This window comes from Streptomyces sp. NPDC054834, assembly GCF_053611185.1.
The window spans coordinates 225068-281740 of record NZ_JBSGZV010000007.1 but is presented as its reverse complement, the minus strand read 5'-3'; the positions used below and the strand labels follow the sequence as shown (position 1 = coordinate 281740).

51 protein-coding genes and 2 tRNA genes (1 of these 53 running past the window's edge) are annotated in these 56673 nt (G+C 70.7%); 35 read left to right on the top strand and 18 right to left on the bottom strand.

Annotation, left to right across the window (positions count from 1 at the left end; genetic code table 11):
* Positions 1–516, top strand: the 3' portion of a protein-coding gene (locus ACWGJM_RS13135) for a phosphatase (protein ID WP_453411739.1). Its footprint begins 273 nt before the window's first position; the window shows 516 of its 789 coding nt (coding positions 274–789); its start codon lies off the left edge, out of view; it ends in the stop codon at positions 514–516.
* Between the two features lie 82 nt (positions 517–598).
* Here ACWGJM_RS13135 and ACWGJM_RS13130 read toward each other — a convergent pair whose 3' ends face one another.
* From ACWGJM_RS13130 to ACWGJM_RS13115, 4 genes are all read right to left on the bottom strand, one after another.
* Entirely contained in the window at positions 599–1021 is a 423-nt protein-coding gene (locus tag ACWGJM_RS13130; RefSeq protein WP_453411738.1) for a hypothetical protein, read from the bottom strand.
* A 235-nt stretch (positions 1022–1256) separates the two neighbouring features.
* Positions 1257–2132, bottom strand: a complete 876-nt coding sequence (locus tag ACWGJM_RS13125) for an acyl-CoA thioesterase (RefSeq protein WP_453411737.1) — start codon at positions 2130–2132, stop codon at positions 1257–1259.
* 35 nt (positions 2133–2167) lie between these two features.
* The gene (locus ACWGJM_RS13120; protein ID WP_453411736.1) at positions 2168–3325 is read right to left on the bottom strand and encodes an acyl-CoA dehydrogenase family protein; all 1158 of its coding nucleotides are present in this window, start codon (positions 3323–3325) and stop codon (positions 2168–2170) included.
* 98 nt (positions 3326–3423) lie between these two features.
* Entirely contained in the window at positions 3424–4038 is a 615-nt protein-coding gene (locus ACWGJM_RS13115; RefSeq protein WP_453411735.1) for an SACE_7040 family transcriptional regulator, read from the bottom strand.
* Positions 4039–4133: 95 nt separating this feature from the next.
* On the opposite strand from ACWGJM_RS13115, the gene ACWGJM_RS13110 reads away from it, so the two are divergent.
* The 10 genes from ACWGJM_RS13110 to ACWGJM_RS13065 all read left to right on the top strand — a co-directional run bounded on the left by ACWGJM_RS13110 (position 4134) and on the right by ACWGJM_RS13065 (position 17015).
* Positions 4134–5750 carry a carboxyl transferase domain-containing protein gene (locus ACWGJM_RS13110; RefSeq protein WP_453411734.1) on the top strand — a complete coding sequence of 539 codons (1617 nt, stop codon included), beginning with the start codon at positions 4134–4136 and terminating at the stop codon, positions 5748–5750.
* 17 nt (positions 5751–5767) lie between these two features.
* Positions 5768–7726, top strand: a complete 1959-nt coding sequence (locus ACWGJM_RS13105; RefSeq protein ID WP_453411733.1) for an acetyl/propionyl/methylcrotonyl-CoA carboxylase subunit alpha — start codon at positions 5768–5770, stop codon at positions 7724–7726.
* Positions 7723–8664 carry a hydroxymethylglutaryl-CoA lyase gene (locus ACWGJM_RS13100; RefSeq protein WP_453411732.1) on the top strand — a complete coding sequence of 314 codons (942 nt, stop codon included), beginning with the start codon at positions 7723–7725 and terminating at the stop codon, positions 8662–8664. Before ACWGJM_RS13105 ends, ACWGJM_RS13100 begins: the two co-directional genes overlap by 4 nt.
* A gap of 5 nt (positions 8665–8669) precedes the next feature.
* On the top strand, positions 8670–9830 hold the full coding sequence (locus ACWGJM_RS13095) for an acyl-CoA dehydrogenase family protein (RefSeq protein WP_453411731.1): 1161 nt from the start codon (positions 8670–8672) through the stop codon (positions 9828–9830).
* Between the two features lie 141 nt (positions 9831–9971).
* Complete coding sequence (locus tag ACWGJM_RS13090; RefSeq protein ID WP_453411730.1) at positions 9972–11021, top strand: ABC transporter substrate-binding protein; 1050 nt, start codon at positions 9972–9974, stop codon at positions 11019–11021.
* A gap of 32 nt (positions 11022–11053) precedes the next feature.
* A complete protein-coding gene (locus tag ACWGJM_RS13085; RefSeq protein WP_453411729.1) occupies positions 11054–11887 on the top strand; it encodes a siderophore-interacting protein in 834 nt (277 codons plus the stop codon).
* 128 nt (positions 11888–12015) lie between these two features.
* Positions 12016–13458: a lysine decarboxylase DesA gene (gene desA / locus ACWGJM_RS13080; RefSeq protein WP_453411728.1), complete on the top strand. Its 1443-nt coding sequence runs from the start codon at positions 12016–12018 to the stop codon at positions 13456–13458.
* On the top strand, positions 13442–14719 hold the full coding sequence (locus ACWGJM_RS13075) for a lysine N(6)-hydroxylase/L-ornithine N(5)-oxygenase family protein (protein WP_453411727.1): 1278 nt from the start codon (positions 13442–13444) through the stop codon (positions 14717–14719). Before desA ends, ACWGJM_RS13075 begins: the two co-directional genes overlap by 17 nt.
* Positions 14716–15249, top strand: coding sequence for a GNAT family N-acetyltransferase (locus tag ACWGJM_RS13070; RefSeq protein ID WP_453411726.1), 534 nt, complete (start codon positions 14716–14718; stop codon positions 15247–15249). Before ACWGJM_RS13075 ends, ACWGJM_RS13070 begins: the two co-directional genes overlap by 4 nt.
* On the top strand, positions 15246–17015 hold the full coding sequence (locus tag ACWGJM_RS13065) for an IucA/IucC family protein (RefSeq protein ID WP_453411725.1): 1770 nt from the start codon (positions 15246–15248) through the stop codon (positions 17013–17015). The genes ACWGJM_RS13070 and ACWGJM_RS13065 overlap by 4 nt, the downstream gene beginning before the upstream one ends.
* A gap of 58 nt (positions 17016–17073) precedes the next feature.
* Here the strand turns inward: ACWGJM_RS13065 and ACWGJM_RS13060 are convergent, their stop codons facing one another.
* Complete coding sequence (locus ACWGJM_RS13060; protein WP_453411724.1) at positions 17074–18684, bottom strand: beta-N-acetylhexosaminidase; 1611 nt, start codon at positions 18682–18684, stop codon at positions 17074–17076.
* 69 nt (positions 18685–18753) lie between these two features.
* Between ACWGJM_RS13060 and ACWGJM_RS13055 the strand changes: the two genes are divergently transcribed.
* Positions 18754–19641 carry a DUF4429 domain-containing protein gene (locus ACWGJM_RS13055; RefSeq protein WP_453411723.1) on the top strand — a complete coding sequence of 296 codons (888 nt, stop codon included), beginning with the start codon at positions 18754–18756 and terminating at the stop codon, positions 19639–19641.
* Between the two features lie 25 nt (positions 19642–19666).
* Here the strand turns inward: ACWGJM_RS13055 and ACWGJM_RS13050 are convergent, their stop codons facing one another.
* Entirely contained in the window at positions 19667–21232 is a 1566-nt protein-coding gene (locus tag ACWGJM_RS13050; RefSeq protein WP_453411722.1) for a fibronectin type III domain-containing protein, read from the bottom strand.
* Between the two features lie 165 nt (positions 21233–21397).
* On the opposite strand from ACWGJM_RS13050, the gene ACWGJM_RS13045 reads away from it, so the two are divergent.
* From ACWGJM_RS13045 to ACWGJM_RS13035, 3 genes are all read left to right on the top strand, one after another.
* On the top strand, positions 21398–21655 hold the full coding sequence (locus tag ACWGJM_RS13045) for a hypothetical protein (protein ID WP_361450766.1): 258 nt from the start codon (positions 21398–21400) through the stop codon (positions 21653–21655).
* Positions 21656–21679: 24 nt separating this feature from the next.
* Positions 21680–23497 (top strand): glutamine--fructose-6-phosphate transaminase (isomerizing), encoded by a 1818-nt coding sequence (gene glmS / locus ACWGJM_RS13040; protein WP_453411721.1) that lies wholly within the window; start codon positions 21680–21682, stop codon positions 23495–23497.
* Positions 23498–23802: 305 nt separating this feature from the next.
* Entirely contained in the window at positions 23803–24165 is a 363-nt protein-coding gene (locus tag ACWGJM_RS13035) for a hypothetical protein (protein ID WP_453411720.1), read from the top strand.
* A gap of 181 nt (positions 24166–24346) precedes the next feature.
* On the opposite strand, the gene ACWGJM_RS13030 is transcribed toward ACWGJM_RS13035, so the two are convergent.
* Positions 24347–24874, bottom strand: a complete 528-nt coding sequence (locus tag ACWGJM_RS13030) for a universal stress protein (protein ID WP_453411719.1) — start codon at positions 24872–24874, stop codon at positions 24347–24349.
* Between the two features lie 411 nt (positions 24875–25285).
* On the opposite strand from ACWGJM_RS13030, the gene ACWGJM_RS13025 reads away from it, so the two are divergent.
* The 4 genes from ACWGJM_RS13025 to ACWGJM_RS13010 all read left to right on the top strand — a co-directional run bounded on the left by ACWGJM_RS13025 (position 25286) and on the right by ACWGJM_RS13010 (position 28092).
* On the top strand, positions 25286–25555 hold the full coding sequence (locus ACWGJM_RS13025) for a hypothetical protein (protein ID WP_453411718.1): 270 nt from the start codon (positions 25286–25288) through the stop codon (positions 25553–25555).
* A gap of 377 nt (positions 25556–25932) precedes the next feature.
* Positions 25933–27102 (top strand): helix-turn-helix domain-containing protein, encoded by a 1170-nt coding sequence (locus tag ACWGJM_RS13020; RefSeq protein WP_453411717.1) that lies wholly within the window; start codon positions 25933–25935, stop codon positions 27100–27102.
* Positions 27103–27298: 196 nt separating this feature from the next.
* The gene (gene orn / locus ACWGJM_RS13015) at positions 27299–27901 is read left to right on the top strand and encodes an oligoribonuclease (RefSeq protein WP_453411716.1); all 603 of its coding nucleotides are present in this window, start codon (positions 27299–27301) and stop codon (positions 27899–27901) included.
* A gap of 118 nt (positions 27902–28019) precedes the next feature.
* Positions 28020–28092, top strand: a tRNA-His gene (locus ACWGJM_RS13010).
* Between the two features lie 96 nt (positions 28093–28188).
* Here ACWGJM_RS13010 and ACWGJM_RS13005 read toward each other — a convergent pair.
* Both ACWGJM_RS13005 and ACWGJM_RS13000 read right to left on the bottom strand, forming a co-directional pair.
* Entirely contained in the window at positions 28189–28677 is a 489-nt protein-coding gene (locus ACWGJM_RS13005) for a hypothetical protein (protein WP_453411715.1), read from the bottom strand.
* A 162-nt stretch (positions 28678–28839) separates the two neighbouring features.
* Positions 28840–29895, bottom strand: coding sequence for a LacI family DNA-binding transcriptional regulator (locus tag ACWGJM_RS13000; protein WP_453411714.1), 1056 nt, complete (start codon positions 29893–29895; stop codon positions 28840–28842).
* Between the two features lie 387 nt (positions 29896–30282).
* Here ACWGJM_RS13000 and ACWGJM_RS12995 point away from each other — a divergent pair, with 387 nt between their 5' ends.
* The 4 genes from ACWGJM_RS12995 to ACWGJM_RS12980 all read left to right on the top strand — a co-directional run bounded on the left by ACWGJM_RS12995 (position 30283) and on the right by ACWGJM_RS12980 (position 35111).
* A complete protein-coding gene (locus ACWGJM_RS12995; protein ID WP_453411713.1) occupies positions 30283–31644 on the top strand; it encodes an ABC transporter substrate-binding protein in 1362 nt (453 codons plus the stop codon).
* Between the two features lie 5 nt (positions 31645–31649).
* Positions 31650–32663: a carbohydrate ABC transporter permease gene (locus ACWGJM_RS12990; RefSeq protein ID WP_453411770.1), complete on the top strand. Its 1014-nt coding sequence runs from the start codon at positions 31650–31652 to the stop codon at positions 32661–32663.
* Between the two features lie 12 nt (positions 32664–32675).
* Positions 32676–33581, top strand: coding sequence for a carbohydrate ABC transporter permease (locus ACWGJM_RS12985; RefSeq protein ID WP_453411712.1), 906 nt, complete (start codon positions 32676–32678; stop codon positions 33579–33581).
* A 99-nt stretch (positions 33582–33680) separates the two neighbouring features.
* Entirely contained in the window at positions 33681–35111 is a 1431-nt protein-coding gene (locus ACWGJM_RS12980) for a GH1 family beta-glucosidase (protein ID WP_453411711.1), read from the top strand.
* Between the two features lie 72 nt (positions 35112–35183).
* On the opposite strand, the gene ACWGJM_RS12975 is transcribed toward ACWGJM_RS12980, so the two are convergent.
* The 3 genes from ACWGJM_RS12975 to ACWGJM_RS12965 form a co-directional block, all read right to left on the bottom strand.
* Positions 35184–36644 (bottom strand): glycoside hydrolase family 18 protein, encoded by a 1461-nt coding sequence (locus tag ACWGJM_RS12975; RefSeq protein WP_453411710.1) that lies wholly within the window; start codon positions 36642–36644, stop codon positions 35184–35186.
* A 109-nt stretch (positions 36645–36753) separates the two neighbouring features.
* Positions 36754–38178 carry a sensor histidine kinase gene (locus ACWGJM_RS12970; protein ID WP_453411709.1) on the bottom strand — a complete coding sequence of 475 codons (1425 nt, stop codon included), beginning with the start codon at positions 38176–38178 and terminating at the stop codon, positions 36754–36756.
* Positions 38175–38882: a response regulator transcription factor gene (locus ACWGJM_RS12965; protein WP_453411708.1), complete on the bottom strand. Its 708-nt coding sequence runs from the start codon at positions 38880–38882 to the stop codon at positions 38175–38177. Before ACWGJM_RS12965 ends, ACWGJM_RS12970 begins: the two co-directional genes overlap by 4 nt.
* 108 nt (positions 38883–38990) lie before the next feature.
* Here ACWGJM_RS12965 and ACWGJM_RS12960 point away from each other — a divergent pair, with 108 nt between their 5' ends.
* The 3 genes from ACWGJM_RS12960 to ACWGJM_RS12950 all read left to right on the top strand — a co-directional run bounded on the left by ACWGJM_RS12960 (position 38991) and on the right by ACWGJM_RS12950 (position 41754).
* Complete coding sequence (locus ACWGJM_RS12960) at positions 38991–39515, top strand: hypothetical protein (protein ID WP_453411707.1); 525 nt, start codon at positions 38991–38993, stop codon at positions 39513–39515.
* 101 nt (positions 39516–39616) lie between these two features.
* Positions 39617–41149, top strand: a complete 1533-nt coding sequence (locus ACWGJM_RS12955; RefSeq protein ID WP_453411706.1) for an MFS transporter — start codon at positions 39617–39619, stop codon at positions 41147–41149.
* The gene (locus tag ACWGJM_RS12950) at positions 41146–41754 is read left to right on the top strand and encodes an acyl-CoA-like ligand-binding transcription factor (RefSeq protein ID WP_453411705.1); all 609 of its coding nucleotides are present in this window, start codon (positions 41146–41148) and stop codon (positions 41752–41754) included. The genes ACWGJM_RS12955 and ACWGJM_RS12950 overlap by 4 nt, the downstream gene beginning before the upstream one ends.
* Positions 41755–41762: 8 nt before the next feature.
* On the opposite strand, the gene ACWGJM_RS12945 is transcribed toward ACWGJM_RS12950, so the two are convergent.
* The 3 genes from ACWGJM_RS12945 to ACWGJM_RS12935 all read right to left on the bottom strand — a co-directional run bounded on the left by ACWGJM_RS12945 (position 41763) and on the right by ACWGJM_RS12935 (position 43536).
* On the bottom strand, positions 41763–42092 hold the full coding sequence (locus ACWGJM_RS12945) for a hypothetical protein (RefSeq protein ID WP_453411769.1): 330 nt from the start codon (positions 42090–42092) through the stop codon (positions 41763–41765).
* Between the two features lie 134 nt (positions 42093–42226).
* Positions 42227–43096 carry a spermidine synthase gene (locus ACWGJM_RS12940; protein ID WP_453411704.1) on the bottom strand — a complete coding sequence of 290 codons (870 nt, stop codon included), beginning with the start codon at positions 43094–43096 and terminating at the stop codon, positions 42227–42229.
* 35 nt (positions 43097–43131) lie between these two features.
* Positions 43132–43536 carry a hypothetical protein gene (locus tag ACWGJM_RS12935; RefSeq protein WP_453411703.1) on the bottom strand — a complete coding sequence of 135 codons (405 nt, stop codon included), beginning with the start codon at positions 43534–43536 and terminating at the stop codon, positions 43132–43134.
* 241 nt (positions 43537–43777) lie between these two features.
* On the opposite strand from ACWGJM_RS12935, the gene ACWGJM_RS12930 reads away from it, so the two are divergent.
* Positions 43778–45229 carry a hypothetical protein gene (locus tag ACWGJM_RS12930; protein ID WP_453411702.1) on the top strand — a complete coding sequence of 484 codons (1452 nt, stop codon included), beginning with the start codon at positions 43778–43780 and terminating at the stop codon, positions 45227–45229.
* A gap of 89 nt (positions 45230–45318) precedes the next feature.
* On the opposite strand, the gene ACWGJM_RS12925 is transcribed toward ACWGJM_RS12930, so the two are convergent.
* Together ACWGJM_RS12925 and ACWGJM_RS12920 are read right to left on the bottom strand one after the other, a co-directional pair.
* A complete protein-coding gene (locus ACWGJM_RS12925; RefSeq protein WP_453411701.1) occupies positions 45319–45660 on the bottom strand; it encodes a hypothetical protein in 342 nt (113 codons plus the stop codon).
* 175 nt (positions 45661–45835) lie between these two features.
* On the bottom strand, positions 45836–46435 hold the full coding sequence (locus ACWGJM_RS12920; RefSeq protein WP_453411700.1) for a histidine phosphatase family protein: 600 nt from the start codon (positions 46433–46435) through the stop codon (positions 45836–45838).
* Between the two features lie 254 nt (positions 46436–46689).
* Between ACWGJM_RS12920 and ACWGJM_RS12915 the strand changes: the two genes are divergently transcribed.
* The 7 genes from ACWGJM_RS12915 to ACWGJM_RS12885 all read left to right on the top strand — a co-directional run bounded on the left by ACWGJM_RS12915 (position 46690) and on the right by ACWGJM_RS12885 (position 53090).
* Positions 46690–47643: a phosphatase PAP2 family protein gene (locus ACWGJM_RS12915; RefSeq protein WP_453411699.1), complete on the top strand. Its 954-nt coding sequence runs from the start codon at positions 46690–46692 to the stop codon at positions 47641–47643.
* Positions 47540–48724: a hypothetical protein gene (locus ACWGJM_RS12910; protein ID WP_453411698.1), complete on the top strand. Its 1185-nt coding sequence runs from the start codon at positions 47540–47542 to the stop codon at positions 48722–48724. The genes ACWGJM_RS12915 and ACWGJM_RS12910 overlap by 104 nt, the downstream gene beginning before the upstream one ends.
* The gene (locus ACWGJM_RS12905; protein WP_453411697.1) at positions 48715–50319 is read left to right on the top strand and encodes a hypothetical protein; all 1605 of its coding nucleotides are present in this window, start codon (positions 48715–48717) and stop codon (positions 50317–50319) included. Before ACWGJM_RS12910 ends, ACWGJM_RS12905 begins: the two co-directional genes overlap by 10 nt.
* Complete coding sequence (locus tag ACWGJM_RS12900) at positions 50316–51656, top strand: AAA domain-containing protein (RefSeq protein ID WP_453411696.1); 1341 nt, start codon at positions 50316–50318, stop codon at positions 51654–51656. The genes ACWGJM_RS12905 and ACWGJM_RS12900 overlap by 4 nt, the downstream gene beginning before the upstream one ends.
* A gap of 317 nt (positions 51657–51973) precedes the next feature.
* On the top strand, positions 51974–52351 hold the full coding sequence (locus tag ACWGJM_RS12895) for a hypothetical protein (RefSeq protein ID WP_390739314.1): 378 nt from the start codon (positions 51974–51976) through the stop codon (positions 52349–52351).
* Between the two features lie 129 nt (positions 52352–52480).
* Positions 52481–53002, top strand: coding sequence for a hypothetical protein (locus tag ACWGJM_RS12890; protein ID WP_453411695.1), 522 nt, complete (start codon positions 52481–52483; stop codon positions 53000–53002).
* An 11-nt stretch (positions 53003–53013) separates the two neighbouring features.
* A tRNA-Lys gene (locus ACWGJM_RS12885) sits at positions 53014–53090 on the top strand.
* Between the two features lie 63 nt (positions 53091–53153).
* On the opposite strand, the gene ACWGJM_RS12880 is transcribed toward ACWGJM_RS12885, so the two are convergent.
* On the bottom strand, positions 53154–54488 hold the full coding sequence (locus ACWGJM_RS12880; RefSeq protein ID WP_453411694.1) for a M6 family metalloprotease domain-containing protein: 1335 nt from the start codon (positions 54486–54488) through the stop codon (positions 53154–53156).
* 314 nt (positions 54489–54802) lie between these two features.
* Between ACWGJM_RS12880 and ACWGJM_RS12875 the strand changes: the two genes are divergently transcribed.
* Positions 54803–56635 (top strand): putative bifunctional diguanylate cyclase/phosphodiesterase, encoded by a 1833-nt coding sequence (locus tag ACWGJM_RS12875; protein WP_453411693.1) that lies wholly within the window; start codon positions 54803–54805, stop codon positions 56633–56635.
* Positions 56636–56673: the final 38 nt, after the last annotated feature.

The window sequence follows — 56673 nt, the reverse complement described above, 5'->3', positions numbered from 1 at the left end:
GACGCCCTGGAGCGGATGGCGGCGCGGCTGCGCAAGGCGGCCGACGGGCGGCAGCGGGTGCTCTTCGCCACCGGCCACCCCGGCGGCCTGCTCGACGTGCACCGGGCCACGGCCGTCGCGTTGCGCGCCGCCGGCTGCGAGATCGTCGTCATCCCCGACGGGTTGCAGACGGAGGAGGGGTACGTGATGCAGTTCGCGGACGTGGCGGTGCTCGAGCACGGCGCCACGCTGTGGCACACGCATTCCGGTGCGCCGATGCGGGCCATTCTGACGGGACTTGAGCGCGAGGGCCGCCCGCTGCCCGACCTGGTCGTCGCCGACCACGGCTGGGCGGGGTACGCCGGCCAGCACGGCGTCGACTCCGTGGGTTACGCGGACTGCAACGACCCGGCCCTGTTCCTCGCCGAGTCGGAGGGCACCCTCCAGGTGGCCGTTCCCCTCGACGACCATGTGCTCAGCCCGCGTTACTACGACCCGCTGACGGCGTATCTGCTGGCGGAGGCGGGGCTGGCCTGAGCGGGGGCGGTCAAACCCCGTGATGTGCGGCGCCGTTGGCGGGGCCGCACATCGCGCCTTTCACTTCGCCGGGTGGGCGAACTCAGTTGCCGTGACCGCCGTTGCCGCCGTGGTCGCCACCGCCGTGGTCACCGTTGTCGCCATGGTCACCACCATGGTCACCGTTGTCGCCATGGTCGCCATGGTCGCCGTTGTCGCCATGGTCGCCGTTGTCGCCATGGTCGCCATGGTCGCCGTTGTCGCCATGGTCGCCGTTGTCGCCATGGTCGCCGCCGTGGTCACCATTGTCGTCGTGGTCACCGTTGTCGCCATGGTCGCCGTTGTCGCCATGGTCGCCGTAGTTACCGTTGTCGTCGTCGTCCGACCAGCTGTAACCGCCGTTGTCGTGGTTGCCACCACAGTCGTCGGCCGAAGCGGCGCCCGCCGCGCCGAGCGCGGCGCCGCCCGCCATCAGGACGGTGGCGGCGGAAGCCGCGAGGAGACGCCTTGCGCGTTGTGCTCGCATGGGATACGCACCTTTCGTTCCATCATCTCTCGCGGCTCCGCTGTGGATTCACGAGATGGGATGGCCGCTGCCGCCGGGTGAGAATGCGGCGCGGTCTCAGATGTCACCGCGCTTTCATGGAGGGCGCGCCACCGGAACCAGATCGGCCGGGCGTGCCATGCATCGCGGCGTTCACTCCAAGAGCCTAATCCCGCATGTGTCACACGTCATCTCGGGAGGCACCCCCGTCACACGGTCACCGTGGGACGCGGACGACGCCCTCCTGGATGACCGAGATGGCCAGCCGCCCGTCCTGGGTGTAGATGCGGGCCTGGCCGAGACCGCGGCCGCCGTACGCCGACGGCGACTCCTGGTCGTACAGCAGCCATTCGTCGGCCCGGAACGGCCGGTGGAACCACATCGCGTGGTCCAGCGAGGCCCCGACGACGTCACCAATGGCCCAGCCGCCGCGGCCGTGCGCGAGCAGCACGGAGTCGAGGAGGGTCATGTCGGAGACGTAGGTGGCCAGGACGACGTGCAGGAGGGGTATGTCGATGGCGCCCTCGAGCTTGCCGTTGGCGCGGAACCACACCTGGGAGTGCGGCTCGCGCGGCTCGCCGAACTTCCCGTACGGCGGTTCGTCCACGTAGCGCAGGTCGACCGCCTCGCGGGCCTCGATGAAGCGCTCCACGATCTGCGGGTCGAGGTGACCGTACCCGCGCAGGCGCTGCTGGGAGGTGGGCAGGGTGGCCGGGTCTGGCGCGGGCGGCATGGGGGTCTGGTGGTCGAGGCCGTCCTCGTGCGTCTGGAAGGACGCAGACAGGGTGAAGATCGGCCTGCCGTGCTGGATCGCGACCACCCGGCGGGTGGTGAAGGAGCGGCCGTCACGGATGCGTTCGACGTTGTAGACGATGGGCGCGCCGGGGTCCCCGAGGCGGAGGAAGTAGGCGTGCAGCGAGTGGGCGTGCCGGTCGGCGGGGACCGTACGCCCGGCGGCGACCAGCGCCTGGGCCGCGACCTGCCCGCCGAAGACCCGCGGGACGACGGCGGACCGGGACTGGCCGCGGAAGATGTTCTCCTCGATCGGCTCGAGGTCGAGCAGATCGAGGAGATCCTGGAGTGCCTGGCTCATGGAGTCGGTTGTATCCGCCGGTGATTGCGGGCGGCTTACAGGCCCATGTCCTTCGCGATGATCGACTTCATGATCTCGCTGGTGCCGCCGTAGATGCGGTTGACGCGGTTGTCCGCGTACAGGCGGGCGATCGGGTACTCGTTCATGAAGCCGTAGCCGCCGTGCAGCTGGAGGCAGCGGTCGATCACGCGGTGGGCGACCTCGGTGCAGAAGAGCTTGGCGGAGGCGGCCTCGGCGGGGGTCAGCTCACCGGCGTCGAGGGCCTCGGTCGCGCGGTCGGCGACGGCCTCGGCCGCGTCCACCTCGGCCTGGCAGGCGGCCAGCTCGAACTTGGTGTTCTGGAAGGACGCGACGGTCTGGCCGAAGACGGTGCGCTGCTGGACATACTCCTTGGCGAACCGGACGGCGGCCTTGGCCTGCGCGTAGGCGCCGTAGGCGATGCCCCAGCGCTCGGAGGCGAGGTTGTGGCCGAGGTAGTAGAAGCCCTTGTTCTCCTCGCCGAGGAGGTCCTCGACGGGGACCTTGACGTCGACGAAGGCCAGCTCGGCGGTGTCGGAGGTCTTCAGGCCGAGCTTGTCGAGCTTGCGGCCGACGGAGTAGCCCTCGGCCTTGGTGTCCACGACGAAGAGGGAGATGCCGTGGCGGCGGTCCTCGGCGGTGGGCGCGGCGGTGCGGGCGCAGACGATCATGCGGTCGGCGTGCACGCCACCGGTGATGAAGGTCTTGGCGCCGTTGAGGACGTAGTGGGTGCCGTCCTCGGAGAGCTTGGCGGTGGTCTTCATGCCCGCGAGGTCGGAGCCGGTACCCGGCTCGGTCATCGCGATCGCCCACATCTCCTCACCGGAGACGAACTTCGGCAGGAAGCGCTTCTTCTGCTCGTCGTCGGCGAGCAGCTTGATGTACGGCAGGCCGAGCAGCACGTGCACGCCGGAGCCGCCGAAGGAGACACCCGCGCGGGCGGTCTCCTCGTACAGGACGGCCTCGAACTTGTACGAGTCGATGCCGGCGCCGCCGTACTCCTCGTCGACGCGGATGCCGAAGACGCCCAGCTCGGCGAGCTTGTAGTAGAAGTCGCGCGGCGCCTGGCCGGCGGCGAACCACTCGTCGTACACCGGTACGACCTCGGCCTCGATGAAGGCGCGGATGGTCTCCCGGAACGCCTCGTGATCCTCGTTGAACAACGTGCGGCGCACTCCGCCACCTCCACGGACTTCGGCATGTCTAAGCGCTTGCTCAGATCAAAGGTACCGGCGAGTACGGGAGCGGTCCAGAGTGGCCGGGGTAACGCTCGTCACGCCGGAGCGATCCCGGCCCCCGACGCCGCCGCGAACGCGCCCCGCGCCATCCGGTGCAGCAGCTCCGAGGTGGCCCCCCGGCCCGGGAGGGAGCCGGCGCGGCCCAGGTGCGGCGTCGAGTTCAGCAGGCCGAAGACCGAGTGCACGGCCGAGCGGGCCGCCGGTTCGGTCAGGTCCGGGTACACCTCGCGGACGACCTCCACCCACAGCTCGACGTACTGCCGCTGGAGCTGCCTGACCAGCTTGCGGTCGCTGTCGCGGAGGCGGTCCAGCTCGCGGTCGTGCAGGGTGATGAGGGGACGGTCGTCGAGCGCGAAGTCGATGTGCCCTTCGATGAGCGAGTCCAGGACCGCCTCCGGGGCAGCCGTGCCGTCGGCCTCCGCCAGGCGCCGCTTGGCCCCGGTCAGCAGCTGACCGCTGATGCCGACCAGCAGCTCGGCGAGCATCGCGTCCTTGCCCGCGAAGTGACGGTAGAGGCCGGGCCCGCTGATGCCCACCGCGGCGCCTATCTCGTCGACGCCGACCCCGTGGAAACCACGCTCGGCGAAGAGCCGTGCGGCCTCCTTGAGGATCTGCTCGCGTCGGGTGGGGGCGTCGGTTCTCGTGGCCATGGAAGCAATTCTAGACAGCGAGGTTAGCGGTCGTTAACCTGGAGGAAATGGTTAACGCTCATTAACAGTCGATCACTGGGTGAGGGGACCGCAGGATGCACGAGGCACCGGAGCTGACGAGCGCGGCCGATCCCGCGTCGGAGGCCTGGCGGGCCAACGAGGAAGCGCACCGCGAGCTGGTCGGGGAACTGCGCGGCAAGCTCGCCGCGGCGGCGCTCGGCGGCGGCGAGAAGGCCCGCGCCCGCCACACCGCGCGCGGCAAGCTGCTGCCCCGGGACAGGGTTGACACCCTGCTCGACCCCGGTTCGCCCTTCCTGGAGCTGGCCCCGCTCGCGGCCGACGGGATGTACGAGGGCCAGGCTCCGGCCGCCGGGGTCATCGCGGGGATCGGACGGGTCAGCGGGCGCGAGTGCGTGATCGTCGCCAACGACGCCACCGTCAAGGGCGGGACGTACTACCCGATGACGGTGAAGAAGCACCTGCGCGCGCAGGAGGTCGCCCTCGAGAACCGGCTGCCCTGTGTCTACCTCGTCGACTCCGGCGGCGCCTTCCTGCCCATGCAGGACGAGGTCTTCCCGGACCGCGAGCACTTCGGGCGGATCTTCTACAACCAGGCCCGGATGTCCGGCGCGGGCATCCCGCAGATCGCCGCCGTGCTCGGCTCCTGCACCGCTGGCGGGGCCTACGTGCCCGCCATGAGCGACGAGGCCGTGATCGTGCGCAACCAGGGCACGATCTTCCTCGGTGGCCCCCCGCTGGTGAAGGCCGCCACCGGCGAGGTCGTCACCGCCGAGGAGCTCGGCGGCGGCGAGGTGCACTCCCGGGTCTCCGGCGTCACCGACCACCTCGCCGAGGACGACGCGCACGCCCTGCGGATCGTGCGGAACATCGTCGCCACCCTCCCCGCGCGCGGGCCCCTCCCTTGGGAGGCCCTGCCCGCGGTGGAGCCGAAGGTCGACCAGTACGGGCTCTACGGCGCCGTCCCGGTCGACTCCCGCACCCCCTACGACGTACGCGAGATCATCGCGCGCGTGGTCGACGGCTCCCGTTTCGCGGAGTTCAAGGCGGAGTTCGGGCAGACCCTGGTCACCGGCTTCGCCCGGATCCACGGCCACCCGGTCGGGATCGTCGCCAACAACGGCATCCTGTTCTCCGAGTCCGCCCAGAAGGGCGCCCACTTCATCGAGTTGTGCGACCAGCGCGGGATCCCGCTGGTCTTCCTCCAGAACATCTCCGGCTTCATGGTCGGCAGGGACTACGAGGCCGGTGGCATCGCCAAGCACGGCGCCAAGATGGTGACGGCGGTCGCCTGCACGCGCGTGCCGAAGCTGACGGTCGTGGTCGGCGGGTCGTACGGCGCGGGGAACTACTCCATGTGCGGACGGGCCTACTCCCCCCGCTTCCTGTGGATGTGGCCCAACGCCAAGATCTCCGTGATGGGCGGCGAACAGGCCGCCTCCGTCCTCGCGACCGTGAAGCGGGACCAGCTCCAGGCGCGGGGCGAGGAGTGGCCGGCCGAGGACGAGGACTCCTTCAAGGCGCCCATCCGCGCGCAGTACGAGCGCCAGGGCAACGCCTACTACGCCACCGCGCGGCTCTGGGACGACGGGGTCATCGACCCGCTGGAGACCCGTCAGGTGCTGGGCCTGGCCCTGACCGCCTGTGCCAACGCGCCCCTGGGTGACCCCCAGTTCGGCGTCTTCCGGATGTAGAGGGGGATTTCGCAACCATGTTCGACACAGTGCTGGTGGCCAACCGGGGCGAGATCGCCGTACGCGTCATCCGTACGCTGCGGTCGATGGGCGTGCGCTCCGTCGCCGTCTTCTCCGACGCCGACGCCGACGCCCGCCACGTCCGGGAGGCGGACACGGCGGTACGGATCGGTCCGGCGCCGGCGGCGGAGAGCTATCTGTCGGTGGAGCGGCTCCTGGAGGCCGCCACGCGGACGGGCGCGCAGGCCGTCCACCCCGGGTACGGCTTCCTCGCCGAGAACGCCGGCTTCGCGCGCACGTGCGAGGAGGCGGGGCTGGTCTTCATCGGCCCGCCGGCGGACGCGATCGCGCTCATGGGCGACAAGATCCGGGCCAAGGAGACGGTTCAGGCCGCCGGGGTGCCGGTCGTACCCGGCGGGCGCGATCCCGAACTGTCCGAGGCGGCACGCGCGTTGGGCGCGCCCGTACTGCTCAAACCGTCGGCCGGCGGGGGCGGCAAGGGCATGCGTCTGGTGCGGGACCTGGCCGTGCTGGACGAGGAGATCGCCGCGGCCCGCCGCGAGGCCCGCGCCTCCTTCGGCGACGACACGCTGCTCGTCGAGCGGTGGGTGGACCGGCCCCGGCACATCGAGATCCAGGTCCTGGCCGACGGGCACGGGAACGTCGTCCACCTGGGCGAGCGCGAGTGCTCGCTCCAGCGCCGCCACCAGAAGATCATCGAGGAGGCGCCCAGTGTGCTCCTCGACGAGGCGACCCGGGCCGCGATGGGCGAGGCTGCCGTGCAGGCGGCGCGCTCGTGCGGGTACCGGGGCGCGGGGACGGTGGAGTTCATCGTCCCCGGCGGCGACCCCTCCGCGTACTACTTCATGGAGATGAACACCCGCCTCCAGGTGGAGCACCCGGTCACCGAACTCACTGTGTCCATTGGTCCGGCCGGCGCCGGGGGCGGGCTCGACCTGGTGGAGTGGCAGCTGCGGGTGGCGGCCGGGGAAGCCCTGTCCTTCGGGCAGCAGGACGTACGGCTCACCGGGCACGCGGTCGAGGCCCGGATCTGCGCCGAAACCGTGTCGGTCAAAGAGGGCGCGCGCGGCTTCCTGCCGACCGGCGGCACGGTGCTCCTGCTGAACGAGCCCCAGGGCGACGGCATCCGTACCGACTCAGGGCTCAGCGAGGGCACGGAGGTCGGCAGCCTGTACGACCCGATGCTGTCCAAGGTGATCGCGTACGGGCCGGATCGCGCGACCGCGCTCAGGAAGCTCCGGGCCGCTCTGGCGGAGACGGTCACGCTGGGCGTGCAGACCAACGCGGGGTTCCTGCGGCGGCTGCTGGCACATCCGGCCGTGGTGGCGGGCGAGCTGGACACCGGGCTGGTGGAGCGGGTGGTGGACGAACTGGTCCCCACACACGTACCGGAGGAGGTGTACGAGGCGGCGGCGGCCGTGCGGCTGGAGGCGCTGAAGCCTCGTGGGGACGGCTGGACCGATCCCTTCTCGGTGCCGAGCGGCTGGCGTCTCGGCGGTACGCCGAAGCGGCCCGCCTTCCCCCTCCGGGTGACCGACCCGGTGACGTACGTCCCCCGGGGTACCCACACCGTCGCCGACGACCGTGTCGCGGTCACCCTCGACGGCGTCCGCCACACCTTCCACCGCGCCGCCGACTGGCTCGGCCGCGACGGCGACGCCTGGCACGTGCGCGACCACGACCCGGTGGCCGCGTCCCTGTCCCGGTCCGCGCACGCGGGCGCCGACTCGCTCACCGCGCCCATGCCGGGCACGGTGACGGTGGTGAAGGTGGCCGTCGGCGACGAGGTGGCCGCGGGCCAGAGCCTGCTGGTGGTCGAGGCGATGAAGATGGAGCACGTCATCTCCGCCCCGCACGCCGGCACGGTCGCCGAACTGGACGTGCGGCCGGGCACGACGGTCGCCATGGACCAGGTGCTGGCCGTCATCGCACCCAAGGAGGAGGCGGACGGATGAGCGTCGACGGACTGCCCATGGCCGTACCGGCCCAGGACCTGCCCGCGCGGGTGCGGATCCACGAGGTCGGCGCGCGCGACGGGCTCCAGAACGAGAAGACGGCCGTACCCACGGTGGTGAAGGCGGAGTTCATCCGCCGGCTGGCCGACGCGGGGCTGACGACGATCGAGGCGACGAGTTTTGTGCACCCCAAGTGGGTGCCCCAACTAGCCGACGCCGAGGAGCTGTTCCCGCTCGTCGGCGACCTGGACGCGGCCCTGCCCGTCCTGGTGCCCAACCAGCGCGGCCTGGACCGGGCGCTCGCGCTCGGCGCCCGCCGTATCGCCGTCTTCGCCAGCGCCACGGAGTCCTTCGCGAAGGCCAACCTCAACCGCACCCTCGACGAGTCCCTCGCCGTGTTCGAGCCGGTGGTGCGGCGCGCGAAGAACGAGAGCGCGCATGTGCGGGGGTACGTGTCGATGTGCTTCGGCGACCCCTGGGAGGGCGCCGTGCCGCTCCACCAGGTCGTCCGCGTCTGCCGGGCGCTGATGGACATGGGCTGCGACGAGCTGAGCCTCGGCGACACCATCGGGGTCGCCACGCCGGGCCATGTCCGCGCGCTCCTCGCCGCCCTCAACGAGGCGGGCGTGCCGACGAACGTCATCGGCGTGCACTTCCACGACACCTACGGCCAGGCACTCGCCAACACGTACGCCGCCCTGGAACACGGCGTGACGACGGTCGACGCCTCCGCCGGAGGCCTCGGCGGCTGTCCCTACGCCAAGTCCGCCACCGGGAACCTCGCCACCGAAGACCTCGTGTGGATGCTCCACGGCCTCGGCATCGACACCGGGGTCGACCTCGGCCGTCTCACCGCCACCAGCGTGTGGATGGCCGAACAGCTGGGCCGACCCAGCCCGTCCCGCACAGTCCGCGCCCTCTCCCACAAGGACCAGTGATCACCATGGACCACCGCCTCTCCCCCGAGCTGGAGGAACTCCGCCGCACCGTGGAGGAGTTCGCGCACGACGTCGTGGCGCCGAAGATCGGTGACTTCTACGAGCGGCACGAGTTCCCGTACGAGATCGTCCGCGAGATGGGCCGCATGGGCCTGTTCGGGCTGCCGTTCCCGGAGGAGTACGGCGGCATGGGCGGCGACTACCTGGCCCTCGGTATCGCGCTGGAGGAACTGGCCCGGGTGGACTCGTCGGTGGCCATCACCCTTGAGGCCGGGGTCTCCCTGGGCGCGATGCCGGTCCACCTGTTCGGCACCGAGGAGCAGAAGCGCGAGTGGCTGCCCCGGCTGTGCGCGGGCGAGATCCTGGGCGCGTTCGGGCTCACGGAACCCGACGGCGGCAGCGACGCGGGCGCCACCCGCACCACGGCCCGCCTGGACCCGGGTACGGACGAGTGGGTGATCAACGGCAGCAAGTGCTTCATCACCAACTCGGGCACGGACATCACGGGGCTGGTCACGGTCACGGCGGTGACGGGCCGCAAGCCGGACGGCAAGCCGCGGATCTCCTCGATCATCGTCCCGTCCGGCACCCCGGGCTTCACGGTGGCCGCCCCCTACTCGAAGGTCGGCTGGAACGCCTCCGACACCCGCGAACTGTCCTTCACCGACGTCCGCGTGCCCGCCGCCAACCTCCTGGGCGAGGAGGGCCGCGGCTACGCCCAGTTCCTGCGGATCCTCGACGAGGGCCGTATCGCCATCGCGGCGCTCGCGACCGGTCTGGCCCAGGGCTGCGTGGACGAGTCGGTGAAGTACGCGAAGGAGCGACACGCGTTCGGCCGTCCGATCGGCGCCAACCAGGCCATCCAGTTCAAGGTCGCCGACATGGAGATGAAGGCCCACACCGCCCGCCTGGCCTGGCGCGACGCGGCGAGCCGGCTGGTCGCGGGCGAGCCGTTCAAGAAGGAGGCGGCGCTGGCCAAGCTGTACTCGTCCACGATCGCCGTGGACAACGCCCGTGAGGCCACGCAGATCCACGGCGGCTACGGCTTCATGAACGAGTACCCGGTCGCCCGCATGTGGCGCGACTCCAAGATCCTCGAGATCGGCGAGGGCACGAGCGAGGTCCAGCGGATGCTGATCGCAAGGGAGTTGGGGCTGGTGGGCTGAGCCTTGCCCGTCCGGCCCTGAAGGCCGGCCACAGGTTCGGGCGCGGGGTGCCCCATCCTCTGGACATCAGCTGAGGTTAGGCTAACCTTCCTTGGAACTTGTCCGGCGGGCACCTCGCCCCGTTCGAAAGCAGTCATACCCATGTCCAACGCCCGTGCCACCCATCTCACTCGTCGCGGCGTCCTCGCCGCGGGCGGCGCCATCGCTCTGGGGGCCGCGCTCGCGGCCTGCGGGAACGACGACGGGAAAAGCGGCGGCTCGGACGGCAACACGACGGCGGGCAAGTCCGGCCCCTGGTCCTTCAAGGACGACCGCGGTACCACCGCGAAGGCCGACAAGGTCCCGTCGAACATCGTCGCGTTCGTCGGTGTGGCCGCCGCGCTGTACGACTACGGCATCCAGGCCAAGGGCGTCTTCGGCCCGACGAAGACCAAGGACGGCAAGGCCGATGTGCAGGCCGGGGACATGGACGTCAGCAAGGTGACGGTGCTCGGCAACGAGTGGGGCCAGTTCAACATCGAGAAGTACGCGGCCCTCGCCCCCGACCTCCTCGTCTCCACCATGTTCGACAACGTGGGCACCCTCTGGTACGTCCCCGACGAGTCGAAGAAGAAGATCCTGGCCGCCGGCGCCCCGAGCGTCGGCATCTCCGTCTACGACCGCCAGCTGACCGAGCCGCTCCAGCGCATGCTGGCCCTCGCCGAGTCCCTCGGCGCGGACACCTCCGCCGCCAAGGTCACCGAGGCCAAGAAGCGCTTCGAGGACGCCGCCGCCCGGCTGCGCGCGGCCACCAAGGCCAAGCCCGGCATCAAGGTGCTGGCCGGTTCCGCCAGCCAGGACCTGTTCTACGTCTCCGGCTCCAACCTCTCCGTCGACCTGGAGTACTTCAAGGCCCTCGGCGTGAACTTCGTCGAGCCCCCGGAAAAGGCCAAGGCCAAGGGTGGCGGCTGGTACGAGTCGCTGAGCTGGGAGAACGTCGACAAGTACGACGCGGACATCATCATGATGGACAACCGCTCCTCGGCGATCCAGCCCGCCGACATCACCGAGGGGACATGGAAGAAGCTGCCGGCGGTCAAGGCCGGGCAGGTCATCGCCCGCAACCCCGAGCCGATCCTGTCGTACGACAAATGCGCGCCGCTCCTCGAGGACCTCGCGAAGGCCGTCGAAACCGCCAAGAAGGTCAGCTGACCCCCACACCTTCCTGACCGTCAGGAGCCCCCATGACGACGGCCGTAGCCGCCCCGTTCCGTTTCTTCTCGCTTCAGGTCGTACGGACGAGGCGGCTCGGCCCGTCTCTGGTCCGTGTCACCTTCGGCGGGCCCGACCTGCACGCCTTCCACTCCCACGGGCGGGACCAGTCACTGTCCCTGTTCCTGCCGCACCCGGGTCAGCCCGAGCCCGCCGTGCCCGTCGAGCTGGGCGACAGCTGGTGGCAGGGATGGCGTGACCTCCCGGACGACGTACGGGCGGTGATGCGCTCGTACACGCTTCGGGCGCTGCGCCGCGATCCCGACGAGATCGACATCGACTTCGCCCTGCACAGCCCGTCGGGCCCCGCCTCCCGCTGGGCCGCGGACGCCACCCCGGGTGACCGCGTCCTCCTCCTCGGCCCGGCGATCGCCGACAACCGCGCGATCCGCTTCCGCCCGCCCGAGGGGACCGATCTCGTCGTCATCTGGGGCGACGAGAGCGCCGTACCCGCCGCCTGCGCCACCCTGGAGTCCCTGCCGGCCGGCACCCGCGTGCGCGCCTGGCTGGAGGTGAACCACGCCGGTGACATCCAGGACGTCGTGACCGACGCGGACGCCGAGGTGACCTGGCTCGTTCGCGACCCGGGCAGCGCCACGGGAACCCCCCTGGCCCTCGATGCGCTGCGTGATGCCCGACTCCCGCCCGCCGAACGCCCCTACGCCTGGATCGCGGGCGAGTCCGGGTGCGTGAAGGCGCTGCGCCGGCACTTCGTCGGCGAGCGCGGCATCGACCGCCGGTGCGTCACCTTCGTCGGCTACTGGCGGCGGGGGATGACCGAGGAACAGCTGCGGGTGTCGGAGTAACTCCGTTCACAGTCACCGCAGTTCGGAGTGACGGCGGACACGGGAGGGGCAGGTTTCGGGACATGAAACTTAGGTTAGGCTAACCTAAGTTAAACCCCGCACGGATCGTCCCCTCGGAGGACCCCCACATGCGCTCGCACCTGCTCAATGACCTCACCGCGGAGCACTACCGCCGCTCCGTGACCGAAGGAGTCGAGCGGGTGGCGGCCAAACTCGCCACCACCGAACGTCCGTTCACCGGCGTCACGGTCGACGCCCTCGCCCCCCGCATCGACGAGATCGACCTCGACCAGCCGCTGCACGACACCACCGCGGTGCTCGACGAACTGGAGGAGGTCTACCTCCGGGACGCGGTCTACTTCCACCACCCCCGCTACCTAGCCCACCTCAACTGCCCGGTGGTCATCCCGGCGGTGCTCGGCGAGGCCGTGCTCTCCGCCGTCAACTCCTCCCTGGACACCTGGGACCAGTCGGCCGGCGGCACCCTGATCGAGCGCCGGCTCATCGACTGGACGACCGCCCGCATCGGCCTCGGCCCGTCCGCCGACGGCGTGTTCACCTCCGGCGGCACCCAGTCCAACCTCCAGGCGCTGCTGCTGGCGAGGGAGGAGGCCAAGGCCGATTCCCTGGCCGAACTACGCATCTTCGCGTCCGAGGTCAGCCATTTCAGCGTGAAGAAGTCGGCGAAACTGCTCGGCCTCGGCCAGGACGCCGTGGTCGCGATCCCCGTCGACCACGACAAGCGGATGCAGACCGTCGCCCTCGCCCGCGAGCTGGAGCGGTGCAGGAAGGACGGCCTCATCCCGATGGCCGTCGTCGCCACCGCCGGCACCACCGACTTCGGCTCCATCGACCCGCTGCCGGAGATCGCCGAGCTGTGCGAGCAGTTCGATACCTGGATGCACGTCGACGCGGCCTACGGCTGCGGACTGCTCGCCTCCCTGAAGTACCGGGACCGCATCGACGGCATCGAGCGCGCCGACTCGGTCACCGTCGACTACCACAAGTCCTTCTTCCAGCCCGTGAGTTCGTCCGCCGTGCTGGTCCGGGACGCCGCCACCCTGCGCCACGCCACCTACCACGCGGAGTACCTCAACCCGCGCCGCATGGTCCAGGAACGCATCCCCAACCAGGTCGACAAGTCCCTCCAGACCACCCGGCGCTTCGACGCCCTCAAGCTGTGGATGACCCTGCGCACCATGGGCGCCGACGGCATCGGCGAACTCTTCGACGAAGTCTGCGAGTTGGCGGCCGAGGGCTGGGAGCTCCTCGCGGCCGACCCGCGCTACGACGTCGTCGTCCAGCCGTCCCTCTCCACTCTCGTCTTCCGTTACATCCCGGCAGCCGTCACCGACCCGGCCGAGATCGACCGCGCCAACCTGTATGCCCGCAAGGCCCTGTTCGCCTCCGGCGACGCCGTGGTCGCGGGCACCAAGGTCGGCGGCCGCCACTACCTGAAGTTCACGTTGCTCAACCCCGAGACGGCCGCGGCCGACATCGCCGCCGTCCTCGACCTGATCGCCGGCCACGCCGAGCAGTACCTGGGAGAGTCCCTTGACCGCGCGTCCTGAAGCCCCGACCGCCCCTTACGACTTCGTGGGAATCGGGCTCGGCCCCTTCAACCTCGGGCTCGCCTGCCTCACCGAACCGATCGACGAACTGAGCGGGGTCTTCCTCGAGTCGAAGCCCGACTTCGAGTGGCACGCGGGCATGTTCCTGGACGGCGCCCACCTCCAGACCCCGTTCATGTCGGACCTGGTCACCCTGGCCGACCCCACTTCCCCGTACTCCTTCCTCAACTACCTGAAGGAGAAGGGCAGACTCTACTCGTTCTACATCCGCGAGAACTTCTACCCGCTGCGGGTCGAGTACGACGACTACTGCCGCTGGGCCGCGGGCAGACTGAGCAGCGTCCGGTTCGGCACGACGGTCACCGAGGTGGTGTACGAGGACGAGCACTACGTCGTCCGCACCGAGGCCGGCGAGGTGTACCGCGCCCGCCACCTGGTCCTCGGCACCGGCACCCCGCCGTACATTCCTGAGGCCTGCCAGGGGCTGGGGGGCGACTTCATCCACAACTCCCGCTATGTGCAGCACCGCCCGGAGCTGGTGAAGAAGGATTCGATCACCCTCGTCGGTTCCGGGCAGTCCGCCGCCGAGATCTACTACGACCTCCTCGGCGAGATCGACGTCCACGGCTACCGGTTGAACTGGGTCACCCGCTCCCCGCGCTTCTTCCCGCTGGAGTACACCAAGCTCACGCTGGAGATGACCTCGCCGGAGTACATCGACTACTACCGCGAGCTGCCGGAGGCCACCCGCTACCGGCTCGCGGCCGAGCAGAAGGGCCTGTTCAAGGGTATCGACGGCGATCTGATCAACGAGATCTTCGACCTGCTCTACCAGAAGAACCTCGGCGGTCCGGTTCCCACCCGGCTGCTGACCAACTCGTCGCTGAACGGCGCGACGTACGAAAACGACACCTACACCCTGTCGTTCCGCCAGGAGGAGCAGGACAAGGACTTCGAGATCGAGTCCCAGGGCCTGATCCTGGCCACCGGCTACAAGTACGCCGAGCCGGAATTCCTCAGCCCCATCAAGCACCGCCTGGTCCACGACTCCCACGGCAACTTCGACGTCGCCAGGAACTACGCGATCGACGTGACGGGCAAAGGCGTCTTCCTTCAGAACGCCGGCGTCCACACCCACAGCATCACCAGCCCCGACCTGGGCATGGGCGCGTACCGCAACAGCTGCATCATCCGTGAGCTGCTCGGCACGGAGTACTACCAGGTCGAGAAGACGATCGCTTTTCAGGAGTTCGCAGTATGACCTTCACCTTCCGCCCCCTCGACCCGCTGCGGGACGCCGCGTTGCTGCACCGGTGGGTCACCCACCCGAAGGCCGCGTTCTGGATGATGCAGGACGCGAGGCTGGAGGACGTCGAGCGCGCCTACATGGCAATCGCCGCCGACGAGCACCACCACGCCCTGTTGGGACTCGACGAGGACGGCGTGCCGGCGTTCCTGATGGAGAAGTACGACCCCGCCCACCGTGAGCTGGTCGGCCTGTACGAGCCGCGGCCGGGCGATGTCGGCATGCACTTCCTCACCCCCGCGACCGACACCCCCGTACACGGCTTCACGCGGGCCGTCATCACCGCCGTGATGGCGCACCTCTTCGAGGATCCGGCCGTCGAACGGGTAGTCGTCGAACCGGACGTGTCCAACAAGGCCGTGCACGCCCTCAACGAGGCCGTCGGGTTCGTGCCCGAGCTCGAGATCCAGAAGCCGGAGAAGACGGCCCTGTTGAGCTTCTGCACCCGCGAGCGGTTCGTCGCCGCGACGGGGGTGGCCGTATGAGCCTCGCCGACGCAGTGGCCCACCTCTCCCCCGAGCGCTGGGAGGAGGCCAACCGCCTCCTCATTCGCAAGGCGCTCGCCGAGTTCGCGCACGAGCGGCTGATCACGCCCGAGGCGGACGGGGACTCGTACGTCGTCCGCAGCGACGACGGCCTGACCCGCTACCGCTTCACCGCCGTCCGCCGTGCCCTCGACCACTGGCAGGTGGACGCCGGCTCCATCACCCGCCACCGGGACGGCGCCGAACTCCCCCTCGCCGCACTCGAGTTCTTCATCGAGCTGAAGCAGTCACTGGGCCTGAGCGACGACATCCTGCCGGTCTACCTGGAGGAGATCTCCTCCACCCTGTCCGGCACCTGCTACAAGCTCGCCAAGCCGCCGATCCCGGCCGCCGAGCTGGCCGGGAGCGGCTTCCAGGCCATCGAGACCGGCATGACCGAGGGCCACCCCTGCTTCGTCGCCAACAACGGACGGCTGGGCTTCGGCGTCCACGAGTACCTGTCGTACGCCCCCGAGACGGCGAGCCCCGTCCGGCTGGTGTGGCTGGCGGCGCACCGGTCACGGGCGGCGTTCACGGCCGGGGCCGGCATCGAGTACGAGGCGTTCCTGCGGGACGAGCTGGGCGAGGCCACGCTGGAACGGTTCCGCACCACGCTCACCGGCCAGGGCCTCGACCCCGCCGACTATCTGCTCATCCCCGTCCACCCCTGGCAGTGGTGGAACAAGCTGACCGTCACCTTCGCCGCCGAGGTCGCCAGCCGGCACCTGGTGTGCCTGGGCGAGGGCGACGACGAGTACCTGGCCCAGCAGTCCATCCGGACCTTCTTCAACGCCTCGCACCCCGAGAAGCACTACGTGAAGACGGCTCTGTCCGTCCTCAACATGGGCTTCATGCGCGGGCTCTCGGCCGCCTACATGGAGGCGACCCCGGCCATCAACGACTGGCTCGCCCAGATCGTCGACAACGACCCCGTGCTGAAGTCGACCGGCCTGTCGATCATCCGGGAGCGGGCGGCCGTCGGCTACCGGCACCTCGAGTACGAGAAGGCGACCGACCGGTACTCGCCGTACCGCAAGATGCTGGCCGCGCTGTGGCGGGAGAGCCCCGTGCCGTCCCTCGCGGAGGGCGAGTCCCTGGCCACCATGGCCTCGCTGCTGCACGTGGACCACGAGGGCGTGTCCTTCGCGGGCGCGCTGGTCGAGCGGTCCGGGCTGCCCCCGGTGGAGTGGCTGCGGAGGTACCTGCGGGCCTACTACACCCCGCTGCTGCACAGCTTCTACGCCTACGACCTGGTGTTCATGCCACACGGCGAGAACGTGATCCTCGTTCTCAAGGACGGGGTCGTGCGGCGGGCGGTCTACAAGGACATCGCCGAGGAGATCGCGGTCATGGACCCCGACGCGGTGGTGCCGCCCGAGGTGCGGCGGATCCGCGTCGAGGTCCCCGAGGACAAGAGGCTCCTGTCGATCTTCACGGACGTCTTCGACTGCTTCTTCCGCTTCCTCGCCGCCATCCTGGCCACCGAGGGAATCCTGGAGGAGGACGACTTCTGGCGTACGGTCGCCGAGGTCACACGCGAGTACCAGGAGGCGACACCCGAACTCGCCGACAAATTCCGCCAGTACGACATGTTCGCCCCCGAGTTCGCCCTGTCCTGCCTCAACCGCCTCCAGTTGCGTGACAACAGGCAGATGGTGGACCTGGCGGACCCGTCGGGCGCGCTACAGCTCGTCGGCAGCCTGGAGAACCCGATAGCGGGGTTCTGACCCGGAGACGGGCGGGCACCCCGGTGTACGGTCCACCGGGGTGCCCGTCAACCTTCCTTCACCTCGTCGGCCAGGGCACCTGGGGTGACTTGTAGTACCCGATGCCGAGGGCGTCCCAGCGCGGGGCCTGGGCCGCGAGCCGCGTCCGGTAGGCGTTCCAGTCGTGCGTGGCCGCCGGGGACCAGCCCAGCTCGGCCGCGCCGGGCAGCCGGGGGAAGGCCATGTGGTCGATGTCGGCCGAGGTCCGGATGGTCTCGGTCCACAGGGGTGCCTCGACGCCCCTGATCGCCGGGGCCGGGACTCCCGGGAGGTAGGCGCCCGGGTCCCAGTCGTAGGCCCGCCGCACCTCGACCAGGCCCGCCCAGTCCTGTCCGAGCGGGGTGTCCTCGGTGTACTTCATGTCGAGGTAGAGCCGGTCGGCCGGGGACAGGATCAGCCCGGTCCCGTGCTGGGCGGCCTTGACGACCTGTGCCTTCTCCGCGGGGTCGGTGTCGTCCAGACCCCAGTACTGCGCCACGGCGCCCTTGGCGGGTGCCGCGCCGGTCAGCTGGTGCCAGCCGATGACCTTCTTGCCGTACCTGGCGACGATCGGCTGCACCCGGTCCATGAAGGTCACGTAGTCGGCGTGGCTGGTGGAGTGCGCCTCGTCGCCGCCGATGTGCAGATAGCGGCCGGGGGTGAGCGCGGCGAGCTCCCGGATGACGTCGTCCGCGAAGTCGTACGTGACCGGCTCGGTCGCGCACAGCGAGCTGAAGCCGACCTCGGTGCCGGTGTACAGCGGGGGCGCGGTGCCGTCGCAGTTCAGCCCGGCGTAGGAGGCTAGGGCCGCGTTGGTGTGGCCGGGCATGTCGATCTCGGGGACGACCTCGAGGTAGCGGGAGGCGGCGTAGCGGACGATCTCCCGGTAGTCGGCCTTGGTGTAGTGGCCGCCCGGGCCGCCGCCGACCTGGGTGGAGCCGCCGTAGGCCGCGAGGCGGGGCCAGGAGTCGATGGCGATGCGCCAGCCCTGGTCGTCGCTGAGGTGCAGATGCAGTTCGTTGATCTTGTAGAGGGCCAGCTCGTCCATGTAGCGCTCGACCTGGTCCACGGTGAAGAAGTGCCGGGAGACGTCGAGCATCGCCCCGCGGTAGGGGTAGCGGGGCGCGTCCTGGACGGTGCCGCCCGCGATCTGCCAGGGGCCGGGCTGTAAGGAGTTCTTCTCGACGGCGGCCGGCAGGAGCTGGCGGAGGGTCTGGACGCCGTGGAAGAGCCCGGCGGGCGTGCGGGCGGTGAGGGTGACGCCGTCGGCTCCGCTGTGCAGGCGGTAGCCCTCGGCGCCGAACGGGCCCTTGGCGAGGTGCAGTCGGATGCCGCCTCGGCCGTGCGCGGTGAGGGGCAGGCGGTAGCCCGTCGAGGGGCGCAGGATGCCCGCGAGGTAGGCGCCGACGTGGCGGACCTCGCGGTTGTCGTCGACGCGTATGCGGGTGTCCCGCGTGATGCGGTAGGGCACTCCGCCCGGTTGGACGGAGGCGGGGGCGGGGACGACCCGGTCTAGCGGGGTGGCGGTCCGCTGCCCGGCGGCCCCGGGGGCCGGAGGTGCGGCGCCGACCGTGAACGCGCCCGCCGCCAACAGCAGCAGCGAGCCCAGCAGTCGGGTCATGCGGGGAGTCGTTCTGTGGTGCCGTCTCACAAGCGCGCTCCCTTCACTGCACGAGTGGTCGAGACCACTCTCCCGCAGATCCGGTGAAACAATCCCCTCATGGCGGAGATCATCCAGAAGGGCGGCACTTGGGTTTTCGACGGCGACGCGCTGCGTCTGACCCCCGGACGGGACAAGAGCGTCGGCCTGTTGCGCAGGACGCTGGGGGAACTGCTCGTCCCGCTGGGCGCGTTGGCGGGCGTCTCCTTCGAGCACGGCAAGAAGTCGGGGAGGTTGAGGCTGCGGCTGCGGGACGGTGCCGATCCGCTGCTGCACGCGACCGGGGGACGGCTCGCCGAGCCCCACGACCCCTACCAGCTGACCGTGGAGTCGGACCGGTACGGCGTCGCCGAGTACTTCGTGGACGAGGTGCGCAACGCCCTGCTGCTGGACGAGGTTCCGTCCGATCCGGTGACCGCGTACCTGCTGCCCGGCCCGTCCGTCCCGCTGTCGGTGTCCGCCGGGGACGGCACGGTGAGCTTCGACGGCGAGCAGGTACGCCTGGAGTGGAACTGGAAGACGGAGGACGCCAAGGCCGCGGCCGGCGCCCGCACCATCCCCGTCGCCGAGATCACCGCGGTGGAGTGGCATCCGGCGGCCGCGCTGGAGAACGGCCATCTGCGGTTCACCGTGCGGGGCGTGGCCACCAAGGCGCCGCCGAAGTACGACTCGAACGCGGTGGAGCTGTGGGGCTTCAAGAAGGACCCGCTGATGGCGCTGGTCGCGGCGGCGGTGCAGGCGCGGCTGCCGCATCCGTCGGCGGCCGACGGGACGGTCGTACGACCGGACGTGCCGCGGTTCCCGGAGCAGCTCACGTCCTCCCCCGTCGAGGACGACCACGACGCCCTGCTGCGGCGGCTGCGGGAACTGGGCGAGCTGCGCCGCGAGGGGGTCCTGACCGACGAGGAGTTCACGATGGCCAAACAGGCGGTCCTCAAGCGCATGTGAGGACCGCCTGCGGAACCGTCGACGGTTACTTCGCCTTGCGGGCCACCGTGAAGTGGTCGATGCGGTCACCGGTCTCGGCGATGCCCGAGACGTTCAGCTTGGCGTAGCGGCCCGGCGCCGCGGGCTCGACGTCCACCCGCAGGAACGAGTAGTTGAGGTAGCGCACCCGGGACCAGGCGACCGTCTCGTTCTGCTTGCCGTCCTTGAGGTTGATGAACGAGGCCACCGAGTCGACCTCGTGCTCATGGCCCTCGTAGGAGTCCGGAGCGGTGAAGGCGTACAGGCTGCGGCCCGCCGCACCGGCCGTGACGTACACCACGCCCTCGGACTCGGGGTACGCCGTGCCGCCGATCGGCAGCTTCTTGGCGACCTCGTTGCCCTTGATGACGTCGGTGCGCTCGTACTGGTGGTTGTGGCCGTTGATGACGAGGTCGACCGTGTACTTCTCGAACAGCGGCACCCACTCCTGCCGCACGCCCCCCTCCGAGGCGTGCGCCGTGGACGTGCAGTACGCGCAGTGGTGGAAGAACACGACGATGAAGTCGATGTCCTTCGAGGCCCGGAACTTCTTCAGCTGGCCCTCGAACCACTTGGTCTGGGTTCCACCCGAGATGCCCAGGTTCGCCGGGATCTCGAAGGAGACGTCGTTCGGGTCCAGCGAGATGATCGCCGTGTTGCCGTAGACGAAGGAGTAGACGCCCGGCAGGTTCTTCTTGTCCGGCCCGTTGTCCGGCAGGGTGAAGCGGGCTTCCTCGCCGCCGTAGCCGTTGGGCGAGTACCAGGCCTCCATGTCGTGGTTGCCGTACGACACCATCCACGGCACGGACTTGGCGACCGACTCGGTCTGGGCGAGGAACTGGTCCCACACGCGCGAGTCGAAGCCGGTGTCGGCGGTCTTGCCCGCGCCGGACGGGTCGGCGTAGGCGATGTCACCGGCGTGCAGGTGGAAGACCGGGTCCTGGCCGAGGATCAGGCTGTCGTTGGCCAGACCGTGGTAGCTGACGCCCTGGTCGCCGAAGGCCGTGAAGGTGAACGGCGCCTTGTGGGCGGGCGCGGTGGTGAAGGTGCCCAGGGCGCCCAGCAGGTGCGGCTCGGCCGGGTCGAAGCCCTGGTGGCCGACGCCGTAGTAGTAGGTCTTGCCGGGGCGCAGGTGGGTGAGCTTGGCGTGCAGGTAGTACTGGGTGTGGTCGCCGCTGGCGCCGACACCGGCCGGGGTGTAGAGGGAGCGGACCTCCGCCTCGATCTTGCGCGAGAGGTCCCAGGGGTGGGCGCCGATACGGATGAACGGCTTGTTCACCGCTACCGGGACCTGCCAGGAGACGGTGATCTCGGTACGGGGGTCGTTGCCGTAGGCGAGGTGCCGGCCGAAGGGGGCGACGAGGGAGCCGTCGACCTTCTCGATGCTCGGGGCGGTCGACCGGGTCGGGGCGGCGGCCTGGGCGGTTCCGCCCGGTATGAACGCGCCACCCGCGACGGCGCCCAGCGTGACGGCGCCGCCTCTGATCATGGTGCGCCGCGAGAATCTGGCGCGCAGGTATTCGTGCTGCTCGGCCATGCTCATACGCTCGGCCAGCTTCTCGGGTACTCCCATACGAGGAATGTCCATGGCGTCTGAAACTCGTCGCTCCCGGCAACGCGGCGCAAGACACAGGATGGACAGCTTGCGAACAGAGCACCATAAGAGATTCAACAGACCGTTGCCCGAAATCGGGCAGGATTCTTGCGAAACCGTCGCCGGTACCTCAGGATCTACCGGGTGCACGACGAACTGGTTGATCATCTGACACGGTCCACGACCCTGAACCGGGGCGAGGCACTGCGGGTGATCCAGGACGTGCTCGCCTTTTTCGACGAGACGACCGAAGACTACGTCCGTCGCCGCCACCGCGAGCTCCAGGCCCAGGGCCTGGTGAACGCGGCGATCTTCGAACGGATCGGGGCGGACCTGAAATACCGTGCGGTGGCCCCGCCCGAGCTCACGCTCAGGCAACTGCGGCGCATCGTCTACGGCTGAACGGAAGCTTGGGGATACCTATATATGTGCGGAATCGTCGGATACATCGGGAAGCGTGACGTCGCCCCGCTCCTCCTGGAGGGCCTTCAGCGCCTGGAGTACCGCGGGTACGACTCCGCGGGCATCGTCGTCACCTCCCCGAAGACCGCCGGCCTGAAGATGGTCAAGGCCAAGGGCCGGGTCCGTGACCTGGAGGCCAAGGTCCCGGCGCGGTTCAAGGGCACCACCGGCATCGCCCACACCCGCTGGGCCACCCACGGCGCCCCCTCCGACGTGAACGCCCACCCGCACATGTCGGGCGACCACAAGGTCGCCGTCGTGCACAACGGCATCATCGACAACGCCTCCGACCTGCGCCGCAAGCTGGAGGCGGACGGCGTCGAGTTCCTCTCCGAGACCGACACCGAGGTCCTCACCCACCTCATCGCCCGCTCACAGGCCGAGAAGCTGGAGGACAAGGTCCGCGAGACCCTGCGGGTCGTCGAGGGCACGTACGGCATCGCGGTGATGCACGCCGACTTCTCGGACCGCATCGTGGTGGCCCGAAACGGTTCCCCGGTGGTCCTCGGCATCGGCGAGAAGGAGATGTTCGTCGCATCCGACGTGGCCGCGCTGGTCGCCCACACCCGGCAGATAGTGACGCTGGACGACGGCGAGATGGCCACCCTGAAGGCCGACGACTTCCGCACCTACACCACCGAGGGCACCCGCACGACCGCCGAGCCGACCACCGTGGAGTGGGAGGCCGAGTCGTACGACATGGGCGGCCACGACACCTACATGCACAAGGAGATCCACGAGCAGGCCGACGCCGTGGACCGCGTGCTGCGCGGCCGCATCGACGACCGCTTCTCCACCGTGCACCTCGGCGGCCTGAACCTGGACGCCCGCGAGGCGCGCCAGATCCGCCGCGTGAAGATCCTCGGCTGCGGCACCTCCTACCACGCGGGCATGATCGGCGCCCAGATGATCGAGGAGCTGGCCCGCATCCCCGCCGACGCCGAGCCGGCTTCCGAATTCCGCTACCGCAACGCGGTCGTCGACCCCGACACCCTGTACGTCGCCGTCTCGCAGTCCGGTGAGACGTACGACGTGCTGGCCGCCGTGCAGGAGCTGAAGCGCAAGGGCGCGCGGGTGCTGGGTGTGGTCAACGTGGTCGGCTCGGCGATCGCCCGCGAGGCCGACGGCGGCATCTACGTGCACGCCGGACCCGAGGTGTGCGTGGTGTCCACCAAGTGCTTCACCAACACCACCGTCGCCTTCGCCCTCCTCGCCCTGCACCTGGGCCGCACCCGCGACCTCTCCGTGCGCGACGGCAAGCGGATCATCGAGGGCCTGCGCAGGCTGCCCGCGCAGATCTCCGAGATCCTCAAGCAGGAGGACGAGGTCAAGGAGCTGGCCGAGCAGTACGCCGAGGCCCGCTCGATGCTCTTCATCGGCCGCGTGCGGGGCTACCCGGTGGCCCGCGAGGCCTCCCTGAAGCTCAAGGAGGTCTCCTACATCCACGCCGAGGCCTACCCCGCCTCCGAGCTCAAGCACGGCCCGCTCGCGCTGATCGAGCCCGCGCTGCCGACGGTCGCGATCGTCCCGGACGACGACCTGCTGGAGAAGAACCGCGCCGCCCTGGAGGAGATCAAGGCCCGCAGCGGCAAGATCCTCGCGGTCGCCCACCAGGAGCAGGAGAAGGCCGACCAGACCATCGTCGTACCCAAGAACGAGGACGAGCTGGACCCGATCCTGATGGGCATCCCGCTCCAGCTCCTCGCCTACCACACGGCACTGGCCCTGGGCCGGGACATCGACAAGCCGCGGAACCTGGCGAAGTCGGTGACGGTGGAGTAACCAGCACGACGCGTTCAACTACCGGGCCGCACAGGCAAACTGGCAAGGCGTGAGGTAGATCACCAGCGGGCGGTGGGCGTATTCGGAGCGTGCGCTCACAAGATCCGTCCCCGCCCGCTTCTGTACCCCTTTGCCGTGTTGCCGAAGCCTGGAACCACCCGCTCCGGTCACATTCGGTGAAGGAAGCCGGGGCTCAGAGTAACCTCAAACCCGTTTACGACTTGATGACCATCTGCTTAAGGTCAGCCTCGACCAGACGGAGGCTCTCGGACTGCTCCGCAGTCCCACGGGGAGAAGAGAAAGCAATGTTCAAGTCGTTCGCTCGCATTGCTGTGGCCGGTGCGGCCGTGGCCACGGTGTTCGTCGGCACCACGTCGACGGCTCAGGCCGACAGCAACAAGACCATCTCGATTCCGGGCGGCCGGGGCACGATGACCTTCATCGACGACGGAGACGTCTTCAAGGTCTGCGACACGAAGGCAGACGGCTATGGCGTCTCGGGCCGCCTGATCGACAACAACTACAACGAGAAGCTCTACATCACCGACGGCGGCGACGCCGGCTGTGACAAGAAGGGCTACGACATCGGCCAGTTCGGCTCGTACCAGATGCAGCTCTCTTGGGACGGCGACGGCTACGACGTGAAGTCCGAGTGGTTCAACGAATAACCGCGATGCGGTGACGGTTCCGGGCGAGTGAGCCCTGGGGGAACGGGGCGGGCAACTTCTGACCGTGGACGGTGAGAAGTTGCCCGCCCCAGGCCATTGGTCCTGGCAAGCCTGAACGGAACGATTCTCAAGTCACACGGCGCGACAAGGTGGATGACGGTGAGTCAGGCTTCCACGCACGTCACGGGATGACGATCACGGGCCGCTTCGCCCGCTTGGCGAGCCGTCCGGCGACCGAGCCGAAGATCCGCCCGACGATCCCGTGCGTGGAGCCCACCACGATCGCGTCGGCCTCGTACTCCCGGCCCACCTCTTCGAGCTCGTGGCAGATGTCGCCGCCACGCTCGACCAGGATCCAGGGCACCTCGGCCAGATAGTCCGCACAGGCCAGCTCGAGACCCAGCACCTCGGTACGGTGATCGGGCACGTCGACGAAGACCGGGGGCTCGCACCCCGCCCACACGGTGGTGGGCAGCCGGTTGGCGACGTGAACGATGATCAGACCCGAGCCGGATCGGTGGGCCATGCCGATCGCGTAGGCGAGGGCGCGCTCACTGGACGTGGAGCCGTCGAAGCCGACGACGACTCCGTGCTTGAAGGCGGGGTCGCAGGAAGGACGCGCCTCTTCCGCCGCCAGGGGCTCGGCCGCCGTGGGATCGGCGACCGGCCGCTTGCGGTCCGCGGGTTCGAAGAATTCGTGACCGGCCATGGCTGTCTCGGCGTTGTGATCCTTTTTGGGTGGCGACAGTGTGCGGCGGAGCTGTGTCCGGGAAACATCTTCCCCACCCCATACCCCCAAGGGTACGGCGGCAAGCTTCCTCAGCCCAGATCCCGCACGGGCTCCGTAAGGCACCGTAAGGCGTCCCCCGGAGTCCGCAGGGGTTCCCCGGAGCATGCACGAGCGACGCCCGTAACGCAATGGTTGCTGCCCCGTACAGGCGGTTTGCACAGGATTCAACAGTCCGGCTTCATCCGGTCGCCGCGCTCAGTGACCGGCTGATTGACCGCCCGAGTGACCGGCCGAGTGATCGACCGGGTGACCGGCTGAGTGACCGACCGATCGAACACGCGTTGAACCCCCTGAGCCACCGCCGCGAGGAGTACGACCAGGGAGTACGAGATGCCCGGACGACGATCCACCAGTGAGCAGCGCCCCACCCCGGACACCGCCGGTGACGTGGTGCGCTGGGCGGTCTTCAGCTGCGTCCTCGTACCCGTGGTCCTGCTCTGGTACGGCACCTCGCTGGCCGGCGCCGCCGGCACCGCCGGGGGCCTCGCGGCCGTCACCGGCGTGTGCCGGATCCTGCTGCGCCGCTCGGAACGCTGCGCGGCACGCCCGACGCCCCAGGGAGGCGGACGTCACACCAAGGGTGGTACACCGGTCGACTGACCGGTTTCCGCGCACACACCCGTATCTTTTCAGCCAACTTCTGGACACTGTGCAAGACGGGCCGGAACCACCCCTCGCCCCCCGTTCCACCTGCACGGAAAGGACCCAGGGGGCCCTGCGCACCCTACGCGGTTTGGCCACTGCGACGAGGCGTACTTCCCTGCACGGCCCACGAGTGCAACGCTTCGTGATCGAATGCTTCACGCCAAGTTGTCATGTCGACAATGCGCCGGGTGTCGATCTGGTCACCGCGGCGGCGTGGGACCCAGTAGATTCGATCTTGATGTCTTACGGCGGGGGACTCGTGCAGGACCGAGGGGAAACGTGCAGGAGCGACACAACCGAGGAGCCGCGACCACCGAGGGGGGCTTAGCAGGATGAGCCACGACTCCACTGCCGCGCCGGAAGCCGCGGCCCGGAAGCTGTCCGGGCGACGTCGCAAGGAGATCGTCGCCGTGCTGTTGTTCAGCGGCGGGCCCATCTTCGAGAGTTCCATACCACTGTCGGTGTTCGGGATCGACCGCCAGGACGCCGGAGTGCCGCGCTACCGACTACTGGTGTGCGCCGGCGAGGAAGGCCCGCTGCGGACCACAGGGGGCCTGGAACTCACCGCACCGCATGGCCTGGAAGCGATCTCACGCGCGGGCACGGTCGTCGTACCGGCCTGGCGTTCGATCACTTCTCCGCCACCGGAGGAAGCGCTCGACGCGCTGCGCCGGGCGCACGAGGAGGGTGCGCGCATCGTAGGCCTGTGCACCGGCGCGTTCGTGCTGGCGGCGGCGGGCCTGCTCGACGGCCGCCCGGCCACCACGCACTGGATGTACGCGCCGACGCTGGCGAAGCGCTATCCGTCGGTGCACGTCGATCCGAGAGAGCTGTTCGTCGACGACGGTGACGTGCTCACCTCGGCGGGTACGGCGGCCGGAATCGACCTGTGCCTGCACATCGTGCGGTCGGACCACGGCAACGAGGCGGCGGGCGCGCTGGCCCGGCGTCTGGTGGTCCCGCCGCGCCGGTCGGGCGGCCAGGAGCGCTACCTCGATCGATCTTTACCAGAGGAGATCGGCGCCGACCCGCTCGCGGAGGTCGTCGCCTGGGCGCTGGAGCACCTCCACGAGCAGTTCGACGTGGAGACGCTGGCGGCGAGGGCGTACATGAGCCGGCGCACCTTCGACCGCCGCTTCCGGTCGCTGACCGGCAGCGCGCCGCTCCAGTGGCTGATCACCCAGCGTGTGCTGCAAGCGCAGCGGCTGCTGGAGACGTCGGACTACTCGGTGGACGAGGTCGCGGGCCGCTGCGGGTTCCGCTCGCCCGTGGCCCTGCGCGGCCACTTCAGGCGCCAGCTTGGCTCCTCGCCGGCCGCCTACCGGGCCGCCTACCGCGCCCGTCGCCCCCAGGGCGACAAGCCCGCAGACACCGAGCCGGCCATGTCCGCACCGGCCGGCCCGGTGGGCCCGGTACCCGTCCTCCACCCCGAGGCCGGAGTCCCGATCCAGGCCCGCCGCAGCCTGTCGGTGAGCGTGCCGGGGCCGCGCAGCGGCGTGTGACCCACAGGGGGCCCGGGGCTGACGCCCCGGGCCCCTTTGCGTCTCACCCGGCCGACACATCCAGCCCGTCCGGCGTTCGAGGACGAGGCCGTTCAGGCCGATAGCGGGGTCCGGGGGCGGCAGCCCCCAGCAGACGGCGCCGGTACCCCATGCACGCCAGACCCGCGGAGCGACAACGCGCCGTAAGGTTAGACACATGAACGATCGCATGGTGTGGATCGACTGCGAGATGACCGGCCTCTCGCTGTCCGACGACGCGCTCATCGAGGTTGCCGCCCTCGTCACCGACTCCGAGCTGAACGTACTCGGCGACGGAGTCGACATCGTCATCCGTCCGCCGGACCAGGCGCTGGAGACGATGCCGGAGGTGGTGCGTCGGATGCACACCGCGTCCGGACTGCTCGCGGAGCTCCCCGGCGGGACCACCCTGGCGGACGCCGAGGAGCGGGTGCTGGCGTACGTGCGGGAGCACGTGAAGGAGCCCGGCAAGGCCCCCCTGTGCGGGAACTCCGTCGGCACCGACCGCGGCTTCCTGCTCCGGGACATGCCGACCCTGGAGGACTACCTCCACTACCGGATCGTCGACGTGTCGAGCATCAAGGAGCTCGCACGGCGCTGGTATCCGCGCGCCTACTTCAACAGCCCGGAGAAGAACGGCAACCACCGCGCCCTCGCCGACATCCGCGAGTCGATCGCCGAGCTGCGCTACTACCGCGAGGCCGTCTTCGTCCCGCAGCCCGGCCCGGACTCCGACACGGCGAAGACGATCGCCGCCAAGCACGTCCTGCCCGCTCAGTAGGCGCGCACCGGGGGCACGCGGGGGGGGCGCCGCGAAACCCTGGCGCGAGCACCCCTTCGGACCCTGTACACTTTTTCTCGGCCGGTCGGGGAGAACACTCCTCGAGAAACCGGTCATGGTGGGTGTAGCTCAGCTGGTAGAGCACCTGGTTGTGGTCCAGGATGCCGCGGGTTCGAGTCCCGTCACTCACCCTCTGTATAGAGGCCGACGACCTTCAGAATTAGGGTCGTCGGCCTCTTTCATTCTCCGGGCCGCTGTTGCGGCCGGGCCGGGAGAATGAAAGGCGGCTACTTCGACAGGACCTGGCCCTGATCCGTCACGTAGTAGTCGTTCTTGCACTCCAGCAGCGCGGCTTCGTCCACGTCGGTCGGCCCGCCCGCCTGCTGATTGCAGAACTGGGTCAGGATCTGGAACTTCTGCGCGGCGGACACCCCAGTCGGCCGGCTGTTCTGCTGCTGGCTGTTCTGCGACTGGTCATCGATCTGCCCCTGCACCCAGGGGTCAGGGGAAGAAGAGTCCGAGTCGCCGGAGCCCAGGACCGCACCGCCCAGGAAGAACGAAGTCACGGCGATGGCGACGACGCCCCCTGCCAAGACCACGGGCCGCTTCCACCAAGGCCTCTCCAGCCCCGTCAGGATGCGCCGGTATTCCGGGTGATGCTCGTACTCGTCCCGCCAGCCGTTCGACGAGTCCGTCGAATCAGTCGCCGCGTGCACCGTGGGAGCGCCGGACGGGCGCGGGGGGACGTTCGGGGGAAGTGGCGGCGTGTTCTCCACTGCGGACTCCTCAAGGCCCTGACCGGCAGCCAGATCGCGCACAGAGAGTCGGGCGGCACAGAGTACGCACGAGACATACATGGGATCTACACCTAGATCCACATCGTGATCTTGCCGTGAGCACCTGAGGCCCCGTCACCTGGCCTCAGGACCGGACGTCGCTCAGGACGACGCCCGCGTCACCAGCTCCGTGGGCATTACCACCTGCTGCCGCTCCAGCCCCCGCGAGACGGCCGGACGGCTGTCAGCGATCTCCGTCAGCAGGAGGCCGAGCATCGCGCGGCCCATCTCCTCGATGGGCTGGCGGACACTGGTGAGCGGCGGGTCCATGTGGCGGGCGATGGCCGAGTCGTCGTAGCCGACGAGGGCCACGTCGTCGGGGATGCGACGGCCCGCCTCGCGCAGCACCTGGCGGGCGCCGGCCGCCATGACGTCGGAGCCGGCGAACACCGCGTCCACGGCGGGACTGCGCTCCAGCAGCGTCGTCATCGCGCGGCGGCCGCCCTCCTCGGTGAAGTCGCCCGGCTCGATGAGGAGTTCCTCCACGGAGTGGCCCGCGTCGAGCAGGGCTTCCCGGTAGCCGTCGACGCGCCGCTGGGCGCCGTACACGTCGAGGCGGCCGGTGATGTGGGCGATCGTGCGGCAGCCGCGGGCCAGCAGGTGCTCCACGGCCGAGCGGGCGCCGCCGTAGTTGTCCGAGTCCACCGAGGTCAGCGTCTCCGCCGCCGAGCGCGGTCCGCTGATCACGGCCGGGATCTCCAGCTGGGCGAGCAGGTCGGGCAGCGGATCGTCGGCGTGGACCGAGACCAGCAGAACGCCGTCGACGCGGTGCGCGGCGAGGTACTGGGCGAGCCGCTGCCGTTCGCGGTCGCTGCCCGCGAAGATCAGCAGCAGCTGCATCTCCGTGTCGGACAGTTCGGCGCCGACGCCGCGCAGGATGTCGGAGAAGTACGGTTCCGCGAAGAAGCGGGTCTCCGGCTCGGGGACGACGAGAGCGATCGCGTCGGTACGGTTGGCGGCCAGCGCACGGGCGGCGGTGTTCGGGACATAGCCCAGTTCGGCGACCGCCGCCTCCACGGCCGCGCGGGTCGCGTCACTGACCCGGGGCGAGCCGTTGATCACCCGCGACACCGTGCCGCGGCCGACACCGGCCCGGACGGCGACCTCTTCGAGGGTAGGCCGCCCACCGCTCCGGCCCCGCGCTCCGTGGCTTGCCATGGGCTCCGCCTCTCTCGACCGTTCATCGTGGCTGGCCTGGAATCTAACAGTCCTGCACAGGGCGCCCGCTTTTCGGCCGGAACACCCTCATCCCCGGAAGCCCGACAGGCTCGATGATGGCCACCTGGGGCCGCTCACGAGGCGCTCACGGACCGCTCCTTGAAGTTAGCTAACAGGCCGATAACTGAACGCATCTCTCCGCGTCCGCTCCCTTGACACCCCCGCGCGAACCGACGACTCTTCAACACATCACTTGTGGGAGCGCTCCCACAGTACCTCGCACATACATATCCCGCACGTTCCCCGCCCGAGCCGCAGCGAGAAACAAACGGGCCCAACAGTGCAGTTGGCCGGGGGGTCGGCACGTCAGGGCAACAGGAGGACGCAATGCGAGCACGTACCCTCCCCCACTCTCGGCTTCGCTCGAGCGGGGGGACCCCCATCGCCCGTAAGGCGGTGGTCCTGGCGGCTGTCGCCACGCTGGGCGCCGGGCTGCTGGCCGGCTGTGCCGATGACAGTGGTGGAAGCAGCAGCGACAACTCCGACGGTGGTGGCAAGGGCAAGACCACCATCACCCTGGGTCTCTTCGGCACCTTCGGGTTCAAGGAAGCCGGGCTCTACACGGAGTACGAGAAGCTGCACCGGAACATCACCATCAAGGACACCTCGATCGAGCGGAACGAGAACTACTACCCGGCTCTCGTCAACCACCTGACCACCGGCAGCGGCCTGATGGACATCCAGGCCGTCGAAGTCAGCAACATCGCCGAGGTCACCAACACCTTCGCGGGCAAGTTCGAGGACCTGTCCAAGGCGCCCGGCGTACAGAAGAGCGACTGGCTGGACTGGAAGTGGCAGCAGGCCACCGCCAAGGACGGCACCACCATCGGACTCGGCACCGACATCGGCCCGATGGCCATCTGCTACCGCACGGACCTCTTCAAGGCGGCCGGCCTGCCCACCGACCGCGACGCCGTCTCCAAGCTGTGGACGGGCAGCTGGGACAAGTTCGTCGAAGCCGGCGAGAAGTACAAGAAGAAGGCCCCGTCCGGGACCACCTTCATGGACTCCCCCGGTGGTCTGCTCAACGCCATGATCGGCAGCCTGAAGACGAAGTTCTACGACTCCTCCGGCAAGGTCATCTACAAGACGAACAAGGACGTCAAGACCGCCTTCGACCTGACCTCGAAGGCCGCCCAGGAGGGCCTGGTCGGCAGCCAGACCCAGTTCCAGCCCGCCTGGAACCAGACGATCGCCAACAACAAGTTCGCCGCGATCTCCTGCCCGCCGTGGATGCTCGGCACGCTCAAGGCCAACTCGAAGCCGGAAGCGGCCGGCAAGTGGGACGTGGCCCAGGCGCCCGTCTCCGGCAACTGGGGCGGCTCCTTCCTGACCGTGCCCAAGGGCGGCAAGAACACCACGGAGGCCGAGAAGCTGGCCGCCTGGCTGACCGCGCCCGAGCAGCAGGCGAAGCTCTTCGCCAAGCAGGGCAGCTTCCCGAGCGCGCCCGGCGCGTACACGGCCGCCTCGGTGACGGGCGCGAAGAACGAGATGACCGGTGACGCGCCGATCGGCACGATCTTCGCTCAGGCCGCCAAGACGGCCCCGGTCCAGATCATCGGCCCGAAGGACCAGATCATCCTTCAGGGCCTGACGGACAACGGCGTCATCCTCGTCACGAAGGGCAAGTCCCCCGCCGACGCCTGGACGACGGCCACCAAGACCATCGACAACAACCTGGAGAAGTGACCGGCATGGCCACCCGGCACGACACCGCCGCGCCCCCCGCGAAGGAGGGGGGCGCGGCCCCGGCCCGTGCGGCCGCCGGCGCCCTGTCCTCCGAGGACCAGCGGCGTCGGGCGCGGCTGTCCCGTCGCTGGCAGCGGGACATCCGCTGGAGTCCGTACGCCTTCGTCTCCCCGTTCTTCCTGCTGTTCGTCGCCTTCGGTCTGTTCCCGCTCCTCTACACCGGCTGGGCCTCGCTGCACACGGTGGAGCTGACCGCGCCCACCGACATGCAGTGGTCGGGGCTGCACAACTACACCCGGATCTTCGACGACGACTTCTTCTGGAACGCGGCGAAGAACACCCTGACGATCGGGATCATCTCGACGGTTCCGCAGCTGCTGATGGCGATGGGCCTGGCGCACCTGCTCAACTACAAGCTGCGTGCCTCGACGTTCTTCCGGGTCGTGCTGCTCGCGCCGTACGCGACGTCGATCGCCGCCGCCGCTCTGGTCTTCGTCCTGCTGTTCGGCCGTGACTACGGCATGATCAACTGGGCGCTGCACTTCTTCGGGGTCGACAAGATCGACTGGCAGAACGACAAGTGGCCCTCCCAGATCGCGGTGTCGACGATCATCGTCTGGCGCTGGACCGGCTACAACACGCTGATCTATCTGGCGGCGATGCAGGCGATCCCGCAGGACCTGTACGAGTCGGCGGCCCTGGACGGCGCGAACCGCTGGCGGCAGTTCCTGCATGTGACCCTGCCGCAGTTGCGGCCGACGATCCTGTTCACCTGTGTCGTGTCGACGATCGGTGCCAGCCAGGTCTTCGGTGAGCCGCTGATCTTCGACGCGAACAAGGGGGCGTCCGGCGGCGCGGAGCACCAGTTCCAGACGCTCGGCCTCTATCTGTACGAGCAGGGCTGGGTGAACCAGCATCTGGGCCGCGCCTCCGCCATCGCCTGGACGATGTTCCTGATCCTCATCGTGGTCGGGATCGTCAACTACGTCATCTCGCGCCGGCTGCGCGCCAGTGCCTAAGGAGAACCGGCCGTGACGACGACTCTGACGACACCGCCCGCCGACGCGGCGAAGGAGCCGCGGCGCGCGCGGCGCTCCAAGTCGGCCCGCGCGGGTGGCCAGATGCACGCGGGCCCCATCGCGTACACCATCCTGACGGTGTTCTCCATCGGTTCGCTGTTCCCACTGGTGTGGACGGCGATCGCGGCCTCCCGGAACAACAACCGGCTGGCCGAGACACCGCCGCCGTTCTGGTTCGGCGGGAATCTCTTCCACAATCTCGACGTCGCCTGGACCGAAGCGAATCTGGGTACGGCCTTCGTCAACACCACGATCGTGGCCGGGACTTCGGCGGCCACCATCGTCTTCCTGTCGACGATCGCCGGGTTCGCCTTCGCCAAGCTGCGGTTCCGGTGCCGCAACGCCCTGATGCTGGTCGTGATCGGCACGATGATGGTGCCGCCGCAGCTCAGCATCATCCCGCTGTACATGATGGTCGCCAAGCTGGACTGGACGGACCAGTTGCAGGCGGTGATCTTCCCGTCGCTGGTGAGCGCCTTCGGCGTGTTCTTCATGCGGCAGTACCTGCTCCAGGCGCTGCCGGACGAGATCATCGAGGCTGCCCGGGTGGACGGCGCGAGCAGTTGGCGCGTGGTGTGGCACGTGGTGTTCCCGGCGGCGCGGCCGGCGATGGCGGTGCTCGGCATGCTGGTGTTCGTGCAGGCGTGGAACGACTTCCTGTGGCCGTTCCTGGTCCTCACCCAGACCGGCAACCCGACCGTGCAGGTCGCGCTCACGGGTCTGGGCCGCGGCTACACCGTCGACCAGTCCCTGATCATGGCGGGCTCGCTGCTCGGTACGCTTCCCCTGCTGCTCGTCTTCGCGATCTTCGGCAAGCAGATCGTGGGCGGCATCATGCAGGGTGCCGTCAAGGGCTGACGCCCTTCTCCCGGGGGCCGGGTCACCGCAGCTCCGGCCCCCTTTTCTCCCCTCGCACATTCACCAGTCGGCCCCCACACCTCCTATGGGAGCGCTTCCATGTCTGAACCCGTTACGCTTGTGACCTTTCCCCCCGCCTTCCTCTGGGGTGCCGCGACCTCGTCGTACCAGATCGAGGGAGCGGTCCGGGAGGACGGTCGTACTCCCTCGATCTGGGACACCTTCAGCCATACGCCGGGCAAGACCTTCGGTGGTGAGCACGGTGACATCGCTGTCGACCACTACCACCGCTACCGCGAGGACGTCGCGCTGATGGCGGAGCTGGGCCTGAACGCGTACCGGTTCTCCGTCTCCTGGTCGCGGGTGCAGCCGACGGGCCGGGGTCCGGCCGTGCAGGTGGGCCTGGACTTCTACCGCCGTCTGGTGGACGAGCTGCTCGCGCACGGCATCAAGCCGGCGGTCACCCTCTACCACTGGGACCTGCCGCAGGAACTGGAGGACGCGGGCGGCTGGCCGGAGCGGGACACCGCGTACCGCTTCGCCGAGTACGCGCAGATCGTCGGCGAGGCGCTCGGCGACCGGGTGGAGCAGTGGATCACTCTCAACGAGCCGTGGTGCAGCGCCTTCCTCGGCTACGGGTCCGGGGTGCACGCGCCCGGCCGTACGGACCCGGCGGCGTCCCTGAAGGCCGCTCACCACCTCAACCTGGCGCACGGCCTGGGCGCCTCCGCCCTCCGCGCGGCGATGCCGGCCCGGAACACGGTCGCGGTGAGCCTCAACTCCTCGGTCGTCCGCACGGTCTCCCAGGACCCGGCGGACCTGGCGGCCGGCCGCCGCATCGACGACCTGGCCAACGGCGTCTTCCACGGCCCGATGCTGCACGGCGCGTACCCGGAGACCCTGTTCGAGGCGACCTCGTCGATCACCGACTGGTCCTACGTCCAGGACGGCGACCTCAGCACCGTCAACCAGCCGCTGGACGCGCTGGGGCTGAACTACTACACGCCGGCGCTGGTTTCGTCGGCCGAGTCGGAACTGCGCGGTCCGCGGGCGGACGGGCACGGGGCGAGCGACCACTCCCCCTGGCCCGGCGCGGACGACGTGGCCTTCCACCAGACGCCCGGTGACCGTACGGAGATGGGCTGGACGATCGACCCGACCGGTCTGCACGAGCTGATCATGCGCTACACGCGAGAGGCCCCCGGCCTGCCGCTGTACGTGACGGAGAACGGCGCGGCGTACGACGACAAGGTGGACGCCGACGGCCGGGTCCACGACCCCGAGCGCATCGCCTACCTGCACGGCCATCTGTCGGCCGTGCGCCGGGCCATCGCGGACGGCGCGGACGTACGCGGCTACTACCTGTGGTCCCTGATGGACAACTTCGAGTGGGCGTACGGCTACAGCAAGCGCTTCGGCGCCGTGTACGTCGACTACGCCACCCTGACCCGCACCCCGAAGTCGAGCGCCCACTGGTACGCCCAGGCGGCCCGAACGGGAACGCTGCCGCCGGTGGAGACGGGGGCCTGACGGCACCGGACGCGACGGGGCGCGGCACTCGGAGGGGGGTGCCGCGCCTCGGTCATGGCCGCGTGTCCGCTGTCAGTTGAACGTCCCGAAAGCCTTCGAGAAGGCGGAGTTGTCCTGGGTGATCGAGCTGCATGTGGCGTCGGCGGTGGGCTTGGTGCCGCCCGCGCACTGCTTGTCGCGGGCCGCCGACCACATGGACAGCCAGCCGAGGCCCTTGGACTTGGCGAAGTTCACCAGCTGGGTGGCGTCGTCGACCTTGAAGATCTCGGAGGAGACGTCGTTGACGCCGATCATCGGGGTGACCGCGACGGTCTTCCAGGCGGCGGAGTCGGTGAGGCCGAGGACGCTCTTGACCTGGGCCTGCGTGGCCGTGGCCGCCTGTTCGGCGTAGGTGCCCATGTCGCCGCTGTACGCGGGGCCGTAGTCCATCGCCATGATGTTGACGGTGCTGATCTTGACGCCGTTGGACTTGGCGTCGGACAGGAGGTTGACGCCGTCCTGGGTCAGGCCCTCGGGCATCACCGGGAGGGTGAAGGAGACGTCCAGGCCGGGGTGCTGGGCCTGGAGTTTGGCGATGGCCTGGGCGCGGCGGGTGTTGGCGGCGGTGTTGGGGAGTGCGCCGCCCTCGACGTCGAAGTCGACCTTGGTGAGTTTGAACTGGTCCACGGCCTTGCCGTAGGCGGTCGCCAGCGCGTCCGCGGAGGAGCAGGTCGTGGCGAGTTCGGAGCCTGACGCTCCGCCGAAGGAGACGCGGACGTCGCCGCCCTTGGTGCGCAGCGAGCCGATCTGGGCGGCCACGCCGTCGCTCGCCAGGTCGGTGACGCCGCCCCACTTGGGTGTGCAGCCGCCACCGTCGGTGACGAAGGCGAGGTTGTAGTTCTTCACGCCGGTCGCGTCGGCGCTCGCCAGCAGGTCGAAGGCGGGGTAGAGGGAGGTGTCGACGTAGGGCGCGAAGCCGGCGGAGGTGGTTGTTCCGCTGCCGGTGGTCTGGGTGGGGGTCGGGGAGGCGGTGGGGGTGGTGCTCTTGGTCGGGGTCGGCGTGGGCTTCGGTGTGGCGGTCGGGGTCGGCGACTGGGTCGGGCGGCCGCTCGGCTCGGGGGTGGCGGTGCTGTCGGCCGAACATGTCGCGCCGTCGATGTGGCAGCCGGTGGGGTCCCCGGTGCCGTTGACCACGAAGCCGACGGTGAGCGACTTGCCGGGAGCGAGGCCGTCGGTGTCCCACTTGGCGGGCTTCACGGTGACGTGCCGGCCGCTGACGCTCGACTCGCCGTTCCAGAGGGAGCTGAGCTTCGCGTCGGCGGGGAGGTCGAACTCGAGGGTCCAGGTCTTCTCCGGCTGTCCGCTGTTGTTCGTGACGACGTACTGGGCGGAGTAACCCGTCGTCCAGTCGCTGGTCTTGGTGTACGCGGCGCCGACCCCGGCCGCCTGTGCGATGCCGGTGAACAGCAGCGCGCCGCCACCGGCCACGGCCGCGGCGACGAGGCCGCCTATCGCCTTGTTCCTGCCACTGATCCTGCGCCGGTGCGTGCTCATGCGCGTGCCTGCCTTCGCTGTTCACGGGGTGAGGTGCGGCAGCACGCTAGCGGTCGAGATTCGGACAAATGGCTTGATACGGACGGCGGCTGGGGATCTTAGGGTGCGCTTAAGGGAGGGATCGGGGGCGGTTAAAGGTAGAGACCAATTTGCGGGGCCGGCGGCGGCGCACGGCGCCCCGGTGGCCTTTGCGCACCGGTTCCCGCCCGTCCAGCTGGAACCAGATCCGCACCTCCGTGCCGCCCAGCACCGACGAGCCGATCCGTACGTCCCCGCCGGTCGACTCGGCGAGCCTGCGCACGATGTCCAGGCCGAGGCCGGTCGAGCCGTCGGTGCCCGAACCCCGGCCGCGGGCCATGGCCGCCTCGGGGTCGGGTATGCCGGGGCCCGCGTCGGAGACCAGGACGATCACCGCGTCCTCGCCGTTGTGCACGTCGACCGCGAAGGCCGTGCCCTCGGCGGTGTGCCGGAAGACGTTGCCGAGCAGCGCGTCGAGCGCGGCGGCCAGGTCGGCGCGGGCCACGGGTATCCGCACCGGCCGCTCGACCCCTGCCAGCCGCCACTTGCGGCCCTCGTCCTCGGCGAGCGCGGACCAGAACCCCATCCGCTCGCGGACGACTTCGGCCGCGTCGCAACCGGCACCGGGCCCGGCGGCGGCGGTCTGCGGCTTGGCCTCGCGGGCGGTGCGGATGATGGTGTCGACCTCACGCTCGAGCTGGGCGACGGCGGCCCGGGTCTGCTCGGCGGCGGGTCCTTCGCCGAGCGAGGCCGTGTTCAGCCGGAGCACGGTCAGCGGGGTGCGCAGTCGGTGGGAGAGGTCCGCCGCCAGTTCGCGTTCGTTCGCCAGGAGTTGTACGACCTGGTCGGCCATGGAGTTGAACGCGACCGCGGCCAGCCGCAGTTCGGTCGGACCGTCCTCCGGCACCCGTGCGCCCAGCTTGCCCTCCCCCAGTTCGTGCGCGCCCTCGACCAGCCGCCGCGCGGGCCGCACCATCCGTACGCCGAGCCGGTCGGCGACCGCGACGGAGCCCACGATCAGCGCGATGCCGACGGCGGCCAGCACCGCCCAGGCCGTGCCGACGCCGTTGGTGACCTCGGCCTCGGGGACGTACACCTCGACCACCGCGATGGCGCCGGAGCTCAGCGCGACGGGCTGGAGCAGGGTGGAGCCGCCCGCGACCTCGGTGGTGGAGGCGCGGCCCAGCTTCCGTACGGTCGCGATGTCCCGGTCGGCCGCGCGCTGCCGGCCGATGTCGACGGCCGCCCGGCCGGACCCGTCCGCCGTGTCCCCGCCGGATGCCGGTATGTGCACGGCCATGCCGGTGTCCGCGCCCGCCGAGGCGAGCACGCGCTCCAGTTTGTCGCGGTCGGTGGTGATGGACAGGGCGGGCGCGATGGCGGCGGCCTCCCGCTCGGCGTTGGAGAAGGCGCGGTCGCGGGCCATCTCCTTGACGACCAGTCCGAGCGGGACCGCGAAGGCGACCACGACCATCGCGGTGACCGCGAGGCAGACCCTGACCAGTGCCCATCTCATCGGATCGGCTCCGCTTCCCCCGGGGGCTCCAGCTTCACGCCGACACCGCGCAGGGTGTGCAGATAGCGCGGCCGGGCCGCCGTCTCCCCCAGTTTGCGGCGCAGCCAGGAGAGGTGGACGTCGATGGTCTGGTCGTCGCCGTACGACTGCTGCCACACCTCGGCCAGCAGTTCCTTGCGGGGGACGACGACCCCGGGCCGGCCGGCGAGGAAGGCGAGCAGGTCGAACTCGCGGCGGGTGAGGTCGAGGCGCATCCCGTCCAACTCGGCCTGGCGGCGCAGCGGATCGACGGTCAGGCCGCCGACGCGCAGGACGCTGGACGGCGGGGCGTCCACGGTGGCGGCCCGGGAGCGTCTGAGGACGGCGGCGATCCGGGCGGACAGGTGCTCGACGGAGAACGGCTTGGTCAGGTAGTCGTCCGCTCCGGCGTTCAGCAGCCGGACGATCTCGGTCTCGTCGTCCCGCGCGGTGGCGATGATGACGGGTACGTCGGTGATCCCGCGCAGCATCTTCAGCGCCTCGGATCCGTCCAGGTCGGGCAGGCCGAGGTCGAGGATGACCACGTCGAAGCGGAAATGGGCGACCTCGCGCAGCGCCTCCAGTGCCGTGCCGACGCTGCGCACGGTGTGCGACGCGTCGGTGAGATGCCGGATGAGCGCCGAGCGTACGAACTGGTCGTCCTCGACCACGAGCACACTTGCCATGCGCCGCACCGTACGCCATGCGGGACGGCCGGGTGCGGGCCTGTGGACAACTCCCGGCGGCTCCGAACGTGTGCGACAAGTGGGGCTCGTGGGGCAGTATGGCCCGCGATGCGCAGAGGACTCGTACACGTCTTGGCGTGGTCGCTCGCCACGGGCGCGGCGGTCACGCTGTCGTGGTGGGGCGTGCACACGGTGCTGGCGGGCACGGCGTACGACCCGCCGCGCGCCCTGCCGATCACGGCGGCGGACGCGACCGCGCAGGGTCCAAAGCCGCTGGCGTCCCCGACGTCCCGACCTGCGTCCCCGTCCCCGCCTCCGTCCGGGACGGCACGGAGGACGCCGTCGGCGCCCGGTTCCCCGACGCCCTCTCGGACCGCGGCGGCCACTCCCGCCGCATCTCCCTCGCAGACCGCCTCCGGTGAGGTCAAGAGCTATGACACCGACGGGGGCCGGGTGGTGTTCGACATCGGGAAGGCGGACGCGGCGCTCGTCTCGGCGACGCCGGGGACGGGCTGGTCGATGCAGGTGTGGAAGACGGAGTCGTGGATCCGGGTGGAGTTCGCTTCGGGCGCGGACCGGGTGACGGTGTTCTGCACCTGGCACGACGGCCCGCCGCATGTGGAGGTCTACTGAGCGGCCAGCGCTCGCTCAAAGTGAAAGACAACTAGATATTGACAGTGAACTCTCATTTGAGGGTAACCTCTCATCAGGTTGCCCCGAATGGGAGGTCCCACATGTCCGCATCCCCCCGCCGCCGGCTCGCCCTGGCCGCGCTCACCCTGAGCGTGCTGCTCGTCGGCCTCGACGGCACCGTCATCAACGTCGCCCTGCCGACCATCGCGACCGAACTGCCCGCCGACAGCGCCCAGTTGCAGTGGATCGGCGGCGGTTACCTGCTGGCCCTGTCGGTGGCGATGCTCCCGGTCGGGCTGCTCGGCGACCGGTTCGGGCACAAGCGGCTGCTGCTGTCCGGCATCACGCTCTTCGGCCTCGCCTCGTTAGGAGGTGCGCTGGCCCACTCGCCGTCGGCTGTCATCGCCGCCCGCGCCGTCCTGGGTCTCGGGGCCGCCGCGATCATGCCGCTGTCCATGGCGATCCTGCCCCGTGTCTTCGCCAAGGAGGAACTGCCCAAGGCCATCGCGGTGTGGACCGCGGCCACCGCGCTCGGCATGCCGGTCGGACCCGTGGTCGGCGGCTGGCTGCTCGACCACTTCTGGTGGGGCTCGGTGTTCCTGTTCAATGCGCCGGTCGCCGCGCTCGCCGTCCTCGCGGGCGTGTGGCTGCTGCCCAGCGACACCGCCACCCGCACCTCCGCGCCGTTCGACACCCTCGGCACCGTCCTGGGCGGCCTCGGCATCACCGCGCTGGTCTACGGCACCATCCTGATCCCCCGCGACGGCTGGACCGCGCCCTCGGTCCTCGTCCCGCTCGTCGCCGCGGCCGTCCTGCTGGCCGGGTTCGTACTGCGCGAGCGCCGGTACGCGCACCCCATCGTCGACCTGTGCCTGTTCACCGACCGCCGCTTCCTGTGGGGCACGCTGATCGCCGTCTTCGTCAACTTCGCGGTCATGGGCATCCTGTTCGTCGTCCCGCAGTACCTTCAGTCGGTGCTCGGCAACGACGCCTTCGGGACCGGCCTGCGCGTCCTGCCACTGATCGGCGGCCTGATGGCGGCGGCCGCCGCGAGCGAACCCCTCGTCCCCCGGCTGGGCGCGCGTACGGTCGTACCCGCCGGCCTGCTGGTGCTCGGCGCCGGTGTGCTGCTCGGCGCGACCACCGGCACCTCGGACGGCTACGGCTTCACCGCGCTGTGGCTGGGCCTGACCGGCCTCGGCTTCGGGCTCGCCGTGGTCCCGGCCACCAGCCTGGTGATGGCCACGCTGCCCGAGGACAACACCGGGTCCGGCACCAGCCTCCTGGAGACCGTCCAGCAGCTCGGCTCGGTCCTCGGCGTCGCCGGTCTCGGCAGCCTCCTCGGCTACGGCTACCTCGCCCGGCTGCACACCGGCACCCTGCCGGGTCCGGCGGCCGACGCGGCCCGCGACTCCGTCTCCGGGGCCGACGCGGTGGCCGCGCAACTGCACGACACCGCCCTGGCGTCGGGGGCGCACGAGGCGTTCGTCCACGGTATGAGCCTGGTCCTGACGGCCTGCGGCGCGATCGCCCTGCTCGGCGCCGTCCTGGCCGCCGTCTTCCTGCCCGGCACCACCCCCTGCTCCCGTACGGTGGCCCGGTCCGTCGCGCAGCCCGCAGAATCGGTCGCATGACGAAGCACGAGACCCCCGCCGCCCCCCTCGGCCTGCGCGAGCGCAAGAAGCAGCAGACCCGCCAGCGCATCCGCCGCGAGGCCTACCGCCTCTTCACCGAGAACGGGTACGAGGCCACCACGGTCGACCAGATCGCGGAGGCGGCGGAGGTCTCGCCCAGCACCTTCTTCCGGTACTTCCCCACCAAGGAGGACGTCGTCCTCCAGGACGAGTACGATCCCGCCCTCGCCGCCGCCCTGCGCTCCCGCCCCGCCGGTGAACCCATCGTCGACGCGGTGCTCAACTCCCTGAAGGGCCCCGTCGGGGAGATGATCCAGCAGGACCGCGACGACCTCCTGCTGCGCACCCGGATCTCCTTCACCGACCCGGCCATCCGCGCCCGCACCGTCGCGGAACAGGAGCGCAGCGAGCGGGCCATCGCCGAGGTGATCGCCGAGCGCGCCGGCCGCGACGCGGCCGACCTGGAGGTCAAGTGCGCGGCGGCGGCGATCATCGCGGTCTTCACCACGCTGGTACGGCACTGGGTGGAGGGCGACGGCCGGGAGGACCTGGCGGCGCTGTACGAACGGCATCTGCCGTTGCTGTCACGGGGCTTGGACTTCTAGTTCTCCGATCAGTTCTCCGACGGCGTGCCGTGGCCGTCGAGGAAGCGGAGCAGCACATCGGCCTCCGCGCGTAGCCGTGCGACTCGGTCGGTGTGGGCGGGCGCGGTCAACCGCGCCGCGGCTTCCAGTCGTTCGGTGGCCTCGGCCCGCACGATGTCCGCCACGCGCCGTTCGCTCAGCTCACGCCGCGCCACCTCGGTGGCACCGACACCGACCGGTGACTGTTCGAGGGCCAGACCGCGCATTCCGGCTTCGTCCACGGGGACCGCCTCCGCGTTGTCCAGTGCGGCGAGCGTCGCGCGCAGGGCGCTCACCGCCGCCTTGTCGCGGGCGCGCATCGCCTCCGGGAGGGCTTGACGCATACGAACACGTAGGGACATGCCGGGACCCTATGGCCGTGCTCCCGGCCCCACAACGGAATATCCCGGCACCACCAGGTGCCCCGCGAGAACGGGGCACCAGCCGGTCCTCGTCAGTGGAACACCGACGGCGGCGGGGCCGGTGAGGCCACCGCCGCCTCGTCCGTGACCGCGACGGCCCCGCCGGTGAAGGCGAGCAGCGCCCTGCCGTGCTCGACCCGGGCGGGGTGCGGGTCGGAGGCGGCGCGGCGGGTCAGTTCGGCGACCGGGAGCGGGCGGTCGGCGGCGACCAGGACCGCGTTGCCGAACCGTTTGCCGCGCAGCACGGCCGGGTCGGCGACCAGCGCGAGCTCGGGGAAGCGGGCGGCGGCGGTGGCGATCTGGCCGCGCAGATGGGCGAGAGGGGGACCGTCGGCGAGGTTGGCGGCGAAGACGCCGTCCGGCGCGAGGGCCCTGCGGACCTCGTCGAGGAACTCGGTGGAGGTGAGGTGGGCGGGAGTGCGGGCGCCGCTGAAGACATCGGCGACGACCAGGTCGGCCCAGCCGTCCGGCACCTTGGCCAGGCCCTCGCGGGCGTCCGCCGAGCGCACCCGGATCCGGGCCCCGGGGTCCAACGGCAGCTCCCGCCGGACCAGTTCGACGAGTTTCGCGTCCCGCTCGACGACCTGCTGGGTGGAGCGGGAGCGGGTGGCGGCCACATAGCGGGCCAGGGTGAACGCGCCCCCGCCGAGGTGCACGGCACGCACCGGTCTGCCGGGCGGTGCGACGAGGTCGATGACGTGCCCGAGCCGCCGCTGGTACTCGAAGGAGAGGTACGCCGGGTCGTCGAGGTCGACGTGCGACTGCGGCGCCCCGTCGATCAGCAGGGTCCAGGCCCGAGGGCGGTCCCGGTCGGGTATCAGCTGGGCGAGGCCGCCGTCGACGTCCTCGACGACCGTCTCGGCATCGGCCTGTCTGCGCCGGGGGTTCCTGGACTTGCCCATGGGGCCATTTTCGCAGGGCCCCGGCGGGCAACCGGTCAGCGGCAGCTGTCCGCCGCCTCGAGCAGCCGTGCCGCCTCCCCCAGGGCCCGTCTGAGGACCGCGGGATCCGTCGCCAGGTCGGCCTCCCCCGGCGGCACCAGCCAGCCCGAACCCCCGACCGGCGGCTGCGGGATCAGGTTCAGCCCGCGTCCGTCGGTCTCCGTACAGGTGCTCCCGGGGACGTCCCACGCGGCGGCGGTGCCCGGCGGGACCAGGAAGCCGAGCGTGTCGCACCCGTCGTCGTGCAGGACGGGACCCACCGCGTCCCCGGCCGCACCGCGCCGCAGGATGTCGACCGCCTCCAGACCCTGCCGGGTCGGCACGGTCACCACCTCACACGCGGTCGGCGACGGCGCACAAGGATCGTTGCTCCGGCTGGTCTCCATCCCGGCCTCCACCACGCAGCCCTCTTGCAGTCCGCCGTGTCCAACGCGGCACGGCGTCAACGGCTACGGCGCAAGTGCGCCGCAAAGGATGGCACTTCATGGCAGATCGTGCATGAGATATCCGATTTGTAGCCAAACACAGCGTGGCGGGTCCGACACAGCCGGTACGTTCTTGCCCGCCGGAACCGGGGCGTCGACACTGACGACCCGCGACGGATCCGGCATGGTTCGACGGTTCGCACGAGAGGACCCGGCCATGGCGTCGTCAACCGTGACCTGGTCACAGCCCGAACGGCCACCACGGCCGAACCTCGCCTTCCGGCAGCTGCGCGGCCGGCGCTCACCGGCCGAGTTCGCCGCGCTGGTGCGGCGGGCCGCCCGCGAGATCGGCGAGCGGGTGAGCTGTGACGCGCGCTACATCGGCCGGGTCGAGGCGGGCGAGATCCGCTGCCCGAACTACGCGTACGAACGGGTGTTCCTGCACATGTTCCCCGGCCGCACGCTCGCCGACCTGGGCTTCGCGCCCCGCTCGTCCGTCCGCGGACGCGGGGCTCGCCCGGCGGGGGAAGCGTCCCCCTTGCTCGCCGCACACCCGGCGTTCGCCGCGGGTGAGGCGCAGGGGGCGCTCGAGCCGTATGACACGCAGGACCCGTACGACACGCACGAGAACGACGAGATCGACGAGGAGAGCGACGTGCTGCGTCGCGCATTCATGACGGGCGGGGGCGCCACCGTGGCCGCCGCCACGCTGGGCCCCCTGGGGGTCACCATCGACGCCGCGGCGTCGGACCGGCCGGTGCGCCGTGCCGGGTCCTCCGAGGCGGCCGCCCTGGAGGAGGCCGTGCGCCGCATCCGGCTGCTCGACGACCGGCACGGCGCGGACGGCCTCTACCGGCGCGCGGCCGCCCCGCTCCGCGCCGCCTATGAGCTGCTGGACGCGGGTGCCACCCGGCAGACGACCGCCGACCGGCTGCACTCGGGCGCCGGTGAACTCGCCATCTCCGTCGGCTGGCTGGCCCACGACTCCGGCCGCTTCGACGACGCCCGCTCGCACTACGCGGAGGCGCTCGCGACCGCCCGGATGACCGGGGACCCCGCCCTGGAGGCGCACGCGTTCTGCAACACGGCCTTCCTCGCGCGCGACTCGGGACGGCCCAGGGAGGCGGTACGGGCGGCGCAGGCCGCGCAGCGGGTGGGGCGGTCCCTCGGGTCCGCGCGCCTGATGTCGCTGCTCGCGCTGCGCGAGGCGGGCGGCTGGGCCGGGCTCGCCGACCGCACCGGCTGCGAACAGGCGCTCGTACGGGCACAGGCCCTGTACGACCGGGGCCGTTCGGACGCCGACCCGGAGTGGATGAGCTTCTACGGCGAGGCCGAGCTGGAGGGGCTGGAGGCGCAGTGCTGGTCGACGCTGGGCGACTGGACGCGGGCGGCCCGGCACGCGCGTCGGGCCGCGCAGCTCCAGGACCCCCACTTCACACGGAACATCGCGCTGTACACGGCCGAGCTCGCGGACGACCTCGCGCGCGGGGGACGGCCCGACGAGGCGGCGGCGGCCGGGATGCGGGTGCTGGACCTGCTGGACCAGGTGCAGTCGTCACGGATCCAGACGATGCTCGCGGGGACCGCGCGGGTGCTGCTGCCGCACCGGCGGGCCTCGGGGGTGTCGGCGTTCTTGGACAGGCATGCCTCGTCGCCGCGTATGGCGTGAAGTCGACCGCCACGGCCTCCCGGGCTCCCGCCGACAGACCACCGGCCGCACGCTGGAGCAGCGTGCGGCCGGCCGGCGGAAGTGAACGGCTACGAGCAGCTGTTGTGCGACGGGGTGTTCACGGGAGCGTTCGAGTTGTTGACGTTGGACGGGCCGGAGCCGGCGGCAGCGGCCCCGACGAAATTCGGCGTGGCGGCAGCGGCGGCCGCCATCAGCGGCGCGGGCACGGAGACGAGGTTGAAGTTCGACTGGTTGTTGCAGTAGACGATCTTCCCGGTCTTCCACGGCTTGAGGCCGTCGACGTCCCTGATGAGGTGCCTGGCGCTGTGGTGACTCACACCGCCGAGGGCCGGCGCGGCAACCGCCACCCCGCCCAACGCCTGGGAACCGAGCACCACCGCGGCTGCGGCCAGGGGAACAAGAGCCTTCATGGGTTTGCCTCCGAGAGGAAGGGACAAATCGTCAGAACCCATGATGGAGATCACATGCGGGAGCAATGTCACCAAAACCCGGGCATGCCATGAAATAGCTGAAGTGCTCCAAGCTTCGTAACCCGTGCAATTCGCAGTCGTTGACCTCACCCGCACCGTCCCCCGGAGGAGGTGATCAGCCGAGGACGAGGTGCCCCAGGTCGTTCCAACTCTCGATCGCCGGTTCCCCGTACGCCCAGCCGAGGACCGACAGTGACGTCGGGTTGAGCCGGATCCGCGCGGCGAAGTCCAACGGCAGGCCCAGCCACCGCGCGCCCACGGACCGCAGGATGTGCCCGTGGGCGAACACAAGTACGTCTCGGTCCTCCGCCCGCGCCCAGGACACCACCTCGTCCGCCCGGGCCGTCACCTCGGCGAGGGTCTCCCCCTCGGGGACCCCGTCCCGCCAGATCAGCCAGCCGGGGCGAACGGCCTGGATCTCCTCGGGGGTCATGCCCTCGTACGCGCCGTAGTCCCACTCCACCAGCGCGTCCCAGGTGGTCGCCCGGTCACCGAACCCGGCGAGTTCGCACGTGTCACGCGCGCGTGACAGGGGGCTGGTGCGGACCTCGACCCCGGGGAGGCCGTCGAAGGGCGCGCGGTGGAGCCGCTCGCCGAGCAGTTTGGCGCCGCGCCGGCCCTCCTCCAGGAGGGGCACGTCGGTCCTGCCGGTGTGCTTGCCGGACAGCGACCAGGCCGTCTGTCCGTGCCGGGCCAGCAGGATGCGCGGTGCCATGGGGGACCTTTCCGGGAGAGATCGGGGAGGGATCGGGGAGAAACCCGAGGCGTAGCCCCTCCATCATCGCGCACCCTGTCCTTGGGCAACCCGGCGGGCGATCTCAGCGTCTATCCGGTCTGAAGCGCCGCCCAAGAGCGAACCGGTACGCCGTCCGAGCGAACAGGTACGCCGTAACCGGGCGGACAGGTACGCCGTAAAGTGGCACGCCCGGCCCAAGGGGCGCCGCGGACCAGAAGGGGGAGGGCGATCGGATGCCGCAGACCGAGACACCGGGCACCGAGGTGTCCCCACGGACCCGGCTGCGGTGGTGGACGGAACTTCCCCTGATCCTGCTGGTGTACGGCTGCTACTCGGCGGGCCGGCTGCTCGCCCGGGGCGATGTCTCCAGCGCCGTGGACCACGGCCTGGCGCTCCTGCGCATCGAGAAGGCCCTGCACCTCAACGCCGAGCATCCGCTCAACCGGCTGTTCACGCGCGAGGCATGGCTCGGCGTCCCGGCCGACTTCTGGTACGCGTCGCTGCACTACCTGGTCACGCCCGCGATCCTGGTCTGGCTCTTCCGGTCCCGCAGCCGCCACTACCGGGCGGCCCGTACCTGGTTGATGACGTCCACCTTCATCGGCCTGATCGGCTTCACCCTGCTGCCCACCTGCCCGCCCCGCCTCCTCTCCGCGGGCCACGGCTTCGTGGACACGATGGCCGAGTACAGCTCGTACGGCTGGTGGGGCGGCGAGGCCAGCGCCCCGCGGGGCATGGGCGGCATGACGAACCAGTACGCGGCCATGCCGAGCCTGCACGTGGGCTGGGCGCTGTGGTGCGGAGTGATGCTGTGGCGGTACGGCGGCACGCGCGTCGCCAAGGCCGTCGGCGTCGCCTATCCGCTGCTGACCGCGATCGTGGTGATGGGCACCGCCAACCACTACTTCCTGGACGCGGTCGCGGGCGTGGCCGTGATGGGGGCCGGACTGCTGCTCGCGCCGTACGTGATGCGCGGCGTGGGACGGCTGCGGGAGCGGCTGCTGCCGGGCGACTCGGTCGTCGCAGCGGGCTCCGAGGGCACAGGCGCCCCGATTGTCAGTGGCGGATGCCAGACTTCCCCGGGTGAGCGAATTCCACGGCAGCGCGACTCGCGGCTCGGATCCGGAGCCGAGCCGGACGCCGCCCCCACCGACGCGGGGGACGGCGCTCCGGCACCGGCTCGCTGAGCTGCGCGGCCCCGACGTACCGGCCAAGGCACTGGACGCGCGCGCCCTGGCGGCGCTCGCCGCGAACCCGGGGTGCAGACGGCGGGCGATCCTGGACGGGGCGGCCGTCGACAAGGCGGGCCTGGCGAGCGCGCTGGGCGCGCCGTCCGTCTTCGGGCAGTCGCAGTTCGCCCTGACCCGGGGCAACGCGTTCGAGGCACGGGTGAAGGCCGACGGCGGCGCGGAGTTGCTGCGCCTGGTGCACGCGCGGCTGGACCCGGGAGCCGAGCCGCCGCAGGAGACCCATGTGCCCGACCTGTCCGCGCCCGGCCCGGCGGGGCGGACGGCGCGTACGGCGCTGGCGTTGCGCGAGGCCGTCGAGGCGGGCGGCTGGACGCTGCTCGACCATCCGATGCTGGCGCTGGACGTGGCGGGCTCCCCGGCGTTCCTGGAGCCGGACGCGGTGGTGGTGCACCCGGACGGCAGCTGGACGGTCGTGGAGATCAAGTCCTTCCCGATGCTGGACGGTGCGGCGGACCCGGCGAAGGTGGGCGCGGCCGCGCGGCAGGCGGCGGTGTACGTGCTGGCCCTGGAGGACGTCGCCGGACGCCTCGATCCCGCCCCGCGCGTGCGTCACCGCATCCTGCTGGTCTGCCCCCGGGACTTCTCCAACCTGGCCACCGCCTCGGCCGTGGACATCCGCAAGCAGCGCGCGGTCACCGCCCGCCAGTTGGCCCGGCTCACCCGTATCGACGAGATCGCCGCCGGTCTTCCCGAGGGCACCTGCTTCGCGCCCGGCCTGCCGGCCGAGGAGCTGACAGCGGCGGTGGAGTCGGTCCCGGCGACGTACGCGCCCGAGTGCCTGGCCGCGTGCGAGTTGGCCTTCCACTGCCGCGAGCGCTCCCGCTCGGCGGGCGCGGTGACGACGCTGGGCCGTCCGGTCCGGGCCGAACTGGGCGGTTTGTCGACCGTGGACGACGTTCTGGCGGCGGCCCGCGGTGAGCTCGGCGACCCCGGGGATCCGGCGGTGGCGGCGCTGCGCAGGGCGGCGGCCCTGCGGGCGGAGGCGCTGTCCGGCCGGGAGGTGGCCGCGTGTCCCTGATCGCCACCCTCGCCCGTCTGGAGGCGGTCAGCACCGGCCGCGCCCGGCCCACCGCGACCGTCCGGCACCGGCATCTGTCCGACCGGCCGCTGGTGTTCGTGCCGCTCACCACCGCCGGTGAGGCGGGCGCCCCGCTCGGGGCGCTGGTCGGCACCGACCGGGACGCGCCGCGCCTGCTGGTCGTACCGCAGCCGCGCGACCGCGATCTGCGCTTCGCGTTCCTCGCCGAACTGGCGGACATCGTCCTGCCGTACGTCGACTCGTTCGCGGATGGCGTCGAGCCCGCCGAGCGCACCGAGACCGACCCGGAGACCGGCAAGCGGGTCAAGGTCGAGGTAGAGCTGTGCGCGGACGCCCCGCAGCTGATCGTGCCGAGCCGTGCGGGCGTGGAGTTCGTACGGCTGCTCGGGCGGTCCATGCGCTTTCGGCGCACGGCGGAGCAGGACCCGGAGGCGCCCTACCCGGCGCCGCCCCGGGTGCCGTTGCTCGGGCGGTGGCTGACGCACTTCGGGGAGCGGGCCCGGGTGCCGGGTTCCTCGCTGCTACAGGCCCTGACGGACATGCTGTCGCGGCACTGGGCGACCGGGCAGTCCAGCCTGGAGGACCAGCACCTGGGCGCGCTGCTCGCCTGGATCGACCCTCCGGAGGGCACGACGGGCGCCGAGGAGGCTTTGCGGGCCGAGCTGGCGCGGGGCGCCGGTGACCAGTTGCTGTGCCCGCCCGCGGGCCCGGCCACCGATCCGGCGTTCGACAACAAGCTGCTCGCGCCCGCCCTGGAGCGCTACGACCGGGCGCGCACCGCCCTGGCGGCCGCCGAGGACGGCCTGGAGGCGGACGAGCGGCTCGGCGTGCTCACCGCGGCCGAGCAGGAGATCCGCGACCTGGTGGCGAGCGTCACCCTGCCCACCTGGCAGGCGGTGTGGCGCGGGATCGACCTGCTGCGGGCGCTGCCGGAGGGGGCGCATGTCGAGGAGCGGTGGACGCGCGACCGCTGGTCGTTCACCGGCCACCGCGACCGCGTGCTCGCCGGGGAGCCCCCGCAGCCCCGCCGCGACGACGCGGTGACGGCCGCCAACAAGCTGGCCACGCGCGAGCGTGAGCAGGCCCGTCTCGAGGCGCAGGAGGCCCTCGACGACCCGCTGGTGATGGCCGGGCGCAGGCTGGCCGGGGAGGCGTTCGCGGGCGAGGTCACGGATGTGGTGATGGCGTACAGCGAGGGCAAGCGGCCCAGCCCGCGCCCGCTGGTGACCGTGTACACGGACGACCGGCCGCGCTTCGGGGAGCGGGCGAAGGTGTACCGCTCGCTGGGTGGGAAACCGCAGGCGGCTGAGTTCATCGGGTTTGTCGGCTCCGAGAGCGAGGGGCTCGTCGTACTGCGGATCGTCGACAAGATGGGCCGTGGCAAGGAGCCCGAGGCCGGGTCGGTCCCGGAGAAGGGCGACCGGCTCTGCTTCACCCTGTTCGAGCACGAGCAGCGCGGCGGGGCGAAGCTGCCCGACCCGGAGCAGACGCCGTGGACGCACGGGGGGCCGCCGGGTGAGGCGGCGGCCGTGCCGGAGCCCGCCGATGCCGTCACCGAGGAGGACGTCCTGTGACCACCGAGGCCGTGTTCGACCCCGGGGCCGCGGCCGCGCGGGCCACCGACGCGATCCTCCGCGACACCCTGCACGGCACACACCGGGGCGTGGTCGTGGACTCCCCGCCGGGCGCCGGCAAGTCCACCCTCGTCGTCCGCGCGGCGCTGGAACTCGCCGACGCCGGGCGCCCACTGATGGTGGTCGCGCAGACCAACGCCCAGGTCGACGACCTGGTGGCCCGGCTCGCCGAGAAGAACCCCGAGCTGCCCGTGGGCCGCCTGCACAGCAGCGACTCCGACCCGTACGACAAGGTGCTGGACGACCTGCCGAACGTACGGAAGTCGGCGAAGGCGGCCGATCTGGCCGGGATCCCGGTGGTGCTGTCCACCGCCGCGAAGTGGGCGCACGTGAAGGTGGACGAGCCGTGGCGGCACGCCATCGTGGACGAGGCGTACCAGATGCGTTCGGACGCGCTGCTCGCCGTGGCCGGGCTGTTCGAGCGGGCGCTGTTCGTGGGCGACCCGGGCCAGCTGGACCCGTTCGCGATCGTGGGCAGCGAGCAGTGGGCGGGCCTGTCGTACGACCCTTCGGCCTCGGCCGTGACCACTCTCCTCGCCCACAACCCCGAGCTGCCGCAGCACCGTCTGCCGGTGTCGTGGCGCCTGCCGGCCTCGGCGGCCCCCCTGGTGTCGGACGCCTTCTACCCCTACACCCCCTTCCGCAGCGGCACGGACCACGGCGACCGCCGCCTGGCCTTCGCCGTCCCGTCCGACGGCTCCGGCCCCGACCGGGTGATCGACGAGGCGGCGGCCTCGGGCTGGGGGCTGCTGGAACTGCCGGCGCGGCACACGCCGAGGACGGACCCGGAAGCGGTACGAGCCGTGGCCACGGTGGTCCGACGGCTGCTGGACCGGGGCGGCGCGGCGATCTCGGAGCGCTCACCGGACCCGGCCCCCCTCACCGCCGACCGGATCGCCGTCGGCACGGCCCACCGGGACCAGGCGGCGGCGGTGCGGGCCGCGCTGGCCGAGCTGGGTGTGGCCGATGTGACGGTGGACACGGCGAACCGGCTACAGGGCCGGGAGTTCGACGTCACGGTCGTCCTGCACCCGCTGTCGGGCCGCCCCGACGCCACCGCGTTCCACCTGGAGACGGGCCGCCTGTGCGTCCTCGCCTCCCGGCACCGGCAGGCGTGCGTCGTGGTGTGCCGGGCGGGGGTGGGCGACCTGCTGGACGACTATCCGTCGACCGAGCCGGTGCAGCTGGGGACGCTGGTGAAGTTCCCGGATGGCTGGGAGGCGAACCACGCGGTGCTGGCCCACCTCGCCGAACACCGGGTGACCTGGCGGCCATGACCGACCGCCTCCCGCAAGACCGCCCACCCCCCGGACAGAGTCCGGCACGCCGCCGGAAGCGGCCGAAGAACACCGCCCCGATGACTGGGAGGCGAACCACGCGGTGCCGGCCCACCTCGCCGAACACCGGGTGACCTGGCGGCCATGACCGGTATGACATCACCCACTCGGCGACCGCCTGCTCATCTCGCGGAGCACCGGGGGGTCCGGCGGGCTTGAGTCGTTGTTCAGCGTCCCCTTGCGCCGGGGCGGGACAATGGAAGGCGGCCCACCCAGAAGGCGGCGCCCCTACCGAACCGTACGAGGAGGAGAAAGACATGGCGGAGCCCACGCCGCGTCGGCACGAACCGCGGCTACGCCCCGCGCCGCTGCTCTTCGAGCCCGCCGAGGCGGCCGCCGATCCCGAGCACTTCTTCGACCTGGAGTCGATCGAGGATCCGCGGGAGCTGCTGTCGCGGGCGACGGAGCTGACGCAGGCGTTCCGTGCGGCGACCGACCGGGCGATGGAGTTCCAGGCCATCGCGGCGGCCCAGCTGGCCGATCCGCGGAGGTTCGACCGGCTGACGCCGGCGGACATCGCCGAGCGGGCGGAGTGGACCGAGGACTACGCCAAGAGGATGGTGGAGTTCGGGCGGGACCTGATGCGGGGGGCTGCCGCCGAGGCCGAGGGGCGAGGGTCCGCGGATCCGGTGTGACACCGCCCGCAGCCAAATCGCTCGGCATATGCCAGGCGGGCGGGCAAGATACCCCCTCCCGGCTCCTCTTGTCCCCATTTCTGGCAACCCAGCGCTACCCGGTGTTCACCGCCGGTAGATGTGGTCGGTATGAGCAGTGCACGCAGCGACCTCGCGGGAGTCACCGCCGACGGTGCCGAATGGCTGGTCTCGGCGGGGAGGCTTCCGCGGAGCGGGACCGGGCCGTCGGCGCTGCCCTGTGGAACCGTCTTCGACGTGGTGAACGTGCCGGCGGTCTTCGGGCGCCGGATGCTGGACCGGCTGTGGGACGAGGGGCCGGGGTCGGGCCCGGTCGCGGTGTTCCGTGGCCGGATGCTGTTGTTCGCCGCGCCGCGTACGGCGCAGCGGCTGCCGTCCCTGCTGGCCTGGGAGGAATGGAGCTGGGCCATTCCCCCGCTGCTCTGCCACGGCAAGGGGGACGCCGTGACCGTCCCGGCGCTCACGGGCGGTGACCGTTCCGCCTCCGACGGTGCCCGCTGGCTGGTCGCCCCCGATACCCGCAACCCGTGGCTGCCCGGCCCGGAGGTCGTGCTGTGGGCGGCCGTCCGGGCGGCCCGCACCGCGGTGCGCATATCGATTTTTCCTCCCCTCGATCAGGATGCTAAGGTCTAGGACGTCAGCAGGCGCCGCTAGCTCAGTTGGTTAGAGCAGCTGACTCTTAATCAGCGGGTCCGGGGTTCGAGTCCCTGGCGGCGCACCAGACAGCAGAGGGTCACGTTCATGAGAACGTGACCCTCTGTCGTTACGCGCTTGCGGACCACATTCAGCCCGCAGCCGCCGAACCCGGCCCCGGCGTGATCTTCACCGTCCACGCCCCCGACGGCGTCCGGTCCTCCACCTCCACCCGTACGCCCTCACCCGGCACCGTGAAGCTCTCGCCGAGGGCGACCGGCGCGTCGGCGAGGGGCGGGTACACCGAGTTCTCCCCGCAGGCCTCGGTACGCGGGTGGGCGTCGACCACCTGCATCGGTCCGTCCCCGGACTCCGCTCCGCCGTGCACCCGGTACACCAGGACGCCCGACCGGCAGGCCGAGCCGTCGTTCCCGGCCGGACCGCGCGCCTCGAAGGCGAGGACGGATTCGGGGCCGGTGCGCACGAGGGCCAGTTTCACGCCGTCGCCGAGCCCGAAGGCGGGGGCGCCCGAGGCGCCCGCGACCGTGGTGCCCGGGCCCGCGGCCAGGGGCTCCAGGGTCAGCCGGGTGGGACCGCCGCCCCGCACGCACACGACCTGGCGCGGGCCCAGCCAGCCCAGCTTCCACTTGTGCCAGCCGAACAGATCGGGGGCCAGTCCGAACTGGCTGCCCATCAGGTCCCAGTCGCCCACGTAGGTGTCCCAGTCGCCCTTGCCGTCCATCGGGCGGTGGTACAGGTCCGGCAGGTCGAAGACGTGCCCGGTCTCGTGCGCGAGCACCAGACGGTCCGGCGGATGCCTCTCGAAGACCGTGACCACCCGCCGGACGTCCGTGCCGTCGACGTGCGTCGGGGTGTCCAGGTTGACCACCTTCGTCGCGTCGGAGTCCACGCCGGGCGCGTCCGGGTCGGCGACGAAGTACACGACGCCGTAGCGCGAGAAGTCCACCTCGGGGTCGGCCGTGGCGAACGCGTCACGCAGATAGGCGGCCCGCCGGTCCGGGTCCCAGTCCCGCTTCATGGCGTACGACGTCGACGGCTGCGGCATGCGCAGCCAGCGCCGCAGCGGATGCGGGCGCAGGGTGAACCGGCCGTAGGAGGCGTGCTGGAAGAAGCTGTTGGTGGCCGGGAAGTGGTCGGCGGTCAGCTCGGCGGGCGTGGTGCGGGGGGTGGAGTCCGGGAAGGACAGGAACACCAGGACCGCGTCGAGCGGGCGGGACGGGCGGGTGTAGGTGTCGTTCCAGGTGTCCAGGCCCTCCGAGTGGTGCGCGTCGGTCCGCTTGAGGGCGCACGGCGCCGTGGTGAACGGCTCGGCGACGGAGGGGACGGTCAGGATCGAGGTCGCGGCGAGCGCCGACATGGTCGTGAACACGGCGGCGGTGCTGCGCAGTCGGGGCCCGGTACCGGCCCGCCCGAGCCGCGCAAGGGCCTCACGGGAAAGCCGCTTGAGGGGCAGCTGACACGGCACGGGGACCTCCGAATGCGGTTCGCGGGACACCGCATCCAGCCTGTGTGACTTTGTCGCAGTACGCCCTGTTTGCCTGCACCAGAAGGGTGAGCGGCATCGGGATGCCCCGAATGGCCGACACCCCGAAACGCTCACGGAACGTCACACCCGGTCGGGGGCCTGTAGAACCCGTCCAGGGACGGGCAGAAACGATCTGTCACAACCCCCGGGTCATCCTGGAGACTGGACTGTGACTGGAAGGCCCTCGGGCCAGCCTCTATGATCGGCACACTTTCCTGCACGGACAGAGATCGAGTGCACTGCGGGAGCGAGCGGTGAGCGGAACGTCCGAAGGGCCGACGCCCGCGGCAGACCTCGACCGGTCAGCCGTCACAGAGAGTGACCATACGACATCTACCCGTGCGGGGCGCGCCTACCGCTCCGTCTTCGAGGCCGCCCCGCTCGCGATGGCGGTGGTCGACCGGGAGGGCCTGGTCGCCGACGCCAACGCCGCCCTGGGCACCCTGCTCGGCACCGACCCCGCCGCGCTGACGGGGCAGGTCGCCGCCGACCTGGTGGACCTGACCTCCGAGGCCCGCATCTGGCACGCCTATCGCGAGGTGCTGCGTGGCCGGCAGGCCAAGCTGCGCTGCACCCGCCGGCTGAAGCACCCCGACGGCCACTCGGTGTGGGTGCAGGTCACCGTCGCTCCCCTCGCGGACGCCGAGCCGGGCGTCCTGCTGTCCGTCGCCGACATCGGGGCGCACCGTGAACTCCAGGCACGCCTGCGGCACTTGCAGATGCACGACCCGGTGACCCGGCTGCCCAACCGCACGCTGTTCTTCGAGCGGCTGTCGGCCGCGCTGGAGGCGGAGTCGTACGAGCAGAGCGGCACCGGCCGGATCGGGCTGTGCTACCTGGATGTGGACGGATTCAAGGCGGTCAACGACACGCTCGGCCATCGCGTGGGCGACCGCCTGCTGGCCGCCGTGGCCGAGCGCCTGACCCGGGTCGCCGACGAGGCCGGGTACGCCCGGTCGAGCACCCCTCTGGTAGCCAGGCTCGGCGGCGACGAATTCGCGCTGCTGGTGGAGGACTCCACGGGGACGGAGCAGCTCGCCGAGCTGGCCGAGGCGGCGCTCGAGGCCCTCCAGGCCCCCTTCGACCTCGCGGGCCAGCGGCTGTCGTTGTCCGCCTCGATCGGCGTCGTGGAACGCCATGCGGCCGGCACCACCGCCACCGGCCTGATGCAGGCCGCCGACACGACCCTGTACTGGGCGAAGGCCGACGGCAAGGCCCGCTGGACCCTGTTCGACCCGGAGCGCAACGCGCACCGCATGACCCGCCAGGCTCTGTCCTCCGCGCTCCGCCATGCCATCGATCGCGGCGAATTCGTGCTGGAATACCAGCCGTTGGTGGCCATGGAGGACGGCCGTCTGCGTGGTGTCGAGGCCCTGGTCCGCTGGAACCACCCGCAGTTCGGCATCTTGACGCCGAATCGGTTCATCGGATTGGCCGAGGAGGACGGCTCGATCGTCCCGCTGGGCCGCTGGGCCCTGGCGACCGCCTGCCGTCAGGCCCGCCGCTGGCAGCTGGACCACCCCGGGGAGCCGCCGATCTTCGTGAGCGTCAACGTGGCCGTGCGTCAGGTGTGGGACTCCGACCTGGTGGCGGACGTGGCGGAGATCCTCGCGGAGACCGGCCTCGCCCCGCACCTGCTCCAACTGGAGCTGACCGAGTCGGCGGTGATGGGCTCGGCGGGCCGCCCGCTCCAGGCCCTGAAGTCCCTCAGCGACATGGGCGTGGGCATCGCCATCGACGACTTCGGCACCGGCTACTCGAACCTGGCGTACCTCAGCCGCCTGCCGGTGTCCGTCCTCAAACTGGACGGCTCCTTCGTGCGCGGCTTCCAGTACGAGGAGGCCAAGGACGCGACCGCCGCCCCGCCGAACCCGGCCGACGAGGTCATCGTCGAGGCGATGATCCAGCTGGCCCACCGCCTGGGCCTCACGGTCACCGCCGAATGCGTGGAAACCTCCGCCCAGGCCACCCGCCTACGCCGGATCGGCTGCGACACCGGCCAGGGCTGGCTCTACTCCCGGCCGGTGCCGCCGGACCGCATCTCCGAGCTGCTCGGCGCCCAGACCTACGCGGTCGGCAACCCGTAGGCGTCCGCGACGAGTTCGTACGAGCGCAGGCGCACGTC

Excerpts from the sequence above, each read along its gene's own strand:
- ACWGJM_RS13130 (WP_453411738.1), bottom strand. The coding sequence starts at position 1,021 with ATGCGAGCACAACGCGCAAGGCGTCTCCTCGCGGCTTCCGCCGCCACC.
- ACWGJM_RS13125 (WP_453411737.1), bottom strand. The coding sequence starts at position 2,132 with ATGAGCCAGGCACTCCAGGATCTCCTCGATCTGCTCGACCTCGAGCCG.
- ACWGJM_RS13115 (WP_453411735.1), bottom strand. The coding sequence starts at position 4,038 with ATGGCCACGAGAACCGACGCCCCCACCCGACGCGAGCAGATCCTCAAG.
- ACWGJM_RS13110 (WP_453411734.1), top strand. The coding sequence starts at position 4,134 with ATGCACGAGGCACCGGAGCTGACGAGCGCGGCCGATCCCGCGTCGGAG.
- ACWGJM_RS13105 (WP_453411733.1), top strand. The coding sequence starts at position 5,768 with ATGTTCGACACAGTGCTGGTGGCCAACCGGGGCGAGATCGCCGTACGC.
- ACWGJM_RS13100 (WP_453411732.1), top strand. The coding sequence starts at position 7,723 with ATGAGCGTCGACGGACTGCCCATGGCCGTACCGGCCCAGGACCTGCCC.
- ACWGJM_RS13095 (WP_453411731.1), top strand. The coding sequence starts at position 8,670 with ATGGACCACCGCCTCTCCCCCGAGCTGGAGGAACTCCGCCGCACCGTG.
- ACWGJM_RS13090 (WP_453411730.1), top strand. The coding sequence starts at position 9,972 with ATGTCCAACGCCCGTGCCACCCATCTCACTCGTCGCGGCGTCCTCGCC.
- ACWGJM_RS13085 (WP_453411729.1), top strand. The coding sequence starts at position 11,054 with ATGACGACGGCCGTAGCCGCCCCGTTCCGTTTCTTCTCGCTTCAGGTC.
- desA (WP_453411728.1), top strand. The coding sequence starts at position 12,016 with ATGCGCTCGCACCTGCTCAATGACCTCACCGCGGAGCACTACCGCCGC.
- ACWGJM_RS13070 (WP_453411726.1), top strand. The coding sequence starts at position 14,716 with ATGACCTTCACCTTCCGCCCCCTCGACCCGCTGCGGGACGCCGCGTTG.
- ACWGJM_RS13065 (WP_453411725.1), top strand. The coding sequence starts at position 15,246 with ATGAGCCTCGCCGACGCAGTGGCCCACCTCTCCCCCGAGCGCTGGGAG.
- ACWGJM_RS13055 (WP_453411723.1), top strand. The coding sequence starts at position 18,754 with ATGGCGGAGATCATCCAGAAGGGCGGCACTTGGGTTTTCGACGGCGAC.
- ACWGJM_RS13050 (WP_453411722.1), bottom strand. The coding sequence starts at position 21,232 with ATGGGAGTACCCGAGAAGCTGGCCGAGCGTATGAGCATGGCCGAGCAG.
- glmS (WP_453411721.1), top strand. The coding sequence starts at position 21,680 with ATGTGCGGAATCGTCGGATACATCGGGAAGCGTGACGTCGCCCCGCTC.
- ACWGJM_RS13035 (WP_453411720.1), top strand. The coding sequence starts at position 23,803 with ATGTTCAAGTCGTTCGCTCGCATTGCTGTGGCCGGTGCGGCCGTGGCC.
- ACWGJM_RS13030 (WP_453411719.1), bottom strand. The coding sequence starts at position 24,874 with ATGGCCGGTCACGAATTCTTCGAACCCGCGGACCGCAAGCGGCCGGTC.
- ACWGJM_RS13025 (WP_453411718.1), top strand. The coding sequence starts at position 25,286 with ATGCCCGGACGACGATCCACCAGTGAGCAGCGCCCCACCCCGGACACC.
- ACWGJM_RS13020 (WP_453411717.1), top strand. The coding sequence starts at position 25,933 with ATGAGCCACGACTCCACTGCCGCGCCGGAAGCCGCGGCCCGGAAGCTG.
- orn (WP_453411716.1), top strand. The coding sequence starts at position 27,299 with ATGAACGATCGCATGGTGTGGATCGACTGCGAGATGACCGGCCTCTCG.
- ACWGJM_RS13000 (WP_453411714.1), bottom strand. The coding sequence starts at position 29,895 with ATGGCAAGCCACGGAGCGCGGGGCCGGAGCGGTGGGCGGCCTACCCTC.
- ACWGJM_RS12995 (WP_453411713.1), top strand. The coding sequence starts at position 30,283 with ATGCGAGCACGTACCCTCCCCCACTCTCGGCTTCGCTCGAGCGGGGGG.
- ACWGJM_RS12990 (WP_453411770.1), top strand. The coding sequence starts at position 31,650 with ATGGCCACCCGGCACGACACCGCCGCGCCCCCCGCGAAGGAGGGGGGC.
- ACWGJM_RS12980 (WP_453411711.1), top strand. The coding sequence starts at position 33,681 with ATGTCTGAACCCGTTACGCTTGTGACCTTTCCCCCCGCCTTCCTCTGG.
- ACWGJM_RS12975 (WP_453411710.1), bottom strand. The coding sequence starts at position 36,644 with ATGAGCACGCACCGGCGCAGGATCAGTGGCAGGAACAAGGCGATAGGC.
- ACWGJM_RS12970 (WP_453411709.1), bottom strand. The coding sequence starts at position 38,178 with ATGAGATGGGCACTGGTCAGGGTCTGCCTCGCGGTCACCGCGATGGTC.
- ACWGJM_RS12965 (WP_453411708.1), bottom strand. The coding sequence starts at position 38,882 with ATGGCAAGTGTGCTCGTGGTCGAGGACGACCAGTTCGTACGCTCGGCG.
- ACWGJM_RS12960 (WP_453411707.1), top strand. The coding sequence starts at position 38,991 with ATGCGCAGAGGACTCGTACACGTCTTGGCGTGGTCGCTCGCCACGGGC.
- ACWGJM_RS12955 (WP_453411706.1), top strand. The coding sequence starts at position 39,617 with ATGTCCGCATCCCCCCGCCGCCGGCTCGCCCTGGCCGCGCTCACCCTG.
- ACWGJM_RS12950 (WP_453411705.1), top strand. The coding sequence starts at position 41,146 with ATGACGAAGCACGAGACCCCCGCCGCCCCCCTCGGCCTGCGCGAGCGC.
- ACWGJM_RS12945 (WP_453411769.1), bottom strand. The coding sequence starts at position 42,092 with ATGCGCGCCCGCGACAAGGCGGCGGTGAGCGCCCTGCGCGCGACGCTC.
- ACWGJM_RS12940 (WP_453411704.1), bottom strand. The coding sequence starts at position 43,096 with ATGGGCAAGTCCAGGAACCCCCGGCGCAGACAGGCCGATGCCGAGACG.
- ACWGJM_RS12930 (WP_453411702.1), top strand. The coding sequence starts at position 43,778 with ATGGCGTCGTCAACCGTGACCTGGTCACAGCCCGAACGGCCACCACGG.
- ACWGJM_RS12925 (WP_453411701.1), bottom strand. The coding sequence starts at position 45,660 with ATGAAGGCTCTTGTTCCCCTGGCCGCAGCCGCGGTGGTGCTCGGTTCC.
- ACWGJM_RS12920 (WP_453411700.1), bottom strand. The coding sequence starts at position 46,435 with ATGGCACCGCGCATCCTGCTGGCCCGGCACGGACAGACGGCCTGGTCG.
- ACWGJM_RS12915 (WP_453411699.1), top strand. The coding sequence starts at position 46,690 with ATGCCGCAGACCGAGACACCGGGCACCGAGGTGTCCCCACGGACCCGG.
- ACWGJM_RS12895 (WP_390739314.1), top strand. The coding sequence starts at position 51,974 with ATGGCGGAGCCCACGCCGCGTCGGCACGAACCGCGGCTACGCCCCGCG.
- ACWGJM_RS12890 (WP_453411695.1), top strand. The coding sequence starts at position 52,481 with ATGAGCAGTGCACGCAGCGACCTCGCGGGAGTCACCGCCGACGGTGCC.